This is a genomic window from Ruegeria sp. YTSC230 (assembly GCF_059609665.1).
Genome location: NZ_JBXWMC010000016.1, coordinates 1 through 55091, shown reverse-complemented (window position 1 = coordinate 55091; position 55091 = coordinate 1). Strand labels below are relative to the sequence as shown.

46 protein-coding genes and 1 tRNA gene are annotated in these 55091 nt (G+C 57.9%); 16 read left to right on the top strand and 31 right to left on the bottom strand.

Going from position 1 to position 55091, the window contains the following annotated elements; all coding sequences use genetic code 11:
- Positions 1 to 341: 341 nt before the first annotated feature.
- Complete coding sequence (katG, locus tag AC2FD9_RS22385; RefSeq protein ID WP_496838866.1) at positions 342 to 2543, bottom strand: catalase/peroxidase HPI; 2202 nt, start codon at positions 2541 to 2543, stop codon at positions 342 to 344.
- A 269-nt stretch (positions 2544 to 2812) separates the two neighbouring features.
- Entirely contained in the window at positions 2813 to 3658 is an 846-nt protein-coding gene (locus tag AC2FD9_RS22380; protein ID WP_282154118.1) for an SDR family oxidoreductase, read from the bottom strand.
- 90 nt (positions 3659 to 3748) lie between these two features.
- Between AC2FD9_RS22380 and AC2FD9_RS22375 the strand changes: the two genes are divergently transcribed.
- The gene (locus AC2FD9_RS22375; RefSeq protein WP_282154117.1) at positions 3749 to 4381 is read left to right on the top strand and encodes a class I SAM-dependent DNA methyltransferase; all 633 of its coding nucleotides are present in this window, start codon (positions 3749 to 3751) and stop codon (positions 4379 to 4381) included.
- 6 nt (positions 4382 to 4387) lie between these two features.
- Here AC2FD9_RS22375 and AC2FD9_RS22370 read toward each other — a convergent pair whose 3' ends face one another.
- From AC2FD9_RS22370 to AC2FD9_RS22360, 3 genes are read right to left on the bottom strand one after another with little or no spacing between them, the layout of a single operon-like run.
- The gene (locus AC2FD9_RS22370; RefSeq protein ID WP_496838865.1) at positions 4388 to 5167 is read right to left on the bottom strand and encodes a carnitinyl-CoA dehydratase; all 780 of its coding nucleotides are present in this window, start codon (positions 5165 to 5167) and stop codon (positions 4388 to 4390) included.
- Positions 5164 to 7179, bottom strand: a complete 2016-nt coding sequence (locus AC2FD9_RS22365) for an acetate--CoA ligase family protein (protein WP_496838864.1) — start codon at positions 7177 to 7179, stop codon at positions 5164 to 5166. The genes AC2FD9_RS22370 and AC2FD9_RS22365 overlap by 4 nt, the downstream gene beginning before the upstream one ends.
- Positions 7180 to 7195: 16 nt before the next feature.
- A complete protein-coding gene (locus tag AC2FD9_RS22360; RefSeq protein WP_109313076.1) occupies positions 7196 to 8356 on the bottom strand; it encodes an acyl-CoA dehydrogenase family protein in 1161 nt (386 codons plus the stop codon).
- A gap of 78 nt (positions 8357 to 8434) precedes the next feature.
- On the opposite strand from AC2FD9_RS22360, the gene AC2FD9_RS22355 reads away from it, so the two are divergent.
- On the top strand, positions 8435 to 9376 hold the full coding sequence (locus AC2FD9_RS22355; protein WP_282154114.1) for a GlxA family transcriptional regulator: 942 nt from the start codon (positions 8435 to 8437) through the stop codon (positions 9374 to 9376).
- On the opposite strand, the gene AC2FD9_RS22350 is transcribed toward AC2FD9_RS22355, so the two are convergent.
- Both AC2FD9_RS22350 and AC2FD9_RS22345 read right to left on the bottom strand, forming a co-directional pair.
- Positions 9373 to 10362, bottom strand: coding sequence for a sterol desaturase family protein (locus AC2FD9_RS22350; RefSeq protein WP_108860643.1), 990 nt, complete (start codon positions 10360 to 10362; stop codon positions 9373 to 9375). The two genes, AC2FD9_RS22355 and AC2FD9_RS22350, sit on opposite strands and share 4 nt — an antisense overlap.
- Positions 10363 to 10384: 22 nt before the next feature.
- Positions 10385 to 11140, bottom strand: coding sequence for a class II aldolase and adducin N-terminal domain-containing protein (locus tag AC2FD9_RS22345; protein WP_282154113.1), 756 nt, complete (start codon positions 11138 to 11140; stop codon positions 10385 to 10387).
- A gap of 118 nt (positions 11141 to 11258) precedes the next feature.
- Here AC2FD9_RS22345 and AC2FD9_RS22340 point away from each other — a divergent pair, with 118 nt between their 5' ends.
- The 4 genes from AC2FD9_RS22340 (at position 11259) to AC2FD9_RS22325 (ending at position 15959) form a co-directional block, all read left to right on the top strand.
- Positions 11259 to 12134, top strand: a complete 876-nt coding sequence (locus tag AC2FD9_RS22340; protein WP_496838863.1) for a LysR family transcriptional regulator — start codon at positions 11259 to 11261, stop codon at positions 12132 to 12134.
- 144 nt (positions 12135 to 12278) lie between these two features.
- Positions 12279 to 14081, top strand: a complete 1803-nt coding sequence (gene ade, locus AC2FD9_RS22335) for an adenine deaminase (RefSeq protein ID WP_496838862.1) — start codon at positions 12279 to 12281, stop codon at positions 14079 to 14081.
- Positions 14078 to 15541 carry an AMP nucleosidase gene (locus tag AC2FD9_RS22330; protein WP_496838861.1) on the top strand — a complete coding sequence of 488 codons (1464 nt, stop codon included), beginning with the start codon at positions 14078 to 14080 and terminating at the stop codon, positions 15539 to 15541. Before ade ends, AC2FD9_RS22330 begins: the two co-directional genes overlap by 4 nt.
- 130 nt (positions 15542 to 15671) lie before the next feature.
- The gene (locus tag AC2FD9_RS22325; RefSeq protein WP_039533371.1) at positions 15672 to 15959 is read left to right on the top strand and encodes an HU family DNA-binding protein; all 288 of its coding nucleotides are present in this window, start codon (positions 15672 to 15674) and stop codon (positions 15957 to 15959) included.
- 99 nt (positions 15960 to 16058) lie between these two features.
- On the opposite strand, the gene AC2FD9_RS22320 is transcribed toward AC2FD9_RS22325, so the two are convergent.
- Positions 16059 to 17954 carry an amidohydrolase gene (locus tag AC2FD9_RS22320; RefSeq protein WP_496838860.1) on the bottom strand — a complete coding sequence of 632 codons (1896 nt, stop codon included), beginning with the start codon at positions 17952 to 17954 and terminating at the stop codon, positions 16059 to 16061.
- Positions 17955 to 18139: 185 nt separating this feature from the next.
- Complete coding sequence (locus AC2FD9_RS22315; protein WP_496699973.1) at positions 18140 to 19348, bottom strand: BCCT family transporter; 1209 nt, start codon at positions 19346 to 19348, stop codon at positions 18140 to 18142.
- Between the two features lie 169 nt (positions 19349 to 19517).
- Here AC2FD9_RS22315 and AC2FD9_RS22310 point away from each other — a divergent pair, with 169 nt between their 5' ends.
- On the top strand, positions 19518 to 20405 hold the full coding sequence (locus AC2FD9_RS22310; RefSeq protein ID WP_496699972.1) for a DMT family transporter: 888 nt from the start codon (positions 19518 to 19520) through the stop codon (positions 20403 to 20405).
- On the opposite strand, the gene AC2FD9_RS22305 is transcribed toward AC2FD9_RS22310, so the two are convergent.
- Positions 20381 to 20902: a glutathione peroxidase gene (locus AC2FD9_RS22305; protein WP_496699971.1), complete on the bottom strand. Its 522-nt coding sequence runs from the start codon at positions 20900 to 20902 to the stop codon at positions 20381 to 20383. The two genes, AC2FD9_RS22310 and AC2FD9_RS22305, sit on opposite strands and share 25 nt — an antisense overlap.
- Before the next feature lie 145 nt (positions 20903 to 21047).
- On the opposite strand from AC2FD9_RS22305, the gene msrB reads away from it, so the two are divergent.
- Both msrB and msrA read left to right on the top strand, forming a co-directional pair.
- The gene (gene msrB, locus AC2FD9_RS22300) at positions 21048 to 21497 is read left to right on the top strand and encodes a peptide-methionine (R)-S-oxide reductase MsrB (protein WP_058279328.1); all 450 of its coding nucleotides are present in this window, start codon (positions 21048 to 21050) and stop codon (positions 21495 to 21497) included.
- Positions 21494 to 22003, top strand: a complete 510-nt coding sequence (msrA, locus tag AC2FD9_RS22295) for a peptide-methionine (S)-S-oxide reductase MsrA (protein ID WP_496838637.1) — start codon at positions 21494 to 21496, stop codon at positions 22001 to 22003. The genes msrB and msrA overlap by 4 nt, the downstream gene beginning before the upstream one ends.
- Before the next feature lie 26 nt (positions 22004 to 22029).
- Here msrA and AC2FD9_RS22290 read toward each other — a convergent pair whose 3' ends face one another.
- From AC2FD9_RS22290 to AC2FD9_RS22260, 7 genes are all read right to left on the bottom strand, one after another.
- Entirely contained in the window at positions 22030 to 24033 is a 2004-nt protein-coding gene (locus AC2FD9_RS22290) for a hydantoinase/oxoprolinase family protein (protein WP_496838859.1), read from the bottom strand.
- A 72-nt stretch (positions 24034 to 24105) separates the two neighbouring features.
- Entirely contained in the window at positions 24106 to 25143 is a 1038-nt protein-coding gene (gene queG, locus AC2FD9_RS22285) for a tRNA epoxyqueuosine(34) reductase QueG (protein WP_496838858.1), read from the bottom strand.
- Positions 25144 to 25223: 80 nt separating this feature from the next.
- Entirely contained in the window at positions 25224 to 25889 is a 666-nt protein-coding gene (gene fzlA, locus AC2FD9_RS22280) for an FtsZ-binding protein FzlA (RefSeq protein ID WP_058275204.1), read from the bottom strand.
- Positions 25890 to 25947: 58 nt separating this feature from the next.
- On the bottom strand, positions 25948 to 26682 hold the full coding sequence (gene mtgA, locus AC2FD9_RS22275) for a monofunctional biosynthetic peptidoglycan transglycosylase (protein ID WP_496758375.1): 735 nt from the start codon (positions 26680 to 26682) through the stop codon (positions 25948 to 25950).
- Positions 26683 to 26844: 162 nt separating this feature from the next.
- Complete coding sequence (gltB, locus tag AC2FD9_RS22270) at positions 26845 to 31377, bottom strand: glutamate synthase large subunit (protein ID WP_496758373.1); 4533 nt, start codon at positions 31375 to 31377, stop codon at positions 26845 to 26847.
- Positions 31374 to 31808 (bottom strand): GFA family protein, encoded by a 435-nt coding sequence (locus tag AC2FD9_RS22265; protein WP_109313051.1) that lies wholly within the window; start codon positions 31806 to 31808, stop codon positions 31374 to 31376. Before AC2FD9_RS22265 ends, gltB begins: the two co-directional genes overlap by 4 nt.
- A gap of 26 nt (positions 31809 to 31834) precedes the next feature.
- Positions 31835 to 33268, bottom strand: coding sequence for an NAD(P)-dependent oxidoreductase (locus tag AC2FD9_RS22260; protein ID WP_496838857.1), 1434 nt, complete (start codon positions 33266 to 33268; stop codon positions 31835 to 31837).
- Between the two features lie 229 nt (positions 33269 to 33497).
- Here AC2FD9_RS22260 and AC2FD9_RS22255 point away from each other — a divergent pair, with 229 nt between their 5' ends.
- Complete coding sequence (locus AC2FD9_RS22255; RefSeq protein WP_496838856.1) at positions 33498 to 34301, top strand: undecaprenyl-diphosphate phosphatase; 804 nt, start codon at positions 33498 to 33500, stop codon at positions 34299 to 34301.
- On the opposite strand, the gene AC2FD9_RS22250 is transcribed toward AC2FD9_RS22255, so the two are convergent.
- On the bottom strand, positions 34302 to 35285 hold the full coding sequence (locus tag AC2FD9_RS22250; protein ID WP_496838855.1) for a complex I NDUFA9 subunit family protein: 984 nt from the start codon (positions 35283 to 35285) through the stop codon (positions 34302 to 34304). It abuts the gene before it with no gap.
- A 198-nt stretch (positions 35286 to 35483) separates the two neighbouring features.
- Between AC2FD9_RS22250 and AC2FD9_RS22245 the strand changes: the two genes are divergently transcribed.
- A tRNA-Leu gene (locus AC2FD9_RS22245) sits at positions 35484 to 35570 on the top strand.
- Between the two features lie 103 nt (positions 35571 to 35673).
- Here the strand turns inward: AC2FD9_RS22245 and AC2FD9_RS22240 are convergent.
- The 11 genes from AC2FD9_RS22240 to AC2FD9_RS22190 all read right to left on the bottom strand — a co-directional run bounded on the left by AC2FD9_RS22240 (position 35674) and on the right by AC2FD9_RS22190 (position 47348).
- Positions 35674 to 36126 (bottom strand): SRPBCC family protein, encoded by a 453-nt coding sequence (locus tag AC2FD9_RS22240; protein WP_109313033.1) that lies wholly within the window; start codon positions 36124 to 36126, stop codon positions 35674 to 35676.
- Between the two features lie 106 nt (positions 36127 to 36232).
- On the bottom strand, positions 36233 to 37045 hold the full coding sequence (locus tag AC2FD9_RS22235; RefSeq protein ID WP_496838854.1) for an XdhC family protein: 813 nt from the start codon (positions 37043 to 37045) through the stop codon (positions 36233 to 36235).
- A gap of 11 nt (positions 37046 to 37056) precedes the next feature.
- On the bottom strand, positions 37057 to 38244 hold the full coding sequence (locus tag AC2FD9_RS22230; protein ID WP_496838853.1) for a vWA domain-containing protein: 1188 nt from the start codon (positions 38242 to 38244) through the stop codon (positions 37057 to 37059).
- On the bottom strand, positions 38244 to 39110 hold the full coding sequence (locus AC2FD9_RS22225; protein WP_496724366.1) for an AAA family ATPase: 867 nt from the start codon (positions 39108 to 39110) through the stop codon (positions 38244 to 38246). Before AC2FD9_RS22225 ends, AC2FD9_RS22230 begins: the two co-directional genes overlap by 1 nt.
- 105 nt (positions 39111 to 39215) lie before the next feature.
- A complete protein-coding gene (locus tag AC2FD9_RS22220; protein WP_496838852.1) occupies positions 39216 to 41633 on the bottom strand; it encodes an aerobic carbon-monoxide dehydrogenase large subunit in 2418 nt (805 codons plus the stop codon).
- A complete protein-coding gene (locus AC2FD9_RS22215) occupies positions 41630 to 42124 on the bottom strand; it encodes a (2Fe-2S)-binding protein (protein ID WP_109313028.1) in 495 nt (164 codons plus the stop codon). Before AC2FD9_RS22215 ends, AC2FD9_RS22220 begins: the two co-directional genes overlap by 4 nt.
- Before the next feature lie 14 nt (positions 42125 to 42138).
- The gene (locus AC2FD9_RS22210) at positions 42139 to 42972 is read right to left on the bottom strand and encodes an FAD binding domain-containing protein (protein WP_058275190.1); all 834 of its coding nucleotides are present in this window, start codon (positions 42970 to 42972) and stop codon (positions 42139 to 42141) included.
- Positions 42973 to 43111: 139 nt separating this feature from the next.
- Entirely contained in the window at positions 43112 to 44197 is a 1086-nt protein-coding gene (locus AC2FD9_RS22205; protein ID WP_496838851.1) for an MHYT domain-containing protein, read from the bottom strand.
- Between the two features lie 142 nt (positions 44198 to 44339).
- Positions 44340 to 45344, bottom strand: coding sequence for an ABC transporter substrate-binding protein (locus AC2FD9_RS22200; protein WP_496838850.1), 1005 nt, complete (start codon positions 45342 to 45344; stop codon positions 44340 to 44342).
- Entirely contained in the window at positions 45323 to 46690 is a 1368-nt protein-coding gene (locus tag AC2FD9_RS22195; protein ID WP_058275187.1) for a sensor histidine kinase, read from the bottom strand. The genes AC2FD9_RS22200 and AC2FD9_RS22195 overlap by 22 nt, the downstream gene beginning before the upstream one ends.
- Positions 46680 to 47348 carry a response regulator transcription factor gene (locus AC2FD9_RS22190; protein ID WP_282154090.1) on the bottom strand — a complete coding sequence of 223 codons (669 nt, stop codon included), beginning with the start codon at positions 47346 to 47348 and terminating at the stop codon, positions 46680 to 46682. Before AC2FD9_RS22190 ends, AC2FD9_RS22195 begins: the two co-directional genes overlap by 11 nt.
- Positions 47349 to 47456: 108 nt before the next feature.
- Between AC2FD9_RS22190 and AC2FD9_RS22185 the strand changes: the two genes are divergently transcribed.
- The 5 genes from AC2FD9_RS22185 to AC2FD9_RS22165 all read left to right on the top strand — a co-directional run bounded on the left by AC2FD9_RS22185 (position 47457) and on the right by AC2FD9_RS22165 (position 52452).
- Positions 47457 to 48434: a tripartite tricarboxylate transporter substrate binding protein gene (locus tag AC2FD9_RS22185; RefSeq protein ID WP_058275185.1), complete on the top strand. Its 978-nt coding sequence runs from the start codon at positions 47457 to 47459 to the stop codon at positions 48432 to 48434.
- Positions 48435 to 48503: 69 nt separating this feature from the next.
- A complete protein-coding gene (locus tag AC2FD9_RS22180) occupies positions 48504 to 48986 on the top strand; it encodes a tripartite tricarboxylate transporter TctB family protein (protein WP_496727345.1) in 483 nt (160 codons plus the stop codon).
- A gap of 1 nt (position 48987) precedes the next feature.
- Entirely contained in the window at positions 48988 to 50499 is a 1512-nt protein-coding gene (locus AC2FD9_RS22175; RefSeq protein ID WP_058275183.1) for a tripartite tricarboxylate transporter permease, read from the top strand.
- Positions 50489 to 51676, top strand: a complete 1188-nt coding sequence (locus AC2FD9_RS22170; protein WP_496838849.1) for a CaiB/BaiF CoA transferase family protein — start codon at positions 50489 to 50491, stop codon at positions 51674 to 51676. Before AC2FD9_RS22175 ends, AC2FD9_RS22170 begins: the two co-directional genes overlap by 11 nt.
- The gene (locus AC2FD9_RS22165; protein WP_282121204.1) at positions 51673 to 52452 is read left to right on the top strand and encodes a citryl-CoA lyase; all 780 of its coding nucleotides are present in this window, start codon (positions 51673 to 51675) and stop codon (positions 52450 to 52452) included. Before AC2FD9_RS22170 ends, AC2FD9_RS22165 begins: the two co-directional genes overlap by 4 nt.
- A 4-nt stretch (positions 52453 to 52456) precedes the next feature.
- On the opposite strand, the gene AC2FD9_RS22160 is transcribed toward AC2FD9_RS22165, so the two are convergent.
- A complete protein-coding gene (locus tag AC2FD9_RS22160) occupies positions 52457 to 53971 on the bottom strand; it encodes a heme biosynthesis protein HemY (protein WP_496838848.1) in 1515 nt (504 codons plus the stop codon).
- Between the two features lie 10 nt (positions 53972 to 53981).
- A partial coding sequence (locus AC2FD9_RS22155) for a COG4223 family protein (protein ID WP_496838847.1) occupies positions 53982 to 55091 on the bottom strand: 1110 nt, incomplete at its 5' end.

Genomic DNA, 55091 nt, shown 5'->3' with positions numbered 1-55091 from the left:
CGTCTCCACCGTCTCTCCGATGCGTCCGGCCGTCTCTCCGACCCGTCAGCGCCGCCTCAGCAGCGCCGGTGAAGGGGTATTTACGGATTAGGTCTGGGACCTGCAACCCCCATTTTGAAAAAACTTCACATTTCTCTGCTGAAACTCGCCCATATTAATGAAAACAATAAGTTAGCTTAATAATTTGGGTAAGAAACTCGATCGGGCGCTGCGTGATGCGGGGGTTTGTCAGAGCTTTAGGCGGAATCGTACCCAATGGTTGGTATGCCTGCGGGATCCGACCCAAAGAAAACGCCGCCCGAGTCCCCTCGGGCGGCGCTATCTCTGCGATGATCGTCGATTTACTTCAGATCAAAACGATCCGCGTTCATCACCTTGTTCCAGGCCGAGACAAAGTCGCAGACAAATTTACCCTCGGCACCCGTCTGACCGTAGACCTCGGCGAGCGCCCGCAGTTGCGAGTTGGAACCGAAGACCAGATCGACGCGTGTACCGGTCCATTTGACCTCACCGCTGGCGCGGTCACGACCTTCATAGACGCCCTTGCCGGCAGGTTTCCATTCGGTGCCCATGTCCAAAATGTTGGTGAAAAAGTCATTGCTGAGTACACCCACACGATCCGTGAACACCCCATGCTTGGCGTCACCGAAGTTGGCGCCCAGAACACGTAGGCCACCGACAAGTGCCGTCATCTCTGGTGCGGACAAGGTTAACAATTGTGCACGGTCGACCAGCAACTCCTCGGGAGAAACGGTGTATTCGGCCTTTTGGTAGTTGCGGAATCCGTCTGCTGCAGGCTCCAGGACTGCGACGCTGTCCACATCGGTCTGCTCTTGCGATGCATCGGTGCGGCCCGGGGTGAACGGAACCTCAACATCCTGACCGCCAGCTTTGGCAGCCTGCTCGATGCCGACGGCACCGGCCAGAACGATCAGGTCGGCCAGCGACACTTTCTTGTTGCCTGACTGCGCGCCGTTGAACGCCTCTTGAACGCCTGTCAGCGCATCCAGCGCCTTGGACAGTTTCATTGGCTCGTTGACGTCCCAATCCTTCTGAGGCGCAAGACGGATACGGGCGCCGTTGGCACCGCCCCGCTTGTCCGACCCACGGAAGGTCGAGGCCGAGGCCCATGCGGTCGAGATCAGCTCGGACACCGACAGACCGGATGCAGCGATCTTGGCTTTCAAATCCGCTACATCGGCATCATCAACCAGGTCGTGATCCACCGCAGGCACGTTGTCCTGCCAGATCAACTCTTCGGTCGGGGCTTCCGAACCGATATAGTTCGAACGCGGACCCATGTCGCGGTGGGTCAGTTTGAACCAGGCGCGTGCGAAAGCATCTGCGAACTCTTCCGGGTTCTCGTGGAAGCGTTTCGAGATCGGGCCATAGATCGGATCCATGCGCATCGCCATGTCGGCGGTGGTCATCATGGTCTTGACCTTCTTGGTCGGATCACCGGCCGCCGGGGCCATGTCTTCTTCTTTGACGCCGATTGGTTCCCAAATCCATGCACCCGAGGGGCTTTTAGTCAGATTCCACTCGTATCCGAACAGCAGATCGAAATAGCCGTTGTCCCATTTGATCGGGTTTGCGGTCCATGCGCCCTCGATACCCGAGGTCGTGGTATCGTCACCCACGCCCGAGCCGAACTTGTTGATCCAGCCAAGGCCCATCTCTTCGATCGGGGCCGCTTCGGGTTCGGGGCCGACCAGATCAGGATCGCCCGCGCCGTGCGCCTTACCAAAGGTGTGGCCACCAGCAACCAATGCGACGGTTTCTTCGTCATTCATCGCCATCCGGCCAAAGGTGTCACGGATATCACGGCCCGAGGCCAGCACGTTTGGTTCACCATCCGGGCCCTCGGGGTTCACATAGATCAGGCCCATCTGAACGGCGGCCAGTGGATTTTCCATGTCGCGCTCACCAGTGTACCGGCTGTGCGGGTTGTCGGTGGGGGCAAGCCACTCAGTTTCGGAACCCCAATAGATGTCTTCTTCTGGCGCCCAGATATCTGCGCGACCACCAGCAAAGCCAAATGTTTTGCCGCCCATGGATTCAATGGCGCAATTGCCGGCAAGGATCATCAGGTCGGCCCAGGAAATCTGGTTGCCGTATTTCTGCTTGATCGGCCACAGCAGACGGCGCGCCTTATCAAGGTTGCCGTTATCCGGCCAGCTGTTCAGTGGCGCAAAGCGCTGGTTCCCGGTCGAGGCACCGCCACGGCCATCCGCCGTGCGATATGTACCGGCGCTGTGCCAGGCCATCCGGATGAACAGACCGCCGTAATGACCATAGTCGGCAGGCCACCAATCCTGAGAATCGGTCATCAGCGCGTACAGGTCTTCTTTCAGCGCCTTCATGTCCAGCTTCTTGAATTCTTCAGCGTAGTCGAAATCAGGCCCCAGCGGGTTCGACGCGGGCGCGTTCTGATGTAGGATCGAAAGGTTCAGCTGGTTCGGCCACCAATCCCGGTTCGACCGGGTTCCTGCGCCGTGCATTACAGGGCATCCGCCCGTTTTGGGGTTATCACTTCCGTCCATGTCGATCTCCAATCCTGGCTAAAATCCGGCTCGTTCGCGCGGTGAGAAACGCGGGCGATCAAGAACATATATAGATGACACCTTTACCTCTTTTAGATGCGCGGCTTGGATTGCGCGCATTCTGTCAAAGGTATCGGCGACTCTTGTCTTGTCGCCGCCAGACCTAGCAAATTCGAACCATGCAAATAAGTTTTCTTTATGGATGGTTCTGATAACCAAAAACTATCACTAAGCACCCAGTGCGCATCGCCGGAAATCAGGCCGATAGCTCAGTCATCGGTCATCAGCGACCTCAATCCGACCCGATAGTTCGGATACATTAGGTTTACACCCAGCTCATCCTTGATCCGATCGTTCCTGACCCGCTTGTTCTCATTGTAAAAACTGCGCGCCATGGGGGTCATGTCGGCCTCGTCGAACGGTACTTCGGGCGGCAATGGCAATCCCTGCAATTCGGCCGCATAGGCGATGACATCCTGCGGTGGAACGGGTTCATCATCACATACGTTGTAAATCGCCCCCGGATTAGGCGCGGACATGGACGCGGCAAGAACCTGGGCAATGTCGGCGACATGAATTCGGGAAAAGACCTGCTCGGGCTTGATGATACGTCGCATACCCACACGCTTGAGCTTGGAAAACGGCCCGCGACCGGGACCATAGATGCCTGCAAGGCGAAAAATGTGTGTCGGCAAGCCGGGGATGTTCTGCCACTGCTCTTCCGCCTGCACCCGCCATTTGCCGCGCTGCGCCGTTGGCGTCGCAGGGGTGGCCTCGTCGACCCAGTTGCCCTGATGATCGCCATACACGGCCGTGGTCGACAGATAGCCAACCCATTTGAATTGCGCCGCCCGTTCCGCAATCTCATCCGCCAATGCAGCCAGAACCGGATCTCCGTCCGCGTTTGGCGCGGCCGAGATCAAAAGATGCGTCACCCCATCCAGCTGTGGCACTTGCCCCGGCCAAATCACCGGCTCTGCGCCGGACGCCTTGACCACCTGCGATTGGGCCGGATCACGCGTCGTGCCGAAGATACGCCAACCATGGGGTTGCAACTGACGGGACAAGGCCTGTGCCGAGTACCCGTGACCGAAGGAAAATAGTGTGCCTGTCATACGCTCTTAGATGATCCGCAATTTCGCCAGATGCAAGAACTCTGCCAAGGATACTTGATTCGAATCCCCCAATGCGCCTTTCTTTTGGGTATGAGTGACAAAACACCAGACCTGCATGCCGCCTACGCGCTGGATTCCCCGGAAGACCACAAGCGTCTCTATGCTGAATGGGCCGGGGATTACGACGAAGGCTTTGCCACGCGCGAGGACTATCAGCTGCACATCCATACCGCCCGCGCCTTTGTCGGCGCCGGCGGGCAAGGGCCTGTGCTTGATGTAGGTGCAGGCACTGGCCTGTGCGGCGCGGTTCTGGCCCGGCTAGGTGTGGGACCGATAGATGCCACCGATATCAGCGCCGAGATGCTGGATCAGGCCATGCGCAAGGATATCTACCGCGACGCCATTGAGGCCGATCTGAACGAAGGCATCCCAGTGCCGCGCGAAAGTTACTCCGGGATCGTTTCATCCGGTTCGTTCACCCATGGCCACCTCGGGCCAGAAGCTTTGACTGCACTGCTGCGTGTGGCCCGCCCCGGTGCACAATTCGCGCTGTCGATCAATGCCCAACATTATGAAAAGCTGGGATTTGCCGAAGCCCTGCACCGGTTAGCGCAAGGCCAGATTCGAAACCTGACCCTGCCCGAAGTTCGCATCTATGGCGATCTTGCATCTGGCCCCAACAAGGATGACACAGCGCTGATAGCCCTGTTCGAACGCGCTTAGGCCGACTTACCGCCCCTTCCACACAGGATCACGCTTTTCAGCAAAAGCGTGGGCGCCTTCCAGATTGTCTTCAGAGCCATAGAGGGTATCAACCGTCGGCAATTGCCGCCCGGTGATCCGGTTCATGGCATCCTGAAATTTGGAATCTTCGGCATCGCGTACGATTTCCTTGATCGCGGCATAAACCAAGGGCGGGCCGCTGGCCAAAAGGCGCGCCAGTTCCCATGCCCGATCCATCAACTGATCACCTGGAACGATTTCGTTCACCAACCCCCAGTTCTTCGCTTCATGCGGGTCGAACCAGCGCCCAGTCAGCAGCAGTTCCATCGCCACGTGATACGGAATACGTTTTGGCAGTTTGACACTGGCGGCATCGGCCACTGTGCCGGACCGGATTTCAGGCAGCGCGAAACTGGCGTGGTCCGCGGCAAGAATCATGTCGGCGCTCAGGGCCAATTCCAGCCCGCCGCCGCAGGCTATCCCGTTGACGGCGGCGATGACGGGCTTGTTCATGTTCCGCAGTTCCTGCAACCCGCCAAAGCCACCAACGCCATAATCTCCGTCCACGGCATCCCCGTCAGCGGCTGCTTTTAGGTCCCAACCGGGGCAAAAGAACTTCTCGCCGCCACCGGTCAGGATGGCGACGCGCAGATCGGGATCATCACGGAAATCACGAAACACTTCGCCCATGACACGGCTGGTCGCCAAATCAATCGCGTTCGCTTTGGGACGGTCCAAAGTGACTTCCAGAATTGCGCCATCGCGCTTGGTTTTGACCGGGTTCATATACTTGCCTTTCGGATCAGAGCATCCACCGCTATGGCACGGTCCGGTGTGCAGATCAGTGGGTTTATTTCAACTTCGCTGACATGGGTTGCGTTGGCAATAACGTAGGCCTGCACCGCATCGACCGCGTCAAGGATGGCCTCAATCTCTGCCGCTGGTTTGCCGCGATATCCCGCCAGCAAAGGGGCGCAGTTCAAATTACCCAGCGCCTCTTTCACCGCGGTGCGAGAGGAAGGGATCAAAAGGGAAACCGTGTCGCGCAGGACTTCAGTCAACACACCCCCTGCACCCAGCGTCAGAACGAACCCGTGGGCCGGATCTCGGGTCACGCCGACCAACAATTCAGCCACGCCACCGACGGCCATTTCCTCAATAAGGACCTCTTCGGTTCCGATTTCCGCCGCGACTTCAGCCACGGCATCAGCGTGAACCTCTAGGCGCACGGCCGCATGTTCAGACTTATGCGCCAACCCGACACCCTTGATCGCAAAAGGACCAGTCAGCGCGGCAGAGGCTTGTTTCGCCAGATCCGGCGTCACCACAACGTTGTGCGGTACACAAACACCGAATTCCGTCAGCGCCTGCTTGGCTTCTGCTTCGGTCAGAACATGATCCGCAACGGTATCCGAGGGCAGCAGAACCGGTTCGGCCTCCGTTGCTTGCGGTCGCGCGGCTGCCTCAATTGCCGCAAGCGCTTCGTGCAACCCGGCAAACGGGACAACACCGCCATCGAGTAATCGCTGCGCAACGTCTTCGGGTAAAAGCTCCGGCAGAGTCGCTGTTACTGCAAAGGGACGCCCCGTCTGAGCAACGCAATTCAACGAAGCCTGCGTGGCGCATTCCCAATCGGTCGCATCCGTGTGCGGATAGTCGAGAATAGCCATAGTCAGGGCCTGTTCAGGGCTCATCATTGCGGACCACGCCCGTGTCATGGCCTGCGTATCCCGCCAGATATAGGTGTGATAATCCAGTGGGTTCGCCAGGGCCACCATCGGCCCCAAGGCATCGCGCAGGTCAGCTTTTTGTGCTTGCGACAACGGCGGGAAGTGCAGGTCGCGCCCCTCGGCCATGTCGGCAGCCAGACTTGCCTCACCACCCGAACAACTGATCGATCCCAAACCGTTCGTATCCAACCGCCCGGTCACGTGCAGCAGCTTGAGACATTCCAGGAAACTGGGAATGTCATCCAAACGCGCGATCCCGAGCCGATCCAGAAATGCCTGCGCGCCCGCGTCGCCTCCGGCCAATGATGCCGTGTGAGAAATCGTCGCCGCCTGTGCATGGGCGGACCGGCCCACTTTCAGCGCAACAATCGGCACGTCACGATCCCGCGCCTTTTTGGCCAGCGCCTCCCATTTACGCAGGTCACCGAACCCCTCGATATGGACGCCAATCGCTGTGATCCGGTCATCATCCAATAGGGCCGAGGCGATGTCGGCCTGATGGGTTTGCGCCTGGTTCCCACTGGTCAGCATAAAGGCCAGTGGCAAGGCCCGGCGCTGCATCGTCATATTGATCGCTATGTTCGAACTTTGCGTCAGGATCGCCACACCGCGACCTACCGGTCGCATGCCGTGCTGATCGGGCCAAACAGCGGCGCGGTCCAGCCCGTTGACGAAGCCATAACAGTTTGGCCCCAGGATCGGCATCTCGCCTGCGGCCTGCACCAAACGGACCTGCAATTCTGCACCCTGGTCGTCCTCGGCATGCGCTTCGGTAAATCCCGAGGCAAAACACACTGCGCCCCCTGCCCCCATGGCCGAAAGGATCGCGATCGTCTCGATCGTTGCATGACGGTTGATGCCAACAAAGGCTACGTCGGGGGCCGCTGGAAGGTCCTCAAGGCGTGCAAAGGCACTCAGACCCGCGATTTGACCGGCTTTTGGGTGGACCGGCCAGATGTCGCCCTGAAACCCGAATTTCCGGGCCTGTTCGATCACTGAGACGCACCAGGCGCCGCCGCCAATCACAGCGATGGATGTGGGGTGCAAAACGCGTGAAAGGGAAGACATCAGGCAGCCCCCACCATCACGCACCGAGTGCCCTCAGAAGATCGCGACTAATAATGTGGCGCTGAATTTCGCTGGTTCCGTCCCAGATACGTTCGACCCGCGCATCGCGCCAGAACCGCTCAAGCGGGTAATCGTCCATCAGACCCATGCCGCCGTGAATTTGGATGGCGGCATCGGTGACGCGCGCGAGCATTTCCGAGGCATAGAGCTTGGCCGAGGCAATTTCGCGATTTGCGGGCAGGCCTTTGTCCAGGCGGTCGGCTGCGGCCAGCGTCAACAAGTCCGCCGCGTCAATCTCGGTGATCATATCCGCGATTTGGAAGGACACGCCCTGAAACTTGCCGATCTTCTGGCCGAACTGTTCGCGCGTGGCGGAATAGTCCAACGCATAGTCGAAAGCCCGGCGCGCCCGACCTACGGACATGGCGGCAACCGTGATACGGGTCGCATAGAGCCAGGTGTTCATCACTTCAAATCCGCCATCAACCTCACCTAGAACCTGGGCGTCCGGCAGACGGCAATCATCGAAATCAAGAACCATGTTCTTGTAACCGCGATGGCTAACCGACTTGTACCCGTCCCGGATGGTGAAACCGGGCGTTCCGCGATCCACCAGGAACGCCGTTATCCGCTTTTTCGGACCTTTAGGCGTCTGGTCCTCTCCGGTCGCGATGAAAACGATGATGAAATCCGCGTGCTCCGCGCCCGAGATGAAGTGCTTGGTGCCATTGACCACCCAGTCACCGCCATCCCGCACCGCGGCGCACTTCATTCCACGAACGTCTGACCCGGCACCGGGTTCGGTCATCGCCAGCGCGTCCATCCTTTCACCGCGAACGGCGGGCATCAGGTATCGTTCGACCTGCTCGCCCTCACACGCCATCAGGATGTTCTGAGGACGCCCGAAGAAGTGGTTCAGCGCCATGGATCCGCGGCCCAGCTCACGCTCGACCAGCGCGAACTCCAGATGGTTCAACCCTGCACAACCGACGCTTTCGGGAAAATTACAGGCATAAAAACCAAGCTCAATCGTCTTGCGCTTGATCTCATCCGCGATCTCCTCCGGGACTTCGCCGGTGCGCTCGACCAGCGCCTCATGCGGGTAGATTTCGTTTTCCACAAAGCTGCGAACGGTAGAGACGATCATCTCTTGTTCGTCGGACAATCCATATTGCATCGGGCGTCTCCACATCTGGCGTTGCGGCATATTCTGACGCGGCTTGCCATTTGAAACGTGCAGAAATAGAAGTTTACCATGCAAGAATGGACTAAATCACCCTCTGCACCGCAGCAAATCGGGGTTCTTCTGTTCGACGGATTCTCGAACCATTGCCTGGCCAACACGGTCGAGCCGCTGCGCGCTGCAAACACTCTGGCCGGACGCAATTTGTACGATTGGCAGTTCCTTGCGTTGGAGGGTGGTCCGGTGACATCCTCATCCGGGCTGCAGGTCGCGCCGCATCGCCCACTCCAGATCGCCAGTGGGGACATGCTGATGGTCATGCCATCTTATGGATTCCGCGCGCATGGCGGGTGGCGCACCCTTTCAGGCCTGCGTTCTGCGGATCAGCGGTTCAAAGTGCTGGCGGGCCTCGACACTGGCAGCTGGCTTTTGGCTCAGGCAGGGCTGCTGGACGGGCATCGCGCCACGATACACTGGGAAGAGCTGACCGGATTTACAGAAAGGTTCCCCGATGTCGAAGCCCACCGCGAGCGCTATGTCATCGACCGCAATCGCATCACCTGTTCCGGGGCCATGGCGGCCTTTGATCTGGTGCTTCATCTGATTGCACGGGATCAGGGACAGGCCCTGGCGCTGGAAGTGTCGCAACTGTTCATGACCCGCGATTCAGCGCGCTCGCATGCGGGCGGTGCCGGCGCGACCAGCGGTTACGTGAACAAGGCGCTGGCCTTGATGCAGGAACACCTTGAGATCCCCTTGCCAGTGTCCGAAATCGCAAGCCGGGTTGGCCGATCGCAGAAAGCCTTGTCCGTCCGCATGCAGTCCGAGCTGGGCGCGGGTCCCGCGCAGGTTTACCGCCGCCTGCGCCTGAACCTTGCGCGCAAACTGGTGGCAGAAACCGACCTGAGCATCGGTGAGGTTGCCCTGCGCGCGGGCTATGACGACCCCAGCGCCCTGACCCGTGCCTTCAAAGCCGAATTCGGGGTCACGCCGCGCGCGCTTCGGGCCAGCTAGGTATACATCTGTTTCTTGTAGGCCCTTGTCCGGGTCGTCGCCTCGGCCGATCCGTCATGATATGTGCCAAACCACTTGTCGAACGGAATTTCAGAGGTGCCGTAGTTGCATTCAAAATACCGGTGGTGAAGCTGGTGAAAGAAATCACCGGCACGGGCGGCATCCGTGTCTCCGGCCTTTAGTTTTTCAAACCCGGAATGAGACAACACAGGGCTGATCTGCTGGAAGGAGGCGTGGAACAGCACATGCAACGGGTGCGACGGAACGATCAGGTGGATGAAATAGGTCGTGAAGTACAGCAAGTTCTCGTACCAGTGGTTCGAGATTCCCGACCAAGGCCCAATGTTCACGTTACGATGATGCACAGCATGCACGTATTTGTAGAGCTTCGGGTGATGTTCCAGCCGGTGCACCCAGTAAAAGTGCAGACCTGACCACATCGGGATAAACACCATCCACACAACGAACCAGACCGGCGCGCCGGACCATGTGATGGTTGGCACATAGCCGTTGGCCATCGCCCAGTAGATGATCCACTGATAAACGGTCGCGACGGTCATCGCACTGCCCAGCGTCCACCAGATATTGTCCAGAACCTGATTGCGGAATGTGAACGTACCATTGTTGCGGGTCAGGTCGCGGCGGTCGAACTTTTTGTACATGCCTTGCCCTTTTCGCATGTACAGCCACCAGTGCAGCCCACCTGCGACGAGTATTTGGGGCACCATGTTCAGCAGCCAAATGCGAAACATCCAACCCGGGGCAAAGCTTTGCATACTTTCCAAAGGCGGAAAAAAGAAAGCATAGGCGGTAACCGCCAGCGCAAGGCACAAGGTTAATGCCGTGATCTGCAGCCACGCCCCGCTGTACCATTTCAGCACTTCAGCTGGGCGCGGCGGCCACTTAAACAAAGGGTTTAAACTTACCGGGCCGTCGGGGTGATAGTGCCAACGGGCGGATTCGGGGTTCTGAGTCGTGTCGGTCATGGCGGTTACCCAGTTGAAGTGGTCAGGTGGCGTAGTCCGAGCCTTCGTCATCCAGCAAGGCTTTGATCTCCCGGAGATGTGCTTCGGCCTGATCAGGATAGTCTTCCAACTCTTGCGCGGTCTTCTCGGCAACCTCTTCCGACAGCACGCGCAATCGTTGTCCCGTCTGCAGCGCGCGGATGTAGGTTTCCGCTGCGCGTTCAAAATAATAGAGTCTATTAAAGGCATCTGCCGGATCACTGCCGATCACAAGGACACCGTGATTGCCCATGATCATGACCTTTTTCTTGGGGTCCGACAGCATCGACGCGCAGCGTTCACCTTCGCTTTCAAAGGCGAGGCCTCCGAACTCTTCATCCACGACGTATCGGTCGTAGAACGTGGCCGTATTTTGATCGATCGGCGGCAAGGTGCTATCCGCCAAAGATGCCAGGACCGTCGCAAAGATCGAATGCACGTGCATCACACAGCGCGCATGCGGACAGTGGCGGTGGATTGATCCGTGCAGACCCCAAGCCGTCGGATCCGGGGCACCGGGTTGGTTCATCACATCGGCATCATTTGCGTCCAGAAACAGCAGATTTGACGCTTTGACCCGTGCAAAGTGCATCTGGTTCGGGTTCATCAAAAATTGCGTACCTTCCGGGTTCACCGCAAGGCTGAAATGATTGGCAACGCCTTCGTGCATGTTCAATCGCTCGACCCAGCGAAAGGTTGCAGCCAGATCAACTCGTTCGGCCCAGTGGTCGATATTGGCGCGCAGGTTTGTAACAGTCATTCCGGGCTCCTTTGCGGATAGCTGAGAACTTTCGGAAATCGTGCCTGTAGCGTCAAAAATTGACCAACGAAAAAAACGCAACTATTCCATTAGCTGAACTAATGGCAAGGTTATACGCATGCAAAAACCACTTCCTCCGCTGGGTTGGCTCCGCACGTTTGAGGCAGCGGCGCGGCACTTGTCCTTTACCGGCGCAGCCCGGGATCTGAACATGACGCAAAGCGCGGTCAGCCAGCAGATCAAGTCCTTGGAAGGGTACCTTGGCCAGCCTTTGTTTTTGCGTCGACCACGTGCGTTGGAACTGACCGAAGCGGGCATCACGTATCTTCCGGTGGTGCGCGAGGCATTTCGGACACTGGTACGTGGAACTCAGGCCGTGACCGGCGCCCAGCAGAACGCGGTTCAGGTTCAAAGCAACATCACCTTTGCCGTGAATTGGTTGGCGCCCAGACTGCCGAAATTTCGGGTACAGCATCCCGAGGTGCAACTGAATATCTTTACTGAGCTTTGGGAGCCGCGCGAAATGGCCGAAGGGGCCGCCGTGGAAATCCGTTATTCACTACGGCCGTCAGATACGGTTAGGACCGAATTGCTGAGAACGGATCATTATTATCCAGTCTGTGCGCCGGGCTATCACGTGACGTTGGACAACCTGCAACAGCACCCGCTTTTTGACTGCTCAAACCTTCTGTCGAATTGGCTGGGGTGGACCGAGGAACAGGGTCTAAATTGGGAAAATCCTGCAATTACTTATTCGACCACCTACTTGGTCAGCCTGTCCGTAGCCATGGCTGGCGGAGGGCTGTGTCTGGCGCATGACACAATTGCCAGTGACCTGATTGCGCAAGGTCGTTTAGTAGCCCCGTTCGCCCATCGCGCACCCATGCCTGAAGCCTATTATCTGCTTCTGTCACCGCGCGCCGAAGAAAGCCCCGGTGCTATAACGTTTGCCAATTGGGTTCGCCGCGAGCTGGAGCATGATACACAGAAATAACCGAGGCTTGCTCCCGCCCATCATCGATGCCCTGCCGGGCGTCTCTTCTGGTTGGACACTGCAGCGCTGACGCGCTGCGTGACGGTTTGATGATACCTGTTCACAAGGGGTTGAACCTTCCTGCGCATTCGGGAAAGTTGGGCCATGGAACACACACCCTTCCCTAGTTGGCCCGATGTCGCCCCCCGTCTGATTGCCGTAGCCGCAGGTCGTGAAGCTGCAGATTCGGTCATTCGCGGCGGAATCTGGGTAAATGTGCACAGCCGCGAAATCCTTCCGAACCATGACATTGCGATCGCTGATGGGCGCATCGCTTACGTCGGACCCGATGCATCACATTGCACCGGCCCAGAGACTCAGGTCATCGAAGCCACCGGGCGTTATATGATCCCTGGCCTGTGTGATGCGCATATGCATATCGAATCGGGCATGCTAACCCCGGCTGAATTTGCCCGCGCTGTCATTCCGCATGGAACCACCAGCATGTTCACCGACCCGCATGAGATTGCAAATGTCCTTGGCCTGGACGGCGTGCGCATGATGCATGACGAGGCGATGATGCAACCGGTGAACATCTTTACCCAGATGCCGTCCTGCGCCCCATCTGCGCCGGGACTAGAAACGACGGGGTACGAAATCACCGCCGAAGACGTGGCCGAAGCGATGAACTGGCCCGGCATCATCGGCTTAGGCGAGATGATGAACTTTCCCGGTGTCATCAATGGCGACCCAAAGATGCTAGCGGAAATCGCCGCAACGCAACGCGCCGGGAAAACCGTAGGAGGACACTACGCTTCGCCTGATTTAGGGCCTGATTTTGCCGCCTATGTTGCTGGGGGTCCGGCGGATGATCACGAAGGTACCTGCGAGGCAGACGCGATCGCACGTGTTCGGCAGGGGATGCGGTCGATGATGCGGCTGGGCTCGGCCTGGTATGACGTGGAAAGCCAGATCACTGCGGTCACGAAAAAAGGGTTGGACCCGCGCAACTTTATCCTGTGCACCGACGATTGCCACTCAGGCACGCTGGTTAATGACGGCCATATGAATCGCGTGGTTCGGCACGCCATCGCTTGCGGATGTGATCCGCTGATTGCCCTGCAAATGGCGACGATCAACACGGCGACCCATTTCGGGCTGGAACGTGAGATCGGCTCGATCACACCGGGGCGGCGCGCGGATATTATCCTTAGCTCGGACCTGAAAGAACTACCCATCGACACCGTGATTGCGCGCGGTCAGATCGTCGCCGACAGCGGCAAAATCACCGTGGATTGCCCGCACCTCAACTGGCCTGATACCGCCCGGAACACCGTGCATCTGGGGCATACGCTGACCGCTGCCGATTTCGAAATCCAAGCGCCTGCAGGGGCAAACCGCGTGCAGGCCAACGTGATCGGCGTGGTGGAAAACCAGGCTCCGACCAAAGCTCTGAAAGCTGAACTGCCGATCATCGAAGGATTGGTCGAGGGCGACGACGATGTCTGCCAGATCGCGCTGGTTGAACGGCACCAGGCGACGGGCGGCGTGACGAACGCTTTCGTTTCCGGATTCGGATATCAGGGCAAAATGGCCATGGCCTCGACCGTGGCACATGACAGTCATCACATGATCGTAGTCGGCACGGACCGCGAACAGATGGCACTGGCGGCAAATCGGCTGGCCGAGGTGGGTGGCGGCATCACCATCTTCCGCGATGGAGAAGAACTGGCGCTGGTCGAATTGCCCATTGCGGGCCTGATGTCTGACAGCCCTGCATCACAGGTTGCTACCAAGGCCGACGACATGGTTGCCGCGATGGTGGCCTGCGGCTGCACCCTCAACAACGCATATATGCAGCACTCATTGTTGGCGCTGGTCGTGATTCCGGAACTCCGGATTTCTGACCTGGGTCTGGTGGATGTGCGCACTTTTGAAAAGATTGACCTTCTGGAACCACTTGCATGACAATAATAAAAACACCCGACGCACCTAAACCGGAACAATTCACCGACCCCAAGGCAGCGGTCGCTCGGTTGGAAGCGCTCTATGAACAAGCAACCCGCTTTCTGTGCGACAGTTTCTCGGCAGCCATTGAGCACGGCACACCAACGGCGCGGTTCAGAGCCTATTACCCGGAAATTCGCATCAGAACGTCGTCCTATGCGCATGTCGACAGCCGCCTGAGTTTTGGCCACGTCTCAGAACCCGGCATTCATGCCACGACCGTTACACGGCCGGATTTGTTTCGGTCTTATTTGACCCAGCAGATCGCGTTGCTGATCAAGAACCACGACCAGCCGGTTACGATTGGGCCGTCCGACACACCAATCCCGGTGCATTTCGCGGTTGCCAACAATCCCGATCTGCACGTTCCGCAACAGGGCGCGGCCGGGTTCACGTTGCGCGATGTCTTTGACGTTCCCGACCTGACCACGACCAACGATGATATCGTCAACGGGGTGTACGACCACGAAGATGATGCCGGTCCGCTAGCCTTGTTTACTGCCCAACGCGTCGACTATTCGCTGGCCCGGCTTGCGCATTATACCGCGACGGATCCCAGCCATTTCCAGAACCATGTCCTGTTCACGAACTACCAGTTCTACGTCTCTGAATTCGAGAATTACGCGCGTGCGCAATTGGCCGATCCGGACAGCGGTTACACCAGCTTCGTTTCGACCGGGAATGTCGAGATCAAGGGCTCCGAGGAAGAGTTGGCCCAACCGCTGAAGCTGCCGCAAATGCCAACCTATCACCTGAAACGCGAGGACGGGTCCGGGATCACGCTGGTCAATATCGGCGTTGGGCCTTCGAACGCTAAAACGGCCACTGACCATATCGCCGTTCTGCGGCCCCACGCCTGGCTGATGGTCGGCCACTGTGCCGGGCTGCGTAACACGCAGGCGCTGGGGGATTTCGTTCTGGCCCACGCCTACCTGCGTGAAGACAAGGTGCTGGACGATGACCTGCCGGTCTGGGTTCCGATCCCGCCGCTGGCCGAGGTTCAGGTCGCGCTGGAAAGCGCCGTGGCCGAGGTTACCGAGTTGGAAGGATACGAGCTTAAGCGGATCATGCGCACAGGCACCGTCGCCTCGGTCGACAACCGCAACTGGGAACTGCGCGACCAATCCGGCCCTGTGCAAAGGCTCAGCCAATCCCGCGCCATTGCACTGGATATGGAAAGCGCAACCATCGCTGCAAATGGCTATCGGTTTCGGGTTCCCTACGGCACGTTGTTGTGTGTTTCTGACAAACCGCTGCACGGCGAATTAAAGCTTCCGGGCATGGCATCTGCCTTTTATACCACCCAGGTCAGTCGCCATCTTGCTATCGGAATTCGGGCGATGGAACATCTGCGCGGCATGCCGTTAGAGCGTCTGCACAGCCGGAAATTGCGTTCTTTCGACGAAACAGCCTTTCTCTGACGCAAAAAAGCAACGATTTCCCCATATTTTTAGGGTTTTCAACGCTACTATTCGTTGTGTTCGACCACAATATCCCGTTACAGTTACGCGGTGAGGCCCTATGTATCGGGCACGTTAAGGAGACCAAGAAATGGCAAAGCCTATGACAAAGACTCAGCTGGTGGCTGCTCTCGCTGAGGAAATGGGAACCGACAAGAAAGCTGCAAACGCAGCGTTGGAGGCCATGACCGGCCTGATCACCCGCGAAGTTTCAGCCGGCGGCGCAGTGACCCTGCCTGGCGTTGGCAAAATCTACTGCCGCGAGCGCCCCGAGCGCATGGTGCGCAACCCCGCCACCGGCGAGCAGTTCAAGAAAGAAGCGGACAAAGTGGTCAAAATGACCATTGCGAAAGCTCTGAAGGACAGCGTGAACGGCTGACCTCAGCTTTCACTGCAAACGATTGAGGGCCGCCGCTTGGGGGCCCTTTTTCTTTGCCTGATCTCAATTGACTTAATCAGAGCACCAGTATGCCCACTTTCACAGATGGGTATGAACAACCTTGAGCGCATGGTTCAGCATTGCTCGGTTGACCTCTTCATCAGCTAGAGAATTCGGAGCCAGCGTCGGCGTAAGTGAGGCTTTTTGCGTTCGCTCACCAACCGGAAGAACACGCCCCTCCATAACGGTTCCCCAAACATTAATGTCGCGGATCATCGCCGGGTCCACACTGAGGGGATTTTCATCGAGTACAGTCAGGTTAGCCCTTTTGCCTGGTTCGATACTTCCGATCTCATCACTCAGCCTGAGGGCGTAAGCCGCCTCGATTGTAACTCCGCGAAGCGCCATTTCAGCGGGCACCCTCTGATCCGCGCCAGCGATGCGACCGGACGTGGTTTCTCGATTGACAGCACACCACATCAGAAAAAGCGGGTCAGCAGGTGCCATCGGCATGTCGGAATGCAACGACCATGGAATTCCGGTGAGTGATAAGTCGCCTAAGCGAACCATCGAATCCGCTCGTTCCGGGCCAAGACCAACTTTTGAGTACTGATCCGCCGGCGCGGTAACGTAATATGGATTCCCGCTGACGATGGCTCCCAGCGCTCTGATCCGTTCGACCTGATCCGAAGCGCTGACAGCAAAATGCACTAATACGGTGCGGTGATCATATCTTGGGTTCCGGCGTAGATTCGATTCGAGCGTATCAAGAACCCGATCAAGTCCGGCATCACCATTGACGTGAATATGAATCTGATAGCCCGCGTCCCAGTAAATGCGGAACGCACGTTCAAACAAATCGTGGTCCATCATCCACTCACCGTCATGGCCATCAAGATAAGGATCACGAACCTGCATCAGCAGCGAATAAATTGCGCCATCTGCAAAAAGCTTTGCCTGCTTTGGCGCAAGACTTGTCATGCCACCATACCAAGAGGCCAGCTTTTCGGTTTCAGCAATGACTTGCGCATCATCCGAATAGGTCGCGACCATCGACTTTGCATCCACGATAAATGACCAGCGAAATGGCATGTCCGGGTTCGAGAAGACTTCGTTAACGCCGTCCTGAACCGGTTTAGAAAGAATCCCGCCCGGCTCGTTGCCGAAGGTAATGCCTTTGGCGTGCATATAGTCGCGCGTGATTTCCAGACCGGATCGCAGGCGTTCAGGGGTTGCGACCATATTCGCGATGTTAGGTAAAACTGCGAACAGACCCTGTTCCCAAAACCGCGCCTCTTCAAAACTGCTTTGCTCTTTTGCTGACGGGCTGAAAGTTTCAAACTTGTCCCGGGTGACACCGCCACGTTCCATTGCCGCCGAGTTCAGTACCATCTCGTGACATGAGCGCGCCCAAACAAGAATAGGACGTGTTTCGCTGATTGCATCGAGGTCAGAACGCGTCAACGGGCCGTAAAATGCCGGATGATACCCCCAGCTAAGCAAAGGTTCGTCTGGATCCGACTTTTCAGATTCCGCTTTGGCAAGACGCTCCATGAATTCTTGTTTGTCCGTGACACGCGGCACTGTTCCGCTCGGCAAAACCCAATCCTCAATTGCGAGGATTTCTGACGACATTGTTAGGGCAGCAAGCACCGGATGGTCATGTTGTGCAATAAACCCAGGAACGATCACGTTATCAGCGAACGTCGTATCAATTTCGTAAGGCTGGTCGCCTAATACGCGCTGTACATCTTCCAGTGTTCCCGCCCAAAGAATTCTGTCACCGACAACAGCAACCGCTTCGGCCGTAGGGCGCGCATCATCCAGCGTGATGATTTCTCGCGCAGTGTAGATCGTTGCCTGAGGCAGCGAGACTATCGATCCGCCGATATCCTGCAATGATCCGGTTTCCGCCAAAACATGCTGCAAGGGCGTCAAAGTTGCAGCAGAAGCAATTCCAGCACCCACGAATCTCCGGCGACCGATATCTTTCATAGTGAAGTTCCTTCAGACAGTACGGTTGGAATGGAATTCGGATTCAAAAAAATGAACTACTTCCATTACATTATCTGAATTTCATTCATTGTCTCGCTCTGACACGAAAAAAAACCCCACAGAGCATTCTGCGGGGTTTGATTTTTAGCGGCGCATCCGCCGCCTGTCGAAATTCAGGTTTTGGCTTAGTGAACAGTCTCAACCTTATGGAAGTCCAGATCACGATCTTCCGGCATTGAATCGATGCTCAGCACCTCTTTGCGCTTGGTGATCAGAATATAGACCACGCAGGCCAAGTACAGACCGACGACCACGGCTCCGATCCACTGGATCTGCAGCCACTGGCTTTGGAACAGCAGGGTGAGGACAAACAACAAAGCGACGTTGCCTGCGACGTAGATCGCCTTGCCGAACCGCTCGACAGTCAGGTTCAGGTTGTCGGTATAGAGGCGGATCAGGGAGTCCAGCGAGTTGATCACAAAGGTCACGCCCACGATCACCATCGCGATGTTGGTGATGCCCGCAGTGCTGATACCGTTCAGGTGATAGTAGTAGAGAACGGTGAACCAGATCGCCAACGGGATCGACGGGAAGATCAGCAGCGCCGCCAGCAATTGCCAGGTTTTCAGCCCACCAACAAAGCGCGAGGTGAACTGGCCAATCATGATCGACCACGCAAACCACCAGAACAGGTAGAAGGCGTGATAATCAGTCAACGGCAACACAAACTTGTGCAGATTGGCGAAATAGGCACCGATATTGCTGCCGGTTTCAACAATACCGGTCATGCCCATGCCCGCGGCAATCCACATTCCGAGGATCAGCGTGAGGAACAGGATAGTCGAACCTACAGACAGGATACGGACGTATTTCAGGTCGGTTGACGAATAAGCCGCCGCCAAAATGACAACAAATACGATGACATAGAAAGTGGTGACCACGGATTCGCCATCTCCGACCTCGGGCAGATAGCCGGGCAGGTAGATCAGGAACAGGCTGGCGGTGAAGGCGCAGGTGCCAATGATGACCACGTTGTTTATCAGCTTGACCAGCGGGATCTCAAAGAACTTCACGCGGGGTTCGATGACGCAGAAATAGAACGCTGTCAGGAAGTAGAAGGCCCAGATTAGGAAACCCCAGAAGCCGAACTCGATGGCCAGCGGGTTTGCGAAGGCATAGGCGGGTTCCTCGGCATAGCCGCCAAACTCGGTCAGCGGGAACATGATCAGGCCGACATCCAGACCGGATGTGAACAGGATCGCGATGAAGGTGAACAGATGCACTGGCGTGACGCCCACACAGCGCAGGTTCCACCATTTCACGACGAAGAAAGCGACCAGGCCCAGTGCCAGCAGGACGCCGAAAGACAGAATATACTCCAAAAGCACCAACATTCCTCCCTTGGTTTGTCAGAGTGCCGGCCACATACCCTTAATTGACTGATCAATCAATAAACGGGTTATCACAGAACACAACAGACGGGACCTGTGGTTTTTTTGACGCGCGGTGCTTGCACGTTTCAGATATTTCCGAAACAGTCGCGGCGTTTGGGAAAGGGTCACCATGGATCTGCGCGCCATTGCCATGGGGCTGGCATTTGCCTTTATCTGGTCGTCAGCCTTTACCTCGGCGCGGATCATCGTTGCCGATGCCTCGCCCCTTTTCTCACTGGCGCTGCGATTTTTGATATCGGGGTTGTTGGGGGTCGCAATTGCACGGGCGATGGGCCAAAGCTGGAGGCTGACGCGCGCGCAATGGTACGCGACTATTCTGTTCGGAATATGCCAAAATGCCCTTTATTTGGGTCTGAACTTCTACGCGATGCAAACCGTACAGGCGTCGGTCGCGGCGATCATTGCCTCGACAATGCCACTGATCGTGGCATTAGCCAGCTGGACACTGTTTCACGAGAAGCTTCGGCCGCTGGGCGTGATCGGACTGCTGGCCGGTTTCGCTGGCGTGGCATTGATCATGAGCAGCCGGATAGGCGCGGGCGCAGACCTGTTTGGCGTCATGCTGTGCGGGCTGGGTGCGCTGGCGCTCAGCTTTGCAACTCTGGCTGTGCGCGGGGCAACATCTGGCGGCAATTTTATGATGGTGGTTGGGCTACAGATGCTGGTGGGTGCGGCACTTCTGTTCCTCGCCGCACCCATTTTTGAGACGATCTACATTCACCCAAACGTACCGTGGATGCTGGCATTTGCTTATACGACCCTGTTCCCTGGCTTGTTGGCGACACTGATCTGGTTCCATTTGTTGAACAGGATCGGCGCGATCCGGGCCGCGACTTTTCACTTTCTGAACCCGGTGTTTGGTGTGGCCGTCGCCGCAGTTTTCCTGGGCGAAAAACTTGGGCCCATGGATGCAGTAGGTGTCGGTGTCACAACGCTGGGTATTCTTGCGGTGCAGTTGTCCCGGCAAACCGATCAGCGGAGCAAGGCCTCAACCTGACGCAACAGTTTCGGTGAATCCGGTTTCACGTTCGACCCATAGGTCGCAATCACTTCACCCGCTGGATCTATCAGGATCTTGTTGAAATTCCACTTGGGTACGAATCCCGTCTGCTGAGCAACCGCACGGTAGAACGGATGGGCCGCAACGCCCTTTACCGACGTGATGTCGGTCATGGGCAAGGTCAAGCCATAGTTCATCTCGCAAAACTGTTTGACCTCTGCCGCCGTGCCTAATTCCTGATTGAACGAATCCGAAGGGACGGCCAAAACCACGAGACCTCGATCAGCATAAATGTCATGGATCTTTTGCAAGCCAGCGTATTGCCCTGTGAACCCGCAATGGGATGCCGTGTTCACAACCAATACCGGCTTGCCTCGCCAATCCTCAAGGGACAAAGTGCCACCGTCGATCGAGACAAATTCACCGGTCAAAGGTGCTGCTTGAACCACGCGGGCAACCAGCAATAGGACGGATAACAGAAGCAGTCTGAACATGGCGTCACCTCCTTTATTGTGAATTACGTACGCGTCTGGCATTCGGATCACCTGCACGAGAACGCGAGCCGATTGAAATATGATTTTGATTTCCGCGCCAGTATGCCCAAATAAAGGCCCAAGTCACATCAACACCGGAGAAGCCATGACCCGCTACACCAAAGACCCCGAGGCCATTGCCGCTCTCTCACCCGAAGAATACCACGTCACCCAACGCAGCGGTACAGAACGCCCCGGCACCGGAAAACTGCTGAATAACAAGGAACCGGGTATCTACGTCGATATCGTCTCGGGCGAACCGCTGTTTGCCTCGGCCCACAAATACGAATCCGGGTGCGGTTGGCCCAGCTTTACCAAACCCATCGTGCACGAGCATGTCGAAGAAATCGAAGATCGCACGCTTGGCATGATCCGGACCGAGGTCCGCTCGAAACATGGGGATAGTCATCTGGGGCATGTGTTCCCCGACGGCCCGCGCGAACACGGCGGGCTGCGTTACTGCATCAACTCTGCCTCATTGCGGTTCATTCATCGCGATGAGATGGAGGCCGAAGGGTATGGCGAATACCTGATCCATGTGGAGGACATCCAATGACCACTGAACGCGCTGTTCTTGCCGGAGGTTGCTTTTGGGGCATGCAGGACCTGATCCGCAAGCTACCCGGTGTGTCTGGCACCCGCGTCGGCTATACCGGCGGCGACGTACCCAACGCCACCTACCGCAACCACGGCACTCATGCCGAAGGGATCGAAATCATTTTCGACCCCTCGCGGATCACCTATCGCGACCTGCTCGAGTTCTTCTTTCAGATCCATGACCCGACAACAGTGAACCGTCAGGGCAACGACCGTGGAATGAGCTATCGCTCGGCCATTTACTATGTAAATTCTGCGCAAAAACAGTTGGCCGAAGACACGATTGCCGATGTGAATGCCAGCGGCATCTGGCCGGGCAAAGTCGTCACCGAGGTCGAACCCGTAGGCGATTTTTGGGAGGCTGAGCCCGAGCATCAGGACTACCTCGAGCGCATTCCCAACGGCTATACCTGCCACTTCCCGCGCCCCGATTGGGTTCTGCCCAAGCGCAGCGCGGCTGAGTAACCGGTTGGCCCCCTTCCTAGCGGGGGCTAACCAGACGCCATCCTAGGGCGCCCGCTGGCTTCGACCGTGATCATCGCTTCGACAAACACGTCCTGCGCTTCGATGCGCGCAGTGCGGATGTCGCGATCGACAACCACCCGGATATCTGCTGCTCCGGCCTGTCGCACTGCACCCTCGGCCTGATCCGTCAGAACCGTTTCCAGCAACGCCAAGGCCTTGTCGGATTCTGTGAAGTCCTGGGGCCCTTCTTCCAGGTGAACCCGGTAGCGGCCTTCTGACGGAGACGTCACCGTTCCCGATCGGCGCAGAGTAAGTCGTCCAACAACCGCCCCGATCGCGTTGGCCACGCCTGCGTGTTCCGGCAGGATCATAGTGCAATGCAAACGATCCCCGACAGCCGGATAATAGCTTGGAGCCGAAGCGCCAAGACCTACCACATCCACGTTCAGCGATGCGTCCAGTGCCAGCAAACCGCGATGCCGCGCCAGCCCCTTCTGCATCAGGACATGCCGAGCAAGGTCGGCGGGTGAGAGGCAAAAACTCTCGGATTCTTCTGCGAAAGCGGTCTCTAACAAGGTCAAAGATGTCTGTTCGGTCAGTTGATCCACAATCATCTGCGCCAACTGTTCCGGGGTGGCGGCCAATCTATCGCCAGTCCCCACCCGCTTGCGCGCAACCAGCTCCAACGCCTTGTGGGCTGCGTCCGCATCCCAGGTATCCAATCGGCCCAAAACATGGCTGGCATCCGATGGCGTCACACCCGAAACCTGAACGACACCGCGATCCACCAGACGCGACAAAGCTCCGTTTTCCATACGGGTGCGCAGCAGGTCGCTTAGGGGCATGACGTTCTCGCCCAGCCTCTCCAACAGCGACTCTTCGCGCGCACCCAACCCGTCGGCGTTGATGCCGGGAACACGACGGGCGAACCGCGTGTCATGCTCACCCACAGTCGTCGCCCTTAGTTGGGTATCCAGTACGGCGTGAACGACCTCAGGTGCCTCGGCGGCAATCAGGGAAACCGGCAGCACCCGTCGCGGCCCCAAAAACACACCGCCACCCAGCCCTTCGGTGACCACATGCACCTGGCTGTCTCCACCCAGTCCGTGGGTGCGCATGGCAACCGCCTCAACCATCGTACGAAACCCGCCGACCTGCGCGCCCGCTGGGTCAATCGCCGGTTTGCCGTCTCGGATCAGCGCGACATCGGTGGTCGTACCGCCAATATCTGACACCAGCGCGTTTTGAACCCCTGTCAGCCAGCTTGCACCGACGATCGAGGCTGCAGGACCACTAAGGATCGTTTCAATCGGGCGTTCCCGCGCTTGTTCGGCGCTCATCAGGGCACCATCGCCGCGCACAACCATCATCGGTGCGGTGATGCCCAGATCAATCAAACGATCCTGCGCCCGCCCGATCAAACGGTCGATCATGCCAATCAAACGTGCGTTCAAAACCGCCGTGACCGCGCGCTTCGGGCCGTTCAATTTGGCCGACAACTGATGAGAGCACGTTACCGGTGCCCCGGTTTTCTCGGCAATAACACGCGCAGCATGCAATTCATGCGCCGGGTTCCGCGTTGCGAACTGCGCGGCAACCGCAAACCCAGAAACGTCTTTGTGCGACGTCAAAAATGCTTCCAGCGCATCGAAATCCAATGGAGCCGCCTCACCCCCGGCGTGGCTATGCCCACCGCCAATCACCAGCGCTGGATCACCCTTCAGCGCATCCCGCAGCCCATGTTTCTCAAGGTCTGTTTCCTTGAACCCGATGTAAATCAGTGCGACTCGACCACCCTGCCCTTCGACCAAGGCATTCGTCGCCAATGTCGTCGACAAAGACGCCATTGAGATCTGCTCCGGCGACACCTGTGCTTGATCCAACACTGCCGAGATCGCCTGTCCAACCCCAATGGCCAGATCGGCGCGCGTTGTCAGGGATTTGGCCGAGGCGATCACCTCTTTTTCATCCCGGATCAGCACTGCGTCCGTATAGGTTCCACCTGTATCCACCCCCAAAGCCAACGCCATCGGGATCTCCTTCCTGTTCGCTGCCGATGGGTGTAGCGGTTTGGACCGACACGTCCAGCCTGTTTGCGTCACTTAGGATAATCGTTTCACCGCCCAGCGCGCGGCGTCCGCCACCGTTGGGTCAGGATCATCGGCAAGCGACTGCGCGACGGGCATCAAATCTGACTGTTCCGAGTTGCCAATCGCGTACAGAACATTGCGCACAAACCGAACCCGCCCGATCCGCTTTATGGGCGAGCCTGAGAATTTCGCGCGAAACGCCGCATCATCCAACACAGCAAGCTCGGACAGCGGTGGCGCTTTCAGATCATCACGCGCGGCGTATCGCACATCGCTCGCGGCAACCGCAAATTTGTTCCACGGGCACGCTGCCAAACAATCGTCGCATCCGTAAATCCGGTTTCCCAGCTTTTGGCGCAGCTCTTCGTCAACCGGCCCTTTATGTTCGATCGTCAGATACGAAATGCAACGCCGCGCATCCAACTGATACGGGGCGGGAAACGCCTCCGTCGGACAGGCGCTCAAACAAGCTCGACAATTACCGCAATGGTCAGTTTCAGCCATGTCTGCAGGCAGGTCCAACGTCGTAAAAACAGAGCCTATAAAGGCCCAGTTTCCCCAGTCGCGGCTTACGAGATTGGTGTGTTTTCCCTGCCAGCCCAGCCCTGCCGCATGGCCCAAAGCCTTCTCCGGCACAGGCGCGGTATCAACAAAAACTTTTACCTCTCCACCGGCTTCCGCAATCAGCCAGCGCGCCAGCCGTTTCAGCCGCTTTTTGACCAGATCGTGGTAATCCTTGTTCTGCGCATAAACAGAAATCGCTGCCTTGTCCGGATGCTGCAGCACTTCGGTCGGATCATGGTCAGGCGTATAGCTCTCGGCCAGCATGATGACCGACCGCGCCTCTGGCCACAATGCGGCCGGATCGCCGCGCCAATGGGTCCGCTCGGCCATCCACCCCATCTGCCCGTGATACCCGGCATCCAAAAACGCCTGCAAGCGCGACGGCACATCGGGAACGTCCCAAGGTCGGCAAACACGGCAAGAGACAAATCCCTCGCTCAACGCCTGCGCCACCAGCTTTTCTTTTAAACCTGATCCGCTCTTCATCTGGCTACAAGTACCCTCGGGGGTGAATTGGCCCACACCCGGCCAAGAGCGGGCAGTCAGCCCGCTACACCCTTACCCTATCAGAAATCCAGATCAGCGTAATGCGGTGGCGGTCGGAACCCAGGAACCTGATCTGCCAATATAGACCGGAACGCAGGTCGTGACTTGATCTTGGCATACCAATCCTTGACCGCCTGAGAACGGTTCCAATCTACGTCCGAGATGTAATCCAGCGCAGACAGATGCGCAGCAGCGGCAAAATCGGCCAGTGTCATCTGATCCCCCGCCAGCCAGCGCCGATGATCCAGCAGCCATGCCATATAATCCAGATGATACTTGATCGCCTTCGCGCCTGCCTTGACGTTTTTGCTGTCGGGATACCCCTCGCCCGTCACCTTCTTATTTACCCGTTCATACAGCAGCCTCGATGTCACTTCGTGATGGAATTTGTCATCAAACCACCCTACCAGACGCCGTACCTCGTAACGCGCTTCAGGTTTTTTGGGCATCAGCGGCGGTTCAGGGCGGGTTTCTTCGATATACTCACAAATGGCGGCGCTCTCCGCCATGACCTGCCCATCAAGACGCAATACCGGTACTTTTCCGGCAGGGTTGCGGCGCAGGAAATCCGGGTCTTGTTCCCAGTATCGTTCCTCGACCAGCTCAACCTCGATCTTCTTTTCCGCAAGCGACAGGCGCACCTTGCGGCAATACGGGGACAGGGGAACATGAAACAGACGCGCCATAATCTTCCAATCGAACCAGTGAATACCCCCCAGCTTTAGCCTTGAGGGGCATAGGGTTTCAATCCTCGAAACAATCCGCGCGACCATCTGCGCGGATGGTGGCCGCCCCATCCAGTATGGATGCCGCCCGTCTGCGGGTCCGAACCGATGGGTCTGTGACGGATCTATTGCGAGGGGACGGCAGGATCGCCGCCAGCCGTGCCGCCTGAACCGACGACAACTTAGACGCACTCGTTCCATAGTATCGCTGTGCTGCCGCTTCGACCCCGAAGACGCCCTGTCCGGTCTCGGCAACGTTCAGATAGACCTCCAGAATCCGCTGTTTGCTCCAGAAGATTTCGACGACGGGCGTAATCGACGTTTCAAGCGCCTTGCGCACCCAACTGCGCCCCTGCCACAGGAACACGTTCTTCACGACCTGCTGGGTAATGGTCGAGGCACCCCGGCTGCCGCCATCTTCCAGCGCATCTCGGATTGCTTCAACGTCAAAGCCCCAATGCAGGCAGAAATTGGCATCTTCGGCGGCGACAGCAGATCTGCCCATAACCGGGGCAATTTCCTCTATCGGCACCCAATCACGCTCAACCTTTCCCAGTCGTCGCCATTCTGACCAGATCGTATGAGTCACCGGCGGATTGACCACCGAGTACAGCAGGACCAACCCAACGATGAAGGCCACGACACCCAAAGCGGCGCGTGTGACCCAACGACGAATCCGCGGGATCAGTGGCCTTTTTGACTTTGACGCCTTGCTTTTCTTTTTGCTCGACTTGCGCGCTGCTGTTCTTGCCATTTTGTTGCTATACGACGCTGTGGCCGGGTTTGGAACGGTTTATCTTGCCTGATCTGAGCGTTGCGCGGGTATGCAATCTTAAGCAAGGCCGGTCCGTAAATTTGAAAACCCCGCGTGTCCTTGGTGACACGCGGGGTTCTGATTTAGTCTAACTATTTCCGCTTACTCGGCGGGAACAGCAGTTGCCTCGGTTGTCAGAGGATGGCTGAGCTTGTTCAGCATCTCTTTCGGGCAAACCTGAAGGAAGTTGGCCTTTTCGACCTCCCAATGTTGCAGAATGTCAGCGGCCTTGCGGCTGTTGGTTTCAGCCTGATGTGTTTCGATCAGCGATTTCAACTGATCTTCCCAATGGTCGACGGTCACCGGACAGGTCACTAGCGTTTCCATGTTCATCAGCTGTCGGGCCTTGCCTTCGGGGTCGTACAGATAAGCCATACCGCCCGTCATGCCTGCGCCAAAGTTGGCACCGATGCCACCCAGGATCACCGCGATACCACCGGTCATGTATTCACAGCCGTTCGAGCCACAGCCCTCGATCACCACAGTGGCGCCCGAGTTCCGAACCGCGAACCGCTCACCCGCGCGGCCAGCCGCAAACAGGTGTCCATCGGTTGCGCCGTAAAGAACGGTGTTGCCGATAATGGTGTTCTCGTCCGCTTTCAGGGGGCTGACCTGCGGCGGACGCACGACGATTGTGCCCCCGGACAGGCCTTTACCGACATAGTCGTTGGCATCACCCGACACCTCGAGCTTTAGACCCGGGGCCGCGAAGGCCCCCAGCGACTGACCGGCCGAGCCTTGCAGTTTCACGTGCAAATGGTCCGGCTGGAACGTGTTCCGCATCCCGAAATTCTGCACGATATGGCTGGACACTCGCGTGCCCACGGTCCGATGCGTGTTCTGTACCGCATAAGACAGCTGCATTTTCTCGCCGTCTTTCAGGAACCGGGCGGCATCGCGCACGATTTCCGCGTCCAGTGTATCAGGCACCGCGTTCCGGTCTCTGTCGCGGTTGTAGACGATGTTATGGGCACCATCGACCGTGATCAGCAACGGGTTGAGGTCCAGATCATCCAGATGTGCAGAACCGCGGCTGACCTGCGCCAGCAGATCGGCCCGACCGATGATGTCGTCAATCGACCGCGCACCGAGGCTGGCCAGCAGCTCGCGCACTTCCTGTGCGTAGAAGGTGATCAGGTTGACGACCTTATCGGCATTACCGGTGAACTTTGCCCGCAGGGATTCGTCCTGAGTACACACACCGACCGGGCAGGTGTTCGACTGGCACTGACGCACCATGATACAGCCCATCGCGATCAGCGCCGCGGTGCCGATACCGTATTCCTCGGCTCCCATCATCGCAGCCATGACGATGTCACGACCGGTGCGCAAGCCACCATCGGTTCGCAGGGTCACGCGGTCGCGCAGGTTGTTCATCGCCAGAACCTGATGTGCCTCGGTCAGGCCCATCTCCCACGGCAGACCGGCGTATTTGATGCTGGTCGCGGGGGACGCACCGGTGCCGCCATTGTGCCCCGAGATCAGGATCACGTCCGCTTTGGCCTTGGCCACACCGGCGGCAATCGTGCCAACGCCCGAGGACGCCACCAGTTTTACCGTCACTTTGCAGCGCGGGTTGATCTGTTTCAGGTCATAGATCAGCTGCGCCAGATCCTCGATCGAGTAGATATCGTGGTGCGGTGGTGGCGAGATCAGGGTCACGCCCTTGGTCGAATGACGAAGACGTGCAATCAGGTCGGTGACCTTCATGCCCGGCAGCTGACCGCCTTCACCGGGTTTTGCACCCTGGGCGACCTTGATCTCAAGCTCTTCACACTGGTTTAGGTATTCGGCAGTCACACCGAACCGGCCCGAGGCCACCTGTTTGATCTTGGCCGACGGGTTGTCGCCATTGGGCTCCGGCACGAAATGCGCCGGGTCTTCGCCACCCTCGCCGGAGTCGGATTTCGCACCGATCCGGTTCATCGCAACGTTCAGCGTCTTATGCGCCTCGGGCGACAGCGCGCCCAGCGACATGCCTGGCGTGACAAAGCGTTTACGGATCGAAGTGATCGATTCCACTTCTTCAATCGGGATTGGTTTGCCCAGCGGTTTGAAATCCATCAGGTCACGCAGATGGATCGGCGGGTTCGACTGCATTTTGGCCGAGTACTGCTTCCACAGCTCATAGGACGCCCGGTTACAGGCCATCTGCATCATATGCATCGAGGTCGCTTCCCACGCGTGGGTCTCACCCGATTTCCGCGCCTTGTAGAACCCACCGATGGGCAGCACGTCCAGACCATTGACCCATGCCTTGGCGTGGATTTCCTCGGCCTTGGTCTGAATACCGGTAACCCCGATGCCGGAAATCCGGCTGGTCATTCCAGGGAAGTATTCGGCCACCATCGCACGGCTCAGGCCAACGGCCTCAAAGTTCAGACCGCCGCGATAGGACGAGATTACCGAGATTCCCATCTTGGCCATGATCTTCAACAGGCCCTGATCGATCGCTTCGCGGAAGCGGGCGACATTTTCGGTCAGGCTCCCGTCCAAAAGGCCGCGATCAATACGGTCGGCCAGCGAATCCTCGGCCAGATAGGCGTTCACCACTGTCGCACCACAACCGATCAGAACGGCAAAGTAATGCGGGTCGACACATTCCGCCGAGCGTACGTTCAACGAACAGAACGTCCGCAGGCCCTGACGGGTCAGGTGCGAGTGCACCGCACTTGTGGCAAGGATCATGGGCATCGCCACACGACCTTCGCCCGAGTTCATGTCGGACAGAACCAGATGCCCAGCGCCAGATCGGACGGCCTCTTCTGCTTCGGCTCTAACACGGGCTAATGCGTCGCTTAGTGCGCCTTGGCCGGGCTCAAAGCTACAATCGATCTCGGCCAGCGGTGCATCAAAGCTTTCAACCAGCTTGTCCCATTGCGCGTTGCCGACAAAGGGGCTTTCCAGAACCACAATCTCGGTCTGGCTGCTGTCTTCATCCAGCACGTTCTTGAGGTTCGCAAATCGCGTTTTCAACGACATCACGCGGTATTCGCGCAAAGAGTCGATCGGCGGGTTGGTCACCTGGCTGAAGTTCTGCCTAAAGAAATGGCTGAGTGGGCGGTATTGCTTGGACAGAACTGCCGAGGGCGTATCATCGCCCATCGAGGCCAGCGCCTCTTTGCCGTCCTCCGCCATCGGGGCGAGAATCTGTTCCAATTCTTCTACCGAATACCCCGCTGCAATCTGGCGCTTGCGCAGTTCTTCACCCGAAAAAATCGGGGTTTCGGTCACGCCTGCCAGCGTGGCATCCAGATCGTGAATCTTGCCGACCCATTCGCCAAATGGCAGCGCACGGGCCAGTTTGTTCTTGATCTGTGTGTCGCGGAACAACTTGCCCTTCTTCATATCGACGGCCAGCATCTGACCCGGGCCAAGCGCGCCTTTTTCGGTCACAGTGGCCTCATCAATCGGCACCATCCCGGCCTCGGACCCTGCAATGACAAGACCGTCGCCAGTTACTACGTAACGCATCGGACGCAGACCGTTCCGGTCCAGACCCGCACAAACCCAACGGCCATCGGTCATCGCCAGTGCGGCGGGGCCGTCCCACGGCTCCATCACCGAGTTGCAGTAAGAATACATGTCGCGCCAGGCTTGCGGCAGTTCGACCGCCTGCTTGGACCAGCTTTCCGGCACCAGCATGGTTTTCGCCATCGGGGCAGACCGGCCTGCACGCACCAAAACCTCGAATACCGAGTCCAGAGCCGCCGAATCCGACGAACCACCCGCAATGATCGGCTTGATATCCTCGGCATAGTCACCAAAAGTGCCACTGGCCATGCGGATCTCATGGCTTTTCATCCAGTTGATGTTGCCCTTCAGCGTGTTGATCTCGCCGTTATGGGCCAGCATGCGGAAAGGCTGTGCCAGCCACCACTGCGGGAACGTATTGGTCGAATATCGCTGGTGGTAGATGGCAAAGGCGCTTTCAAAGCGTTCATCCATCAAATCGGGGTAGAACACCGCGACCTGCTCGGCCAGCATCATGCCCTTATAGATGATCGACCGGCAGCTGAGCGAGGCCAGATACAGATCTGAAATCCCGGCGGCCAGTGCCGCCTTTTCGATGCGGCGACGGATCACATAAAGCTCACGCTCAAACGTGTCTTCATCCACACCTTTTGAGTTCGAGATCAGGATCTGCTCGATCTCAGGGCGAGTGGCGTTGGCTTTTTCACCCAAGCAGGTCACATCGACCGGCACATGACGCCAACCATAAATGTAATAGCCCATGCGTAGAACTTCGGTTTCCACGATGGTCCGGCACTGCTCCTGCGCACCGAAATCGGTGCGCGGCAAAAAGACCTGACCAACCGCAATCAGTTGATCCAGTCGTGGCTCATGCCCGGTGCGGCGGATCTGGTCATAGAAGAACGGAACCGGGATCTGCACGTGGATACCCGCGCCATCACCCGTCTTGCCGTCTGCATCCACCGCGCCGCGGTGCCAGATTGCCTTAAGCGCGTCGATCCCGGCATCCACCACCTTACGCGACGCTTTGCCGTCAATCGAAACCACAAGACCTACGCCGCATGAAGAATGCTCTTCATCCTCGGAATAGAGACCATTTTCGGCCATCCATTTGCGCTTGGCTTCTTCGGCCCGCACCCAATCGGCATCATATTTGGTCATTGGCTGTCTCCTTCTTCCGGCAGGGCATACATGGCTTCGACCTCGGCTTTGGTCATCTGCCGGCGCTCTCCTGCGAACGCGTAGCCCTCGGGCTTTTTATCTATGTAAAGTTCAAGTTTCAGCGGGTTGCCGGTGTCGTCGAAAAGACCGGCAGCCATTTGGGTTTGTCCGTGCATCTCGCCCGGCAAAGTGATCCGGTACCACAACGCCGAACCACAGTCCGAGCAAAACGCCCGCTCGGCCCATTCCGACGAGGTGTAGGTCTTGACCGGTCCCAAGGCGGCATAGCCGGGCTCGGCCGCGAAGGTTACCAGCATCGAACTGGTCCAGCGACGGCATTGATCACAATGGCAGGCTCCCAGCGAATCCCGCGCCGGAGTTGCGGTCACCGTGACCGCGCCGCACATGCATTGACCTTGCAATTCGGGCATCAGACCCTCCTGTCGCTGGGCTAGGGTTATTCGGCTGCGATGGCAGCCTTGGCGTTGAAGCGATCAATAATCGCATCGGCGCAGTCGCGACCATCACGAATGGCCCAGACCACCAAAGAGGCACCGCGCACGATGTCACCAATGGCATAGACGCCGTCCATCTCGGTCGCGCCAGTCTCGAACGCTGCCTTGACGGTGCCCCAACGGGTGACGGGCAGGTCGGGCTGGCCGAACAGGGTGGGCAGGTCTTCAGGCTCAAAGCCCAGCGCCTTAATCACCAGATCGGCATCTTCGACATAATCCGCGCCTTCGATCACCTCTGGTGCCTGACGGCCGGTCGCATCGGGCTGACCCAGACGCATCTTCTGCACCATCACGCCTGCAACGGTGTCGTCGCCGGTAAAGCCCTTGGGCGCGCTCAGCCATTCAAACACCACGCCTTCTTCCTCGGCGTTTTGGGTTTCGCGCTGCGAACCCGGCATGTTCGCCCGGTCACGGCGATAGAGGCATTTGACCGACGTGGCACCTTGCCGGATCGAGGTCCGCACACAATCCATCGCGGTATCACCGCCACCAATAACGACCACCTTCTTGCCTTCGGCATTCAAGCGGCCATTGTCGAAATCTTCGACGTCATCGCCAAAACTTTTGCGGTTCGAGGCGGTCAGGAAATCGATGGCTTTTTCAATCCCAGCCAGACCGCTGCCGGGCATAGACAGATCGCGCGATTTGTACACACCTGTCGCAATGATCACCGCATCATGCTTGGTGCGGATTTCTTCGAATTTAGCGGCGTCCACATCGCAATTCAGCACAAACTCGACTCCGCCATCGGCCAGCAGGTCATTGCGGCGCTGCACGATGTCTTTTTCCAGCTTGAACCCCGGAATGCCGTACATCAGCAGACCACCTGCGCGATCATAACGATCATAGACGGTGACCTGAATGCCCGCCCGGCGCAGCATGTCCGCGGCAGCCAGGCCGCCGGGGCCGCCACCGATGATGCCAACGCTTTCGCTGCGCTCGGCACCCGGAGCGGTGGGTTTCACCCAGCCTTTGTCCCAGGCGGTGTCGGTAATGTACTTCTCAATCGTGCCAATAGTGACCGTGCCGTGGCCCGATTGCTCGATCACGCAGTTGCCTTCGCACAGACGGTCCTGCGGGCAGATTCGGCCACAGATCTCGGGGAATGTGTTGGTGGCTTGGCTGGTTTGATAGGCCTCTTCCAGACGCCCTGTCGCGGTCAGGTGCAGCCAGTCAGGGATATTGTTGTGCAGCGGGCAATGCGACTGGCAGTATGGAACACCACACTGACTGCATCGGCTGGCTTGTTCCTTGGCTTTTTCTGCTGCGAATTCGGCGTAGATTTCATCAAAATCTTCTCTGCGGTCATCGGCGGCACGCTTTTCGGGCATGACGCGGTCGATCCGCACAAATTTCAGCATCGGTTGCTTGGCCACGGGTCAAACTCCATGAATTGGCTTGGTCACGTCTCTTTAAGAGATGCGACATCGAATGAAAAGTCAACTGTACTGACCTAATTTCGAAAACTGGGGGGGAATTTAGTGGTCGTTTGAATTTAAATGCGATTTTTAGTTCCGATTCGGACCTATATGCACGCTTTCCTTTTCCACAGCGCACTTATACCCATTGGGCAAACAAAGACGTGACCACAACACGGCGGGGCAGATGGGTCTTTTTCAATTGATTCTCGCGGCGATTATTCAGGGTATCACTGAGTTTTTGCCGATCTCTTCATCTGGTCACTTGATACTGCTGCCCAGCCTGACCGGGCTGGACGATCAAGGTCTGGCCATCGACGTGGCCGTGCATGTGGGCACTTTGGGCTCCGTGATTCTGTATTTCTGGTCCGATGTGAAACAGGCCGTCTCCGGTCTTCCCCGGGCGTTGACCGGCCGGGTCGACACACCACAGGCGCAGCTGGCCATGGGTCTGATCATCTCCACGATTCCCACAGTGATTGTCGGGGCTATCCTGTTCAAAACCGGCCTGATCGAGGCCTTCCGGTCAATGGCGGTCATTGGCTGGACCATGCTGGTTTTTGGCCTCGTTCTGTATTGGGCGGATCAAAAAGGGCCGCAAACCAAACAGGCAAGCGAATGGGGCCTGCGCGATGCGTTGATCATGGGACTATGGCAGGTTCTCGCTCTGATACCCGGAACATCCCGATCAGGCATTACGATCACCGGCGCGCGCCAACTGGGCTATACGCGAGAGGATGGCGCGCGGATCGCGATGTTGATGTCGATCCCGACCATTCTTGCCTCGGGCGTTTTGTTGTCGGTAGACGTGATCCGCGAAGCAGACGCCCAATTGGCCCGAGACGGGGCAATCGCGGCATTTTTTGCCTTTATTTCAGCCCTGCTAGCCTTGGCCCTAATGATGCGCCTGCTGCGCAGTGTCAGCTTTACACCTTATGTCATCTACCGCGTGATCCTGGGCGCCATCCTGCTTGTAATCGCCTATAGCTGATCAGGTCCGCAGATTGTTGGCCGAGTTCTGGATGTCGTCGTACTGACCCGAAGGGCGGAACTTCCACAGGTAATCAGGCAGCACGGATTCCAGCGTCGCTGGCTCGATCGCAAGATCGGCAAATCCTTTGGCCCCGTCGGAAACAACATTGTCGCGGCGCAGGTTTTTCAACTGATCGCGCGTCAGGATGTGGTTCGGGAACAGTTGGAAGCTGACGAACTTCAAGATGTCTAACACGCCCGCCATGATCCGGGCCACAAAGAAGGGCATTCCGATGATCACTCGGCGTCGGTAAATCACATCAAGCATCTGCTGCATCAGTGCGCGGAAAGTTTTCACCTCGGGTCCGCCCAGCTCATACACACCGGCTTCAGCTTGGCCCAGGACGCCCTGAACAGCGGCCTTGGCCACATCATCCACATAGACAGGCTGGAATTTGGTTTCGGCTCCGACCAGCGGCAGGAAAGGCCCCATCCGGGTCATCCCGGCAAACCGGTTGAAGAACTGGTCCTCGGTTCCGAAAATCACAGACGGCCGCAGAATAATTGCATCTGGCATGTGGGTCAGCACACCAGCCTCACCATGCGCCTTGGTTCGCGAATATTCGCTGTCGGACTCGGCGTCCGCTCCGATGGCTGAGATATGCACCATCCGGGAAATGCCCTGTTCGGCCGCCAAACGCGCGATCCGCTCGGCCCCGTCAGCCTGCACGGCGTCAAAGGCGTTCTTGCCCAGCTCGTTCAAAACACCGACGCAATTCACCACCGCGTCTGCCCCGTGCATCGCCGCCGCAACCGAGGCATCATCACGGATATTGCACAAAATGGGTTCGACCTGACCAACCACGCCATAGGGTCTGACAAACATCGCCTCATTTGGGCGCCGAACCGCCACCCGGACACGCCACCCTTCATTTGCCATGCGCCGCGTAATATACCGGCCGACAAATCCCGATCCGCCATAAATCGTGACCATTTTAGACATGAGAGGGCTCCTGCTTGTGGGTCCTCTTTCGATGTAGCTCTCTGAGCCTTTTCAAACAAGGCGCAATAACGCCGCGCACCAGCGAAAAAACCAACCAATTCAAACTGAATTTGGAAGCGAGGAAAAAACTTTCAAAAATCTTCCCGAATCTGGTTGACCCTTCCAGCCAGTGGGCTTAAACGCCCCTCCACGACACCTGCCCAGGTGGCGGAATTGGTAGACGCGCTAGCTTCAGGTGCTAGTGTCCGTATGGACGTGGAGGTTCGAGTCCTCTCCTGGGCACCAAATCCCCTTAAAATCAAACCACTGATATTCTCTTACCGGAATTGAGTTTCCGTGGGATGTGATCTGACGCGGGCCGGTCCATTCACCGGCCCTGTCACGCGCCTTAAGTGACGGATTGTTCTGAAACAACTTCGCCAAACCGGGTGAAAAATTTGCCCGACAGCTTTTTCGCCGTACCAGCGATTAGGCGGCTGCCCAGTTGGGCGATTTTTCCACCAACCTCGACCTTGGCTGTATAAGCCAGAACAGTTTCGTCCCCATCTTCGGTCAGCGTCACGTCTGCGCCACCCTTGGCAAATCCGGCGGCACCGCCCTTGCCTTCCCCGGTCAAGGAAAACCCGTCCGGTGCATTGGCAGTGTCCAGCGTCACAGCGCCCGCAAACCGGGCTTTGACGGGGCCGATTTTCAAGACCACCTTGGCCTCCAGATCTTCGGGTGAATTTTGGATCAGCTCTTCGCACCCTGGGATGCATTCCTGCAGGATTTCGGGATTATTCAGAGCCTTGTAAACCACATCCCGCGGCGCAGAGATGCGGACTTCGTCACTCAGTTCCATTCAACTTTCCTTTGTTCAACAGCATCTTGGATAAACCAGAAGCGCGGTCTCTGTCGCCTCTTCCGGAGTTTGTTCGGGACGCGCGGGCCACAGGGACCTCAGGCGTTTAAGCACGTTTCTCATCATGGGACTCCGTTTTGGATTTGTCACTGTTTCGCCAAAGCACAATTTCAGCCAGAATCGACACGGCGATCTCATGCGGGTCGATCGCGTGGATGTTCAGACCTGCCGGTGACTTCAGCCGCGCAGCTCGTATCGGGTCCAAACCTTGCGATATCAGCTTGGCCACCAGCGTTTCGGCCTTGCGATGGCTGGCCACCATCGACACCCGCTTGGCGTCCGTTTGCAGAGCGGCGGCTAGGGCCGCGGCATCCCCTTGTCCTTGCGAGGCCACGACAACGAAATCCCGCGGCTCCACCCCTAGGTTTTGGACGGAGTCCAGAGTGAACCGTTGACAGTCACCTTTAGTCTCTGACCCGTCACTGAGACAGACGCGAAACCCAGCCAGTGCCCCATGGGCTGCCAGAGCCACTGCAATCAGCGACTCGCCAAAAATCACCAATCGCGGTGCGTGCTGATACGGCTCGACAAGCAGATCGACAGTGCCGCCGGACGGGCAACCGCTTTTGAACGTCTGAATGCCATCAGGATCGGCCATGTTCACCACCTTTTCCGAAGGTTTGACGCGGATCATTTGCGGCGTTCCGCTGGACAACGCCTGCTGGGCCGAGCATCGAACCGCACGTTGAACGCAGCCCCCGCCCAAATGGCCCAGGATCCGTCCATCTTTTGTAATCGCAGCCTTGCCCCCGGCTTTCGCCGAAGTTGCATCCGCAGTCCGCAACACCGTGGCCACGCAAAAGGCTTCATCAGTTTTGCGCAGCTGCTCAATCGTGTCGAATATGTCGAAGCTTGCCATGTGGGCTCCTTTCACAGCTTACGGAATTGCGGCTCCAGCGCCGCCAGCGCCTCAAGCGTATTTGCGGGCAGGTGCGCGTCCAGATACGGCTCAGCTGCCTGCATTGCGGCGGCAATGGGCTGGTAGTCGCGCCAGCCTTTCAACGGGTTCAGCCAGACGATCCGCCGGGCCTTGCGTCGAATCCGGGCCAATACATCGCCCAACGCTTGCGGGTCCGAGCTGCAATACCCGTCAGACAGGATCAGTACGATGGTCCGACCGTTCAGTGCGCGCGCGCCATATCCATTTAGAAAATGCTCAAGACTGCCTGAGATATCCGTGCCTCCGCCAAACCCTTCGGCCATCAGCGACAACCGCCCTGCTGCGCGCAGCGAATCGTGGTCGCGCAACGCATCCGTGACGCGCATCAAGCGCGTATGGAACAGATATGCGTCCGCTTCGGTTCCTGTGCCAATCAAGCCTTTCAGGAAAGCCAGAAAGACGCGCGAATATACCGTCATCGAACCGCTTACATCGCACAGTGCAACGATCCGCATCGGACGCGGTGGGCGGGCGCGGCGATACAGGTCCATCGGCTCGCCGCCCCGTGCAAGGCTGGCGCGCTGTATCCGGCGCATGTCCAGAGCAGGCCCCCTTAGCGCTTTTTTCCGCCGGCGTGAGCGGCGGTCGCGGATGGCGCGCGCCAGCGCTGTCGCCGCTTGTTCGGCCTGCTTCAGTGCGTCTTCATCCACCAGTTCACGCAAATCCCGACGCGACAGGTTAGCTGTACGGGTCGCAATCAGCTTACCGTCTCTCCCCACGGCCTCCCCGTCGCCGGGATCAGGGGTTGCGTCCTGATCCGAATCGGAACTGGTTTCCTGAATGTCTTGGCTTTCTTGCTGCCAGATCATCGGCTTGGCGGATTGCACCCGAACATGCGCGGTTTGCGCCATTCCGGTCCGTTGTTTCCCGGCATTTAGCCAATATGCATCGAAAAGATCGTCAAACCGTCGCCAGTCTTCCGCGTCACCGGCCAGCAATACACACAGCGCCTGTCTGGCCTGCGGCAGATCCGTCGCCTCTACTTCCGCCAGCACCGCCAAGGCATCCCCGGTCTCTGCCGGTCCGACGCGCATCCCGTTCATGCGCAAATGTGCAATGAAACCAGACATGCGGTCCGCCAGACCAGAGGCACGAGAAGGGAACCGGGTGACCTGCATCACGCCACCTTTCCAATCAGGCGATCCATCACTTCAGGCGGGGCCGCGTCATAATCAGCTGCGGTTTTCAGAAGACAGACAAGGGTTGCCTGAACCTCTTCGCGGGACTGCGCCATGTCGTTGACACCCAATCCTGAAAGGGCTGCCGCCCAGTCCAGCATCTCGGCAATGCCGGGAGTCTTCTCCAAGTCTTCTTTGCGCAAAGCCTGCACAACGCCAACAATCTGGCGCGCCAGCTGCCCTTCAACTTGGGGCATGCGGGCTTTCAGGATCGCCATTTCGGTTTCACGCGATGGGTAGTCGAGGAAACTGTACAGACATCGGCGGCGCAATGCATCGGACAAGTCCCGCGTGCCATTCGCTGTTAGAATAACGATCGGCTTTGAACGCGCCGGGATCGTACCCAGTTCGGGAATTGTGATTTGAAAATCCGAGAGGATTTCCAACAGATACGCTTCGAATTCTTCGTCGGCCCGGTCAATTTCATCAATTAGCAGAACCGGAGGGGCATCTTGTGAAATAGCCTCTAATAAGGGTCGTTTCAGCAGATATTCATCTGAGAAAAGCTGTGCTTCGCTCGTTCCGCCCTGCGCCTCGCTCGCTCGGATCGCCAGAAGCTGACGCTGATAGTTCCATTCATAAATGGCATGACCGGCATCGAGCCCTTCATAACATTGCAGCCGGATCAACCGGGTGTCCTGCCACGCGGCCAGAGCCTTTGCCACTTCGGTCTTTCCAACGCCAGCAGGACCTTCCAACAACAATGGCCGCCCTAATTGCTGTGCCAAATGCAGCGCCATCGCCAACCGGTCATCGGAAACATAGCCCTGCGCGGCCAATCCGTTCTGAACATCACTCAAAGTCAAAACCAGGATCCAATCTTCATCTGGCCAAAAATATCCCGGGGGAGGTTCGGAGGGGGTTCTACCCCCTCCGTTCGGTCGGACCGGCAACAGCCGGTTCGAAACCGTTTACCCGTGCATCCCCAACCCGTTGGCGATCTTCCAGATCCGCCAATGATCATGCGGCATATGGCTTTGCACCAACCCAAAGGGCCGGAACGCATCATGTACCGCGTTCGAGAACGCAGGCACGCCGCCGACATTCGGGCTCTCGCCCACGCCCTTGGCACCGATCGGGTGGTGCGGAGATGGCGTGACCGTGTGATCGGTGGTGTAGTTGGGTGTCTCCCATGCTGTTGGCAGGAAGAAATCCATCAGCGTCGCGGTCTTGACGTTGCCCATCTCGTCATAGGCAATCTCCTGCCCCATCGCGATAGCCAACGCTTCGGTCACGCCGCCATGGACCTGCCCTTCGATGATCATCGGGTTGATCCGCGTGCCGCAATCGTCCAGCGCGTAGAACTGCCGAACGTCCCATTCGCCGGTATCCACGTCGATCTCCATGACACAGATATAGGCCCCGAAAGGGTAAGTCATATTTGGGGGGTCATAGTAGCTGACGGCCTCCAGACCGGGTTCCAGCCCCGGAATAGCCTGGTTGTAAGCGGCAAAAGCGATCTCTTTCATGGTCTTGAACCGCTCAGGCGCGCCTTTGACCGAGAAACGATCGACATCCCATTCGACATCGTTGTCATGGACCTCGAGCAGATAGGCCGCGATCATCTGCGCCTTGGCGCGGATTTTTCGCGCGGCCATAGCTGTCGCAGCTCCGGCAACCGGCGTCGAACGAGACCCATAGGTGCCAAGCCCATAGGGTGCCGTGTCGGTATCACCTTCCTCCAACGTGATATCGTCTGCAGGAAGCCCGATCTCACTGGCGATGATCTGGGCAAAGGTTGTGGCGTGGCCCTGACCCTGGCTGATTGTCCCCAGCCGCGCGATGGCGGAACCCGTCGGGTGAATCCGGATTTCGCACGAGTCGAACATGCCCAGCCCGAGGATATCACAGTTCTTCACCGGTCCGGCCCCGACGATTTCGGTGAAATGCGTCAGGCCGATGCCCAGCAGTTTGCGAGTCTTACCAGCCTTAAAATCCTCGATCCGTTGCGCCTGTTCCGCCCGCAGACCTTCATAGTCCACGGCCTTCAGCGCTTTGTCCCAAGCGGTGTGGTAATCGCCCGAGTCATACTCCCAGCCCAGCGCGGACTGATACGGGAACTGATCGGCCTTGATGAAGTTGATCCGGCGCAACTCGGCCGCGTCCATGTTCAGCTTGATGGCCAGTACCTCGATCATCCGTTCGATGAAATACGCAGCCTCGGTCACCCGGAACGAACAACGATAGGCAACACCGCCCGGTGCCTTGTTGGTGTAAACCCCATCCACAGCCAGATAAGCAGTTGGGATGTCATATGACCCAGTGCAGATGTTCATGAAACCAGCCGGAAATTTGGTCGGGTCGGCACAGGCGTCAAATCCACCATGATCCGCTGTGGTATGACACCACAAGCCGGTGATCTTGCCGTCTTTCGTGGCAGCTATCTTGCCTTGCATCCAGTAGTCGCGGGCAAACGCGGTGGACATCAGGTTTTCCATCCGGTTCTCAACCCATTTCACCGGTTGGCCGGTGACGATCGAGGCGACAACCGAGCAGACATAGCCCGCATAGGCGCCAACCTTATTGCCAAAGCCACCACCGATATCAGGACTGATCACCCGGATATTGTGCTCGGCCAGACCCGAGATCAGCGATACAACGGTACGGATCGCGTGCGGGGCCTGAAACGTGCCATAAAGCGTCAGCTTGCCGGTCACCTTATCCATCGAGGCAACACAGCCGCATGTCTCCAGCGGGCAGGGATGGGTCCGATGGTAATAGACCATCTCCTCAGCCACGACATCGGCCTCACCCAGAACTGCCTCGGTCGCGTCCTTGTCGCCCTGTTCCCAGGTGAAGATATGGTTGTGGTGCTTTCGCGGCCCATGTGCGCCCTCTGTCTGACCCGCAAGGTCTTCACGCAGGACAACGTCCGATTTCAGAGCCTCGAAAGGATCGGTCAGAACGGGCAGCTCTTCATAGTCAACCTCGACCAACTCGGCCGCATCCGCAGCGATATACCGATTTTCAGCGACGACATAGGCAACTTCCTGGCCCTGGAACAGAACCTTGCCATCGGCCAGCACCATTTGCTTGTCGCCCGCCAACGTCGGCATCCAATGCAATCCCAATGGCGCAAGGTCTTCGGCGGTCAGAACGGCAACAACGCCAGGTATCGCCATCGCAGCCTCTTTGTTCACGCTGACGACGCGGGCATGGGCATAGGGAGAGCGGACAAAGGCGCCAAACAGCATCCCGTCCATCTTGATGTCATCGACATAATTGCCCTTGCCCTGGGTAAAGCGCACATCTTCGACGCGCTTGCGCGAACTGCCCATCCCTTTGAGATTGGCGACGCGTTCTTCGGGGGTCAGAGTCTGGTCGTTCATTCCGCAGCCTCCTTCTGAGCGTTTAGCATGTCGGCAGATGCCGCGATCGCCTTGACGATGTTCTGATATCCGGTGCAGCGGCACAGGTTGCCGGACATGCCAAAGCGGATGTCTTCCTCGGTCGGGTTCGGGTTTTCTTGCAGAAGACGATGCGCGCGGGTGATCATGCCCGGCGTGCAAAAGCCGCATTGCAGCCCGTGATGTTCGCGGAACATCTCTTGCAGAACCCCGAGGCTGCCGTCGTCATTGGTCAGCCCTTCGACAGTAGTGATATCGGCCCCGTTCACCTGTGCCACAAAGGTCGTACAGGACTTGACGGACTTGCCGTCGATATCCACGGTACAGGCCCCGCAATGGCTGGTTTCGCATCCGATATGCGGGCCTGTGATTTTCAAATCTTCCCGCAGGAAATGGATCAACAGCGTGCGCGGCTCGGCCAGACCTTCGACCTGCTTGCCGTTCACGGTGAGTTTTACGTGCATTTTTGACATCGTTGTTCCTCCCCTCAATCCGCGCGGCTTTGCGCGCGTTCGATGGCGCGGCGCAGCATCACAGCGGCCACGTGTTTCTTGAATTCGACGGGACCACGATTGTCGGCCACCGGGTCGATGGCTTCGAGCATCGCGGCGACACAACCGCTGACATCCCCATCCGCCAGCGCATTGCTTGCGCTTTCAGACCAGACGGGTGTGTCCGCCAGATTGGTCATCGCGACCGAGGCCTGACCATTGCCAACCATCACGGCAGCTGCCGCTGTCGCATAATCACCGATCTTGCGTTTCTGCTTTTCATAGGCCTGACCCACACCCGCGCCCGGCACCGGGATCGAAATCCGGGTAAGGATTTCCTCATCGTCACGCGCAGTGAAGTAAGCGGCCTCATAAAACTCACGCGCAGCGACACTGCGGCGACCATCGGGGCCAGACAGTTCGAACGTCGCGTTCAGGCATTGCATCAACCCCGGCATATCATTGCCCGGATCACCATTGGCGACGTTCCCACCAACAGTTCCCACATATCGCACCTGAGGATCCGCGATCTGCAGCGCGGCCTCTCGGATCAACGGAATGGCTGTAGCCAAGCCGTCATGAGTGATCAGCTCATGCTGGGTCACCATTGCGCCAAGCGAAACCGTGTCGGCACCAACCTCGATGCCCTTCAGCTCCTCGATAGCTTGCAGATCGACTAGGTGGCCCATTTCGGCCATGCGCAGCTTCATCATCGGGATCAGGCTGTGCCCGCCCGCGATCACGCGCGCTTCATCTCCGTGTTCCTGCAAAATGCCAATGGCCGAGGCGATATCGCCTGGCCGGTGATACTCAAAACCGGCTGGTATCATGTTTTTCCTCCCTGGGTCCAAGCGGTATGCCTTGGGGGACCTGCGGTAAGGAAAGAATGCTGAAGCCATCCGTTCCAGCCAGTGGAAACGGAGAGCGCGGCTTATTTCACGAAATGCGAATGCGCTGCACGAGCTGCGATCAAAGGCCCAGCGCCTCGCGAATGTCCGTCAGGCGGGATCGGCTGACCGGCACCTTGGCTAGCGCATCGACACTATCGAAATAGCAGGTGCCGTTGTCCTTGTGCCTCTCGAACCGCGAGACCTGTTTAGGGTTCACCAGATAACTGCGATGAGCCCGCAAAAAACCGTCAGGCGCCAATCGCGATTCAGCTTCGGTAATGGACCACGGGCAAAACAGTTTCTCGGCGTTCATATAGAGAACGGTGTAATGCCCTTCGGCCCGGATGGCTGCGATATTTGAAGGCTGGGCGAAAAAGGTTTGTCCCTCCCGCTCAAACGGTACCCCAGCCCGCAATGTGGGCTCTGGTTCCGGCGCGCTGGGCGATATCTCTGCTGCCGTAGGTTCGATGAAGGTGATGCCCGTTAGCAGGAATGCACCACAGATCAGGAACACGGAAACAGTGACCCCCATCGCCAGCACCTGATTGTTTAGCGCCGGCCCGGCGCGACCGGCGGTATCGCTTGCGACAAAATCAGTCAGGCCGGTGGCGACAAAATGCATGGTGAAGACCGCCAACCCGAAACACACCGTTCCCAGCAGAATGTTGCGTTGCGTTCGGTTATCATAGGCAACCCAGATTGCCAGCACCGACAGAACGACCGAGGCTAGGGTCGAAATCACCACGTCCCAAAGATTGTAAACGGGGCGGCACAGCTCCATCCCGGCCATGCCGACGTAATGCATGACAACAATCCCCAGACCCACGATCACGCCCGCACCAACAATTGTTCCCATTGTGCGGGGGCGGAAATGTAGGATCAGCAGCGCCAGACCAACCATCAGGATCGCGACCAGCGCTGAGATCAGGGTGATCAAAGCATCGTAGTAAAACAGGATCGGCAGTTGCAGGCCCAGCATGGCCACGAAATGCATCGACCAGATACCACCGCCCAGAATGATCGCAGCCAACGCCACGACCAGTTTGCGTTTCTGATCGTCCAGTTTTGAGGCCCCATGCGTTAGATAAAGGCCGGTGAATCCGGCCATCATCGCAACAGCGAGAGACGCCGCCACAAGCCAAGCGTTATGAGAATAGTCCAACATTTGGATTTACACGCCCTCCCCGACGCGTGGGTGACGTTAGCAAACGGAATTGATTGCGACAATTGATGTTGGAAAGGAATTCCAACAGCATCGGTGCCGGTTTCAGTTTTTACCGACCCGTCGGGCTTAGGTGACAGTCTTATTACTGAATAACGGCATCTTCCCATGCAGAAAGAAACTTTGTTCGTTTCAACCCGTCAAGAAAGGTCAGTAAAGCGGGATCAAGGCCGATTCTCTCGCGCCCGTCAGAACCATCACTTGGCTGCAAAAGAGGAAGCGGGCTGGCCTCTTCGGCCACTGCTGGCCGCTCAGTTACGAGGTATCGCAGCAGCAACTCGGCTGCTGTGGGTTCTGGCGTGGCTTTCGAAACCATCGCTGTGCGCATCATAATTGTTTGAAAATCAGACGGCAACACGACCTCAAGGGCGTCTTTGCCCTCGGCTCGGACAGCGGCGTAACTGCCCAGAACATTGTAAGCAACCAGGATCGAGCCATCCGCTAGGTCATTGATCATTTCGCCCGAGCAGCAATAAAGCCGGACATCCAGGCCGCCCATAACCTCCATCAAGCGCCAATACGTCTCAGACGCGCGCGCATCCTGGGTTGCAAACAGATATCCCAGACCAGATTGGCGCACGTCATAGGTGCCAACTTTGCCCCGAAATTCTTCGGGCCGTTTGCGCAATGCCTCGATCAGGCTTTGCCGGGTCTGGGGGATGGGCTGCCCTTCAAACGCGGTTCGGTTTATCACGATTGTCGCGGGTTCCGAGGTGAATGCGAAAAGGCTGTGGTGCCATTGCGCCCAGTGCGGGACGGGCACATCGTCGATAGACAGGGCAAAGCCGTCATTTGCCAGTTTCAACTGCAGATCCATCGCGCTCGAGATGATCACATCGAAGGCATCGGGCGTTGCGCGGACTCGACGGTTGATGTCGGCGGTTCCGGAAACGAGGTATTCGACACTAATCCGGGGGTTCTCCGCAACAAACCCCTCGATCACCGGCGCGAACAAAACAGTATCGGTGCTGGAAATCACCCGAAGGCGCGGACCTTCGGCGCTTTCATTAAAGACCAGACGGTCTTCCCAATCGTCGGCCCATCCGAGGCAGGGAGCCACCAACAAAACTAGAGCGATAAGATAACGCATGCGCCCCCCTTTGACCGGTTCTTTAGGATCAATGCGCCCCCATGCGCCGTTGCCACATCCTGTGCGATCGTCAACCCCAGACCGGACCCGATGGTCCCAACCGCGTTCTGTCCGCGTTCGAACCGTCGCGTCAGCGTGTCGATTTCATCAGGCGGAAAGCCTGGACCCGAGTCGCGCACCTGAATCTGGGGTTCGGGATGTGCAATGATCGTGATCTCAACAGCGCTGTCAGATGGTGCGTATTTCATCGCGTTATCGACCATATTTCGCACAGCATTTTGGATCAGGATCGAGTCGCCCGAGTAAGGAACCGAGGGCTCACCCGACAATGAAAGCGTCAGCTCCTTCATTTCGGCAATCGGGATCAGGCGCTGCACCAGATCGCGGATCAGTACGACCAAATCAATCTCTTCCCGTTCCAGATGATCCGCTCGGAAGGTGATCATCGCGTGATCCAGCAACTGCCCTGCCGCGCGCGAGCTTTCGTCGATGGCACGTACCATGGCCTTCAAGGCTTCGCGGTTGTCTTCCCGTTCCACGCGGTGAAGGGTCGCCTCGGCATAAGACCTGACGGTGGCAAGCGGCGTTCGCACCCGGTGCGCGGCTTCGGCGATAAAGTCCTCGGATTGGCTAAGCGATTGGTCCAGACGACCCATGAGCGAATTCAGCGACGTCACCAGCGGCGCCATCTCTTTTGGCACGGGTTTCTTGAACGGGCTCAGATCCTGCGGACCTCTGCGTGTGACCGAGGTCGTCAGTTTGTTCAACTGGCCGATCGTTGATGATGTCACCCAGAATGACAGCGCGGCGGTCAGCAGAAAGAACCCGATCCCCAAATACGCTGCATTGCGTGAAATCTGATCCAGCGTGTCGGATAACGCGTCCTGCGTTTGCCCCAACGCGACCTCAATCTCGGTCTGGCGGCCCAAACCGACCAGCGTTCGGCTGGCGCTGACCTGTCGGACACGCTCGCCGCGGACCTGACCGGTTTGAAAGGCCCACCTGCCTTCAATCGGGCCGTCTGCGAGGCTCAGATCCTCATATCCGGACAAGAATTCTCCATCCTGATAAATGGCATAGAACACCCGGTCATCCGACGGCGTGCTGAGCATGGAAAACGCGGCATAGGGGATGTCCACCTCTAGGTGACCATCCCTAAGCGCTGCGGCATCAAGGATCGACGAGACGGACGCCCCCAATATATCGTCCTGTCCCTGTTGGGCGACTTTTGCGGCATAACTGCGCACCGTCAGGAACAATAGGATCGCCAGGACCGCCGCTCCGCCGATCAGCGTCAACACCAGCCTATTTCTTAGTGATCCCGAAACAGTTGGGCTAGTCGTCATGATCCAACCTGTATCCCAGCCCGCGCAACGTAGTGATTTTCATGCCGGATTTTTCAAGATGCTTGCGCAGGCGTCCGACATAGACCTCAATCGCGTTGTCCGACACGTTGTCATCATAAGAAAACAACCTGTCCGCCAGCTTCTGCTTGGAAAACACCTGACCCGGCGCGTTTATGAACAGCTCGATCATTCTCAACTCGCGATTGCGTAGGGAGAGCGTGACACCATCGACGGTCAAATGACCAGCAACCGGATCAAAGATAATTCCGCCAACTTCAATCGTCGACTTTGAGCTTCCGGACTTCCGACGCAGAACGGCGCGGCAGCGGGCCTCAAGTTCAGCATGATCGAAAGGCTTGGTGACGTAGTCGTCCGCCCCCAGATCGAGCGAACCGATTCGATCCGAAACCTGACTGCGCGCGGTCAGAACGATCACCGGCGTGTCCAAACGGCTTGCGCGGTGCTGCCTTAGGAACTCGCGGCCATCCCCATCGGGTAACATGATATCCAGCAGGATAAGGTCGTATTCTTCGGTCGCAACAAAGGCGCGCGCATCCTCTAAATTTGCTGCGTGATCAACAACATGACCATCCAGCTGCATGCGGGAACTGATCGCGTTCGCGAGGTCGAGATTGTCTTCGACAAGCAGAAATTTCATGGGCGAAAATCAGTTTCTTTTTGCATGACAGGTTGATGTCAGGTTGGCGTGTTTAGGTGCAGGATAATCTGTGCCGCTGAGCGGCCAGTTGTCAAATGGGAGGACATAATGACAACATTTAACCTGGGCCGTCGGGCCCTGATCGCAGCTGTTGCAGCAATTGGTCTGGTTGGACCTGCCGCATCCGAAGAAGTCGTCGACAGCATCCACTTTCTGATCCCCGGCGGCGCCGGCGGTGGCTGGGACGGTACCGCCCGCGGAACTGGCGAGGCCTTGACCAATGCTGGTCTGGTGGGCACAGCATCTTATGAGAACATGTCGGGCGGCGGCGGCGGTAAAGCCATCGGATTCTTGATTGAAAACGCCGACAGCAACCACGGCACGCTGATGGTCAACTCAACCCCCATCGTGATCCGCTCGCTGACCGGTGTGTTCCCGCATAACTTCCGTGACCTGACACTGGTCTCGGGCACAATCGGCGACTACGCAGCGATTGTTGTAGGCAAAGATAGCCCGATCAACTCGATGGCGGACCTGCTGGCCGCCTATGACGCGGATCCGGGCGCAACCGCGATTGGTGGCGGCTCGGTTCCGGGCGGCATGGACCATCTGGTCGCTGCAATGGTTATGGAAGCCGCTGGCAAGGACGCGCTGGGCGTTAAATACATCCCTTATGACGCGGGCGGAAAAGCTATGGCTGCATTGCTGTCGGGTGAGATCGCTGCACTGTCGACCGGTTTCTCGGAAGCCGTCGATCTGGCCAACGCGGGTGAGGTTAAAATCATCGGTGTGACCGCAGAGGAACGCGTTGATGCCGCACCTGACGCACAGACCATGAAAGAACAGGGCATCGACACCACTTTCGTGAACTGGCGTGGATTCTTTGCTGCCCCCGGCCTGCCCGAGGACAAGCTGGCCGCCTATCAGCAAGCCATCGCCAAGATGTATGACACGCCCGAATGGGAAGAGGTTCGTGCCCGTAACGGTTGGGTCAACATCCACAACTCGGGTGCCGATTTCGAAGCGTTTCTGGAAGGTCAGGAACAGCAGATCAGCGACCTGATGAAGAAGCTGGGCTTCCTCTAAAGCAATCTACGGCAGAGCGTTTGATCGCTCTGTCGTCCCAAAAAACCAAGATACAGGGGAGGGGACGTTATGGCGCTGGATCGCTGGATCGCGCTTATTTTGCTGGGTGTTTGCCTGACATATGGGTACACCGCCTGGTTCACGATGGACGGAAGCCTTCCTCCTTTCATGCAAAGAAATCCGATCTGGCCCAGCACGTTTCCAAAGGTGCTGTCTATTCTGGGCGTGGTCGCGTGTTCAATCATCCTGCTTGGCTTGGAAAAGAGCGAAGTCAAAGAGGCCGATATCGATTACCGCAGACTTGGGGAATATCACCTGGGTCAGGCAATTTCTCTTCTGGTGCTGATGGTTGTCTATGCCCTGTGCCTGCGCCCGGTCGGTTTTCTGATCGCGACATCCAGTTTCCTGATCCTTGGGTCTTTCATTCTGGGTGAACGCAAATGGCACATCATGCTGCCCGTGGCGTTCGTTGCCACCGGATCCGTTTGGTATCTGGTTCAGGAAGTTCTTGGAATTTATATGCGCCCCCTGCCGGGCGTGTTCGGAGGCTGACATGCTTGAAGGACTTCTGATCGGCCTGCAAACGGCATTCTCAATTCAAAACCTGCTGATGGTTGTCGCGGGCTGTCTGATCGGCACGTTTATCGGCATGCTTCCGGGTCTGGGCCCAATGTCGATCATCGCAATCATGATCCCGGTTGCTATTTCGATGGGCGATCCATCCGCCGCGCTGATCCTGTTGGCAGGCGTTTACTATGGCGCGATCTTCGGCGGCTCGACGTCGTCCATTCTGCTGAATGCGCCGGGGGTCGCGGGCACCGTGGCCTCAAGCTTTGACGGTTACCCAATGGCCCGGCAGGGCAAGGCGGGCAAGGCCCTGACCATCGCAGCAATCGCCAGTTTCGCAGGCGGCACGATCGGTGCCATTTTGCTGATGGTCTTTGCTCCGGCACTGTCTTCGGTCGCTCTGCTGTTCCATTCAGCCGAATACTTCGCGCTGATGGTGGTAGGTCTTTCGGCCATCGCAGCCTTTGCCGGTTCGGGGCAGGTGGCAAAGGCCATCATCATGACGACCATGGGATTGATCATGGCCACCGTCGGAGAGGGCGCGCTTTTCAATCTTCCGCGTTTCACAATGGGTATCATGGACCTGCAATCCGGATTTGGCTTCATCACTCTGGCCATGGCAATGTTCGCCTTGCCCGAGGCGTTGTTCCTGGTGCTTAAACCCAAGGACCTGAAAGGGGATGACGGCAAGATCAAGGATCTGCGCATTACCAAGGCCGAGGCAAAGGCCATCACCCCGGTCATCGGCCGTCAATCGGTGCAGGGCTTCTTTATTGGCGTCCTGCCCGGCGCCGGCGCGACAATTGCCAGTTTCCTCGGCTATGCGGTGGAACGGAACATTGCCCCCAAGGATGAGCAGGAGGAATTCGGCAAAGGCTCGATCAAAGGCCTGGCCGCGCCTGAATCGGCGAATAATGCGGCTTGCACCGGATCTTTCGTGCCGCTGCTGACACTGGGTATTCCCGGATCCGGGACGACCGCGATCCTGCTGGGTGCCTTGATTGCCCTGAACGTCACCCCGGGCCCGCGTCTTATGCTGGATGAGCCTCAGATCTTCTGGGCGGTGATCATGTCGATGTTCATTGGCAACCTCGTCCTGCTGATCCTGAACCTGCCGCTGATCCCGTACATCGCCAAAGTGCTGGCCGTTCCGCGCAACTATCTGATCCCGTTCATTTTGTTCTTCACACTGATGGGGGCCTATATCGGGCAGAACAATGCCACCGAATTGCTGATCCTGGTGGGTTTCGGCGTATGCGCAACGGCCTTGAAGTTCGCTGACTATCCGCTGGCACCCCTGCTGATCGGGTTCATCCTTGGCGGCATGATGGAGGATAACTTTTCGCGCTCGATGCAGCTGTATGATGGCATCGCGTTTATCTGGGAACGTCCGATGACCTTGGGACTGCTTGCCATTGCCGTCCTGCTGGTTCTGCTACCCAGCTACCGCGCACGTCGTGCACGGGCACGGGCCGCTGGTGTGGCTGATGGGGACTGAACCGCTCAGGGGTGTTCGGGTTCTTGATCTGACAAACGTGCTTGCTGGCCCGTATTGTTGTTACCAACTGGCTCTGATGGGGGCCGAGGTGATCAAGGTCGAACGCCCCAATAGCGGTGATCTGGCGCGTGTGCTTGGGGCTGATCCTGACCGGAACAAAGCTGGTATGGGGGTCAGTTTTCTGGCGCAGAACGCGCAGAAGAAATCGGTCACGCTGGATATGAAATCCAGTCGAGGCAAGGCTCTGCTAAAGCAGCTTGTGAAAACGGCGGATGTTCTGGTTGAAAACTTCCGGCCCGGCGTGATGGATCGGTTGGGTCTGGGGTACGAGGTTCTGCGTACCAAAAACCCCACCTTGATCTATTGTGCAATCAGCGGGTTCGGACAGGACGGTCCGCGCCGCGACGACCCTGCCTATGACCAGATCGTTCAGGGCATCAGCGGGGTCATGTCGATCACCGGCGCACCGGAGACAGCACCCTATCGTGTTGGTTATCCGTTGGCTGATACAGTTGGGGGGCTGACAGCCGCCTTCGCAATCAGTGCTGCGTTGAACGCACGACCACGCGGCGCATTCCTGGACATCGCCATGTCCGAGGCCGTGATCTCAACCATGGGATGGGTTGTGTCCAACTACCTTGTCGGCGGTGTGATGCCCGGCGCGCATGGCAATGAAAACACAACGTCGGCACCGTCCGGTACCTTCGCCACATCCGACAGCCCGATCAACATCGCCGCCAATCGCGATGAACAATGGCAAGCCCTCGCCCGGCATCTTGGCCGCGAGGACCTGTTGGATGACCCTGAATATACAACACGCGAAGATCGCAAACGAAACCGCCACGCTTTGCGGGATGAGCTGGAGAAGTCCCTAATATTGCGTCCCGCGAGCAAGTGGGTCAGCGAATTGAATGGCTTGGGCGTACCCACGGGGCAAGTGCTGACAGTCCCCGAGGCGTTGGCCGACGAACAACTCTCTGACCGGGGGCTGATTGGATCTCTGCACGTGCAAGGAGAGGACATGCAGCTGGCAGGCAGCCCCGTGGTGATGGACGGGCAGCGAAAAATGCCGAAAGTCTCACCGCCGGAATTGGGCGCGGACAACGATTCAATCTGGTCCGAACTTGGCTTGTCACCGGATGAGATCAAGGAGTTGGCCAAGGATGGTGTGATATGAGCGATGTTTCCGACTGGTGGAGCACATCCATCATTGACATGGAACCCGGGCGCATCGCCCTGCGCGGTGAACCCATCGAGGACCTGATCGGCAACCTCAGTTTCGCTGAAATGATCTGGTTTCTGGTTCGCGGCAGCCGCCCGTTACCCGCGCAGGCAAATCTGTTCGAAGCGGCCCTGGTTGCCGCGGTGGATCATGGACCACAGGCACCTTCTATTGCGACGGCCCGGATGGCAGTGACCTGCGGTTTGCCTTTGAACAACGCAATGGCCAGCGCGGTGAACATGCTGGGCGACATCCACGGCGGCGCCGGTGAGCAGGCGGTTGAGCTGTATCACTTTGTCGGGTCCCACTCGGGCGGGATCGGTGCAGCGATTGACGACTGGATCGACGACCACGGAAAGATACTGCCGGGTTTCGGCCACCGGTTTCACACTCCGACCGATCCACGCGCACCGCGACTGATGGCTCTGGTCGCTGAGGCCGTAGAACGCGGCGCGTGTGACGGACGTTTCCGGAAAATCGCGTTGGATATCGAGGCAGAGCTTGCACGCCGCAAAGGCATATCCGTCCCGATGAACATCGACGGGGCCACGGCTGTCATCTACGCAGAGCTTGGGTTCGAACCACCGCTTGCGCGTGGTTTGTTTTGCCTCTCCCGGTCAGTCGGCATACTGGCACATGCGTGGGAGCAAATGCAGCAAGGTGGCCGCAACAAAGGCCCCACACCTCCGACGTACCGCTGGACTTATGTCAGGAACTCGCCTGAGGAATAGCGCGTCAGGCCTGTTTCTCGACCACGGGTTCGACGTCGGGGCGGACTGGTTCCACATCCAATTCGATGATCTCGGGATCAACCGGTTCCTCGACGTCTTCCACTTCAACCTCGACCTCAGCTTCCGGCTCGCTGCTGTCTTCCAACGCACCAACAATCAGAGGCAGCATATGGACACCCGTCGCGCTTGCGATTTCCGGCGTTTGCGGTGTTTGCCAACTGAGCGTGTCAAAGCTGCTGCAGTTCTGACAGACCGGAGCCCACTCGGGCTGGATGTCATGACAATTGTCGCAGACCCATTGTGGCCCGCGCGGTGCAGTCAGCGCCTTGGCCAGCCAACCCTGTACTACCGCGTCCGAGGACCCCTCGCCCCGTTCAATAGCGGCCATCAACGTGTAACCGCGCGCATCCGCCTGCTTTTCGACCACATCGCCCAGTGCGCGACGCGCCTCGGGGAAGTCTTCGGCCACGATGTTCAGCTCCGCCAAAATCAGACGGGTTTCCATATTCTCAGGGTGAATGCGGGTCAGCGCAGTAAAGCGTTTGATCCGTTCATGTGGCGTTTCATCCGGCGCAATCTCTGCAAAGACATGGGCGAGGTCGGGGTGCGGCTGCACCTCCCACGCTTTTTTCACTATTTTGGTCGCATTGCGCGGTTTGCCTTTTTCAATGTAAGCGCGCGCTGCCATTGCGGCCGCAGGAACCAGATCAGGAGACAGGCGGTTCGCCTCAATCGCGCGCTCTTGCTGTTCGACCGTGGCGTTCTCGTCCAGTATCCCTTTGGCCTCGGATAGGGCCAGCACAGCATCACGTCGCTTGAACACGTCACGCGGCAGGTGACCGGATTTCAACTTGGCAGTCAATGTCGACCGCGCGCCTGCCCAATCTTGCGCCTTGGTCTGAAGACCTAACAAAATGTCCTGTGTTTCCAGATGGCGCGGCTTCATGGCCAACGCTTTTTCGGCCAGTTTGCGGGCGGTTTCGTCATCCCCTTCGGCCAGTTTCTGTTTCATGATACCGCGCACACCGACAAAGCGGGTTGCATTGTCCGTCACCAGCTTTTTGTAGGTGTCAGCCGCCTTTTGGGTGTCACCGTTCATCTCGGCAGCCTGAGCCACCAGCAGGTTGGTCAGCTCGGGTTTGTTCAAAAGCCGCTCTGCCTTGGTGGCCTTGTTCAAAGCCACGCGCCCTTCGCCCGATGCCAGCGCCATCAGACCATCGGACAACGCTTGATACCCACGCTGCTCGCGACTGCGATCGAAATAGCGCGAGAGTGCGGTTTCGTCTCCGTTGAGGAACTTCAGCGTGGCGATCAACAGGGTCAGCAGCTTGAACAAAAGCCAAACTGCAAAAACCAGAACGCCCAGTGCGATGACCGATTGCAACGGCCCCAAAGTGTACTCCGTCCCGCCGGCTGTGATCTGTATACCACCGCTGGTTTCCATGAGGGAACCCGCACCCACGGCCAGAAGACCGATAATCGCAACAAAAACTAGAATCTTAAACAGTGACCACAGCATGGCAGGTCCTTCAGTTCGAGTTCACGCTAGGCTGAAGCGCATTGGCGGCATCCACCGCGGAAACCCGCGCCTGGGCTACCTGCTCCCAATCAGCCATAGCTGCCTGCGCCGCTTCGGGCAGGGATTTAAGTTCGGTCAGGGCCGTTGAGACGTCGCCACTGGACAGAGCCGACTCGGCACGAGACAGGATCGCATCCGGACCATCGCCATCTTGTGGGGTGACCGAACGCGCCCCGGTCTGTCGCTGCAGGAACGCCACCAGACCAGTGGCTTTGTCCGCATCCCGTGCTTCCGCCAACGCGGTTCGCGCAGCGGGTGAGAACGATGCCCGCAAGGTCGACACGCTTGCAACACCCTTATCGGCGGGGCCCGATAGCGCCTCAGGCACATCAACGCCGCCTGCCTTCAGTTCGGCGACAAGGTCTGCGTAAGGCTGACCAGCATCCAGTTGACCATGCAGGCGCGACAGGATCGCCGCGTTGGTCGCTGCCAGAGCCTCTGCCGAAGCTTTCGCCTCAAGCGTTTGTGCGTCCGACACCATTTTTTCTACTTCGGCCCGCTGCGCCGCCAGTGAGTCCTGTAATTTTTTCAGTTCGGCCTCAAAGGCTGCCGACGCTTCGGGGGACGCGCCTTGGGTCAGCGCGTCATTTTCAATTTTACTTAGGCGGCTGGCCAAAGGATCAATCTTGCCCGCCAACTCATCGACACTGGATTTGAGCGTATCCAGATCGGAGGTGATCGGCGTCACCTGATCGGTCAGCGCTGCAATCTTGCTGTCGACGCCAGATGTGTCGGACAGGGATTTGGTCAGCGCCTCGATCTGAGTGGACTGATCGTTGAGCTTCGCCTCAAGCGTCGTAAGCGCATCTGTATCACCAGATCCGAACAAGCCCGCGCTGCCGGCTGCAAACCCGATTCCCGCCGCGATCACACCGCCGAGCAAAGCGGGAACGAATCCACTGCGTTTTTCTTCCTGCTGCGGCTCTTCACGATGCGCTTCTTCCGGCGGAGTGGAGTTCTCTTCCTGGGTCAGTTCTACAGCCGCTTCGGCTTCGGCTTCGGCTTCGGCTTCGGCTTCGGCTTCGGCTTCGGCTTCGGCTTCGGCTTCGGCTTCGGCTTC

Excerpts from the sequence above, each read along its gene's own strand:
- katG (WP_496838866.1), bottom strand. The coding sequence starts at position 2,543 with ATGGACGGAAGTGATAACCCCAAAACGGGCGGATGCCCTGTAATGCAC.
- AC2FD9_RS22380 (WP_282154118.1), bottom strand. The coding sequence starts at position 3,658 with ATGACAGGCACACTATTTTCCTTCGGTCACGGGTACTCGGCACAGGCC.
- AC2FD9_RS22375 (WP_282154117.1), top strand. The coding sequence starts at position 3,749 with ATGAGTGACAAAACACCAGACCTGCATGCCGCCTACGCGCTGGATTCC.
- AC2FD9_RS22370 (WP_496838865.1), bottom strand. The coding sequence starts at position 5,167 with ATGAACCCGGTCAAAACCAAGCGCGATGGCGCAATTCTGGAAGTCACT.
- AC2FD9_RS22365 (WP_496838864.1), bottom strand. The coding sequence starts at position 7,179 with ATGTCTTCCCTTTCACGCGTTTTGCACCCCACATCCATCGCTGTGATT.
- AC2FD9_RS22360 (WP_109313076.1), bottom strand. The coding sequence starts at position 8,356 with ATGCAATATGGATTGTCCGACGAACAAGAGATGATCGTCTCTACCGTT.
- AC2FD9_RS22355 (WP_282154114.1), top strand. The coding sequence starts at position 8,435 with ATGCAAGAATGGACTAAATCACCCTCTGCACCGCAGCAAATCGGGGTT.
- AC2FD9_RS22350 (WP_108860643.1), bottom strand. The coding sequence starts at position 10,362 with ATGACCGACACGACTCAGAACCCCGAATCCGCCCGTTGGCACTATCAC.
- AC2FD9_RS22345 (WP_282154113.1), bottom strand. The coding sequence starts at position 11,140 with ATGACTGTTACAAACCTGCGCGCCAATATCGACCACTGGGCCGAACGA.
- AC2FD9_RS22340 (WP_496838863.1), top strand. The coding sequence starts at position 11,259 with ATGCAAAAACCACTTCCTCCGCTGGGTTGGCTCCGCACGTTTGAGGCA.
- ade (WP_496838862.1), top strand. The coding sequence starts at position 12,279 with ATGGAACACACACCCTTCCCTAGTTGGCCCGATGTCGCCCCCCGTCTG.
- AC2FD9_RS22330 (WP_496838861.1), top strand. The coding sequence starts at position 14,078 with ATGACAATAATAAAAACACCCGACGCACCTAAACCGGAACAATTCACC.
- AC2FD9_RS22325 (WP_039533371.1), top strand. The coding sequence starts at position 15,672 with ATGGCAAAGCCTATGACAAAGACTCAGCTGGTGGCTGCTCTCGCTGAG.
- AC2FD9_RS22320 (WP_496838860.1), bottom strand. The coding sequence starts at position 17,954 with ATGAAAGATATCGGTCGCCGGAGATTCGTGGGTGCTGGAATTGCTTCT.
- AC2FD9_RS22315 (WP_496699973.1), bottom strand. The coding sequence starts at position 19,348 with ATGTTGGTGCTTTTGGAGTATATTCTGTCTTTCGGCGTCCTGCTGGCA.
- AC2FD9_RS22310 (WP_496699972.1), top strand. The coding sequence starts at position 19,518 with ATGGATCTGCGCGCCATTGCCATGGGGCTGGCATTTGCCTTTATCTGG.
- AC2FD9_RS22305 (WP_496699971.1), bottom strand. The coding sequence starts at position 20,902 with ATGTTCAGACTGCTTCTGTTATCCGTCCTATTGCTGGTTGCCCGCGTG.
- msrB (WP_058279328.1), top strand. The coding sequence starts at position 21,048 with ATGACCCGCTACACCAAAGACCCCGAGGCCATTGCCGCTCTCTCACCC.
- msrA (WP_496838637.1), top strand. The coding sequence starts at position 21,494 with ATGACCACTGAACGCGCTGTTCTTGCCGGAGGTTGCTTTTGGGGCATG.
- AC2FD9_RS22290 (WP_496838859.1), bottom strand. The coding sequence starts at position 24,033 with ATGGCGTTGGCTTTGGGGGTGGATACAGGTGGAACCTATACGGACGCA.
- queG (WP_496838858.1), bottom strand. The coding sequence starts at position 25,143 with ATGAAGAGCGGATCAGGTTTAAAAGAAAAGCTGGTGGCGCAGGCGTTG.
- fzlA (WP_058275204.1), bottom strand. The coding sequence starts at position 25,889 with ATGGCGCGTCTGTTTCATGTTCCCCTGTCCCCGTATTGCCGCAAGGTG.
- mtgA (WP_496758375.1), bottom strand. The coding sequence starts at position 26,682 with ATGGCAAGAACAGCAGCGCGCAAGTCGAGCAAAAAGAAAAGCAAGGCG.
- gltB (WP_496758373.1), bottom strand. The coding sequence starts at position 31,377 with ATGACCAAATATGATGCCGATTGGGTGCGGGCCGAAGAAGCCAAGCGC.
- AC2FD9_RS22265 (WP_109313051.1), bottom strand. The coding sequence starts at position 31,808 with ATGCCCGAATTGCAAGGTCAATGCATGTGCGGCGCGGTCACGGTGACC.
- AC2FD9_RS22255 (WP_496838856.1), top strand. The coding sequence starts at position 33,498 with ATGGGTCTTTTTCAATTGATTCTCGCGGCGATTATTCAGGGTATCACT.
- AC2FD9_RS22250 (WP_496838855.1), bottom strand. The coding sequence starts at position 35,285 with ATGTCTAAAATGGTCACGATTTATGGCGGATCGGGATTTGTCGGCCGG.
- AC2FD9_RS22240 (WP_109313033.1), bottom strand. The coding sequence starts at position 36,126 with ATGGAACTGAGTGACGAAGTCCGCATCTCTGCGCCGCGGGATGTGGTT.
- AC2FD9_RS22235 (WP_496838854.1), bottom strand. The coding sequence starts at position 37,045 with ATGGCAAGCTTCGACATATTCGACACGATTGAGCAGCTGCGCAAAACT.
- AC2FD9_RS22230 (WP_496838853.1), bottom strand. The coding sequence starts at position 38,244 with ATGCAGGTCACCCGGTTCCCTTCTCGTGCCTCTGGTCTGGCGGACCGC.
- AC2FD9_RS22220 (WP_496838852.1), bottom strand. The coding sequence starts at position 41,633 with ATGAACGACCAGACTCTGACCCCCGAAGAACGCGTCGCCAATCTCAAA.
- AC2FD9_RS22215 (WP_109313028.1), bottom strand. The coding sequence starts at position 42,124 with ATGTCAAAAATGCACGTAAAACTCACCGTGAACGGCAAGCAGGTCGAA.
- AC2FD9_RS22210 (WP_058275190.1), bottom strand. The coding sequence starts at position 42,972 with ATGATACCAGCCGGTTTTGAGTATCACCGGCCAGGCGATATCGCCTCG.
- AC2FD9_RS22205 (WP_496838851.1), bottom strand. The coding sequence starts at position 44,197 with ATGTTGGACTATTCTCATAACGCTTGGCTTGTGGCGGCGTCTCTCGCT.
- AC2FD9_RS22200 (WP_496838850.1), bottom strand. The coding sequence starts at position 45,344 with ATGCGTTATCTTATCGCTCTAGTTTTGTTGGTGGCTCCCTGCCTCGGA.
- AC2FD9_RS22195 (WP_058275187.1), bottom strand. The coding sequence starts at position 46,690 with ATGACGACTAGCCCAACTGTTTCGGGATCACTAAGAAATAGGCTGGTG.
- AC2FD9_RS22190 (WP_282154090.1), bottom strand. The coding sequence starts at position 47,348 with ATGAAATTTCTGCTTGTCGAAGACAATCTCGACCTCGCGAACGCGATC.
- AC2FD9_RS22185 (WP_058275185.1), top strand. The coding sequence starts at position 47,457 with ATGACAACATTTAACCTGGGCCGTCGGGCCCTGATCGCAGCTGTTGCA.
- AC2FD9_RS22180 (WP_496727345.1), top strand. The coding sequence starts at position 48,504 with ATGGCGCTGGATCGCTGGATCGCGCTTATTTTGCTGGGTGTTTGCCTG.
- AC2FD9_RS22175 (WP_058275183.1), top strand. The coding sequence starts at position 48,988 with ATGCTTGAAGGACTTCTGATCGGCCTGCAAACGGCATTCTCAATTCAA.
- AC2FD9_RS22170 (WP_496838849.1), top strand. The coding sequence starts at position 50,489 with ATGGGGACTGAACCGCTCAGGGGTGTTCGGGTTCTTGATCTGACAAAC.
- AC2FD9_RS22165 (WP_282121204.1), top strand. The coding sequence starts at position 51,673 with ATGAGCGATGTTTCCGACTGGTGGAGCACATCCATCATTGACATGGAA.
- AC2FD9_RS22160 (WP_496838848.1), bottom strand. The coding sequence starts at position 53,971 with ATGCTGTGGTCACTGTTTAAGATTCTAGTTTTTGTTGCGATTATCGGT.